This window comes from Pelomonas candidula, assembly GCF_043555985.1.
GTDB lineage: Bacteria > Pseudomonadota > Gammaproteobacteria > Burkholderiales > Burkholderiaceae_C > Pelomonas > Pelomonas candidula.
Genome location: NZ_JBIGIC010000009.1, coordinates 56691 through 111610, shown reverse-complemented (window position 1 = coordinate 111610; position 54920 = coordinate 56691). Strand labels below are relative to the sequence as shown.

General features: G+C 68.6%; 53 protein-coding genes (1 of these 53 only partly in view). 33 read left to right on the top strand and 20 right to left on the bottom strand.

Going from position 1 to position 54920, the window contains the following annotated elements; genetic code table 11:
• The 4 genes in view from ACG04R_RS18130 to ACG04R_RS18115 are tightly spaced (at most 21 nt apart) and all read left to right on the top strand, a layout consistent with a single transcriptional unit that may run on beyond the window.
• Nucleotides 1-70, top strand: partial view of a hypothetical protein gene (locus tag ACG04R_RS18130; protein ID WP_394413852.1) — the 3' end only. It extends 383 nt beyond the left edge of the window; only the last 70 of its 453 coding nucleotides appear in the window; the start codon falls outside the window, past its left edge; it ends in the stop codon at nt 68-70.
• A 16-nt stretch (nt 71-86) separates the two neighbouring features.
• The gene (locus ACG04R_RS18125) at nt 87-845 is read left to right on the top strand and encodes a COG4705 family protein (protein WP_374586619.1); all 759 of its coding nucleotides are present in this window, start codon (nt 87-89) and stop codon (nt 843-845) included.
• A 21-nt stretch (nt 846-866) separates the two neighbouring features.
• Nucleotides 867-1532 (top strand): response regulator transcription factor, encoded by a 666-nt coding sequence (locus tag ACG04R_RS18120; protein WP_374586621.1) that lies wholly within the window; start codon nt 867-869, stop codon nt 1530-1532.
• Nucleotides 1508-2878: a sensor histidine kinase gene (locus ACG04R_RS18115; protein WP_394413847.1), complete on the top strand. Its 1371-nt coding sequence runs from the start codon at nt 1508-1510 to the stop codon at nt 2876-2878. Before ACG04R_RS18120 ends, ACG04R_RS18115 begins: the two co-directional genes overlap by 25 nt.
• 388 nt (nt 2879-3266) lie before the next feature.
• Here ACG04R_RS18115 and ACG04R_RS18110 read toward each other — a convergent pair whose 3' ends face one another.
• Nucleotides 3267-4577, bottom strand: a complete 1311-nt coding sequence (locus ACG04R_RS18110; RefSeq protein WP_394413844.1) for a tyrosine-type recombinase/integrase — start codon at nt 4575-4577, stop codon at nt 3267-3269.
• Between the two features lie 382 nt (nt 4578-4959).
• On the opposite strand from ACG04R_RS18110, the gene ACG04R_RS18105 reads away from it, so the two are divergent.
• Nucleotides 4960-8067, top strand: coding sequence for an NACHT domain-containing protein (locus tag ACG04R_RS18105; RefSeq protein WP_394413841.1), 3108 nt, complete (start codon nt 4960-4962; stop codon nt 8065-8067).
• A gap of 161 nt (nt 8068-8228) precedes the next feature.
• Here the strand turns inward: ACG04R_RS18105 and ACG04R_RS18100 are convergent, their stop codons facing one another.
• Both ACG04R_RS18100 and ACG04R_RS18095 read right to left on the bottom strand, forming a co-directional pair.
• On the bottom strand, nt 8229-8450 hold the full coding sequence (locus ACG04R_RS18100) for a hypothetical protein (protein ID WP_394413838.1): 222 nt from the start codon (nt 8448-8450) through the stop codon (nt 8229-8231).
• A 215-nt stretch (nt 8451-8665) separates the two neighbouring features.
• A complete protein-coding gene (locus ACG04R_RS18095; RefSeq protein ID WP_394413835.1) occupies nt 8666-9316 on the bottom strand; it encodes a hypothetical protein in 651 nt (216 codons plus the stop codon).
• A 171-nt stretch (nt 9317-9487) separates the two neighbouring features.
• Between ACG04R_RS18095 and ACG04R_RS18090 the strand changes: the two genes are divergently transcribed.
• The 12 genes from ACG04R_RS18090 to ACG04R_RS18035 all read left to right on the top strand — a co-directional run bounded on the left by ACG04R_RS18090 (nt 9488) and on the right by ACG04R_RS18035 (nt 19915).
• Complete coding sequence (locus tag ACG04R_RS18090; protein ID WP_394413832.1) at nt 9488-10405, top strand: LysR family transcriptional regulator; 918 nt, start codon at nt 9488-9490, stop codon at nt 10403-10405.
• Nucleotides 10406-10524: 119 nt separating this feature from the next.
• The gene (gene dctP, locus ACG04R_RS18085; RefSeq protein WP_394413829.1) at nt 10525-11544 is read left to right on the top strand and encodes a TRAP transporter substrate-binding protein DctP; all 1020 of its coding nucleotides are present in this window, start codon (nt 10525-10527) and stop codon (nt 11542-11544) included.
• Between the two features lie 7 nt (nt 11545-11551).
• Entirely contained in the window at nt 11552-12127 is a 576-nt protein-coding gene (locus ACG04R_RS18080; protein WP_394413826.1) for a TRAP transporter small permease, read from the top strand.
• Nucleotides 12124-13485: a TRAP transporter large permease gene (locus tag ACG04R_RS18075; RefSeq protein ID WP_394413823.1), complete on the top strand. Its 1362-nt coding sequence runs from the start codon at nt 12124-12126 to the stop codon at nt 13483-13485. The genes ACG04R_RS18080 and ACG04R_RS18075 overlap by 4 nt, the downstream gene beginning before the upstream one ends.
• Nucleotides 13486-13496: 11 nt before the next feature.
• Complete coding sequence (mdcA, locus tag ACG04R_RS18070) at nt 13497-15167, top strand: malonate decarboxylase subunit alpha (RefSeq protein ID WP_394413820.1); 1671 nt, start codon at nt 13497-13499, stop codon at nt 15165-15167.
• 195 nt (nt 15168-15362) lie between these two features.
• The gene (gene mdcC, locus ACG04R_RS18065; protein WP_394413817.1) at nt 15363-15680 is read left to right on the top strand and encodes a malonate decarboxylase acyl carrier protein; all 318 of its coding nucleotides are present in this window, start codon (nt 15363-15365) and stop codon (nt 15678-15680) included.
• Entirely contained in the window at nt 15677-16537 is an 861-nt protein-coding gene (locus tag ACG04R_RS18060; protein ID WP_394413814.1) for a biotin-independent malonate decarboxylase subunit beta, read from the top strand. The genes mdcC and ACG04R_RS18060 overlap by 4 nt, the downstream gene beginning before the upstream one ends.
• The gene (locus tag ACG04R_RS18055; protein WP_394413811.1) at nt 16537-17238 is read left to right on the top strand and encodes a biotin-independent malonate decarboxylase subunit gamma; all 702 of its coding nucleotides are present in this window, start codon (nt 16537-16539) and stop codon (nt 17236-17238) included. Before ACG04R_RS18060 ends, ACG04R_RS18055 begins: the two co-directional genes overlap by 1 nt.
• An 8-nt stretch (nt 17239-17246) precedes the next feature.
• On the top strand, nt 17247-17906 hold the full coding sequence (gene mdcG, locus ACG04R_RS18050) for a malonate decarboxylase holo-[acyl-carrier-protein] synthase (protein ID WP_394413808.1): 660 nt from the start codon (nt 17247-17249) through the stop codon (nt 17904-17906).
• The gene (gene mdcB, locus ACG04R_RS18045) at nt 17903-18748 is read left to right on the top strand and encodes a triphosphoribosyl-dephospho-CoA synthase MdcB (RefSeq protein ID WP_394413805.1); all 846 of its coding nucleotides are present in this window, start codon (nt 17903-17905) and stop codon (nt 18746-18748) included. The genes mdcG and mdcB overlap by 4 nt, the downstream gene beginning before the upstream one ends.
• Nucleotides 18748-19662, top strand: coding sequence for an ACP S-malonyltransferase (locus ACG04R_RS18040; RefSeq protein WP_394413802.1), 915 nt, complete (start codon nt 18748-18750; stop codon nt 19660-19662). Before mdcB ends, ACG04R_RS18040 begins: the two co-directional genes overlap by 1 nt.
• Nucleotides 19663-19672: 10 nt before the next feature.
• Entirely contained in the window at nt 19673-19915 is a 243-nt protein-coding gene (locus ACG04R_RS18035; RefSeq protein ID WP_394413799.1) for a glutaredoxin family protein, read from the top strand.
• Between the two features lie 183 nt (nt 19916-20098).
• On the opposite strand, the gene ACG04R_RS18030 is transcribed toward ACG04R_RS18035, so the two are convergent.
• From ACG04R_RS18030 to ACG04R_RS18015, 4 genes are all read right to left on the bottom strand, one after another.
• A complete protein-coding gene (locus ACG04R_RS18030; protein WP_394413796.1) occupies nt 20099-21262 on the bottom strand; it encodes an HlyD family secretion protein in 1164 nt (387 codons plus the stop codon).
• Nucleotides 21263-21265: 3 nt separating this feature from the next.
• Nucleotides 21266-22732 (bottom strand): efflux transporter outer membrane subunit, encoded by a 1467-nt coding sequence (locus ACG04R_RS18025; protein ID WP_394413793.1) that lies wholly within the window; start codon nt 22730-22732, stop codon nt 21266-21268.
• A gap of 5 nt (nt 22733-22737) precedes the next feature.
• The gene (locus ACG04R_RS18020; protein ID WP_394414281.1) at nt 22738-24252 is read right to left on the bottom strand and encodes a DHA2 family efflux MFS transporter permease subunit; all 1515 of its coding nucleotides are present in this window, start codon (nt 24250-24252) and stop codon (nt 22738-22740) included.
• 62 nt (nt 24253-24314) lie between these two features.
• Nucleotides 24315-24749, bottom strand: coding sequence for a MarR family winged helix-turn-helix transcriptional regulator (locus ACG04R_RS18015; protein WP_394413790.1), 435 nt, complete (start codon nt 24747-24749; stop codon nt 24315-24317).
• Nucleotides 24750-24931: 182 nt separating this feature from the next.
• Here ACG04R_RS18015 and ACG04R_RS18010 point away from each other — a divergent pair, with 182 nt between their 5' ends.
• Together ACG04R_RS18010 and ACG04R_RS18005 are read left to right on the top strand one after the other, a co-directional pair.
• Nucleotides 24932-25357: a MarR family winged helix-turn-helix transcriptional regulator gene (locus tag ACG04R_RS18010; protein WP_394413787.1), complete on the top strand. Its 426-nt coding sequence runs from the start codon at nt 24932-24934 to the stop codon at nt 25355-25357.
• Complete coding sequence (locus ACG04R_RS18005) at nt 25354-27120, top strand: chloride channel protein (RefSeq protein WP_394413784.1); 1767 nt, start codon at nt 25354-25356, stop codon at nt 27118-27120. Before ACG04R_RS18010 ends, ACG04R_RS18005 begins: the two co-directional genes overlap by 4 nt.
• Here the strand turns inward: ACG04R_RS18005 and ACG04R_RS18000 are convergent, their stop codons facing one another.
• The gene (locus ACG04R_RS18000; protein WP_394413781.1) at nt 27121-27579 is read right to left on the bottom strand and encodes a Rossmann-fold NAD(P)-binding domain-containing protein; all 459 of its coding nucleotides are present in this window, start codon (nt 27577-27579) and stop codon (nt 27121-27123) included.
• Between the two features lie 186 nt (nt 27580-27765).
• On the opposite strand from ACG04R_RS18000, the gene ACG04R_RS17995 reads away from it, so the two are divergent.
• On the top strand, nt 27766-28521 hold the full coding sequence (locus ACG04R_RS17995) for a Crp/Fnr family transcriptional regulator (protein ID WP_394413778.1): 756 nt from the start codon (nt 27766-27768) through the stop codon (nt 28519-28521).
• Here ACG04R_RS17995 and ACG04R_RS17990 read toward each other — a convergent pair whose 3' ends face one another.
• Nucleotides 28522-30531: a PAS domain S-box protein gene (locus tag ACG04R_RS17990; protein ID WP_394413775.1), complete on the bottom strand. Its 2010-nt coding sequence runs from the start codon at nt 30529-30531 to the stop codon at nt 28522-28524.
• 1 nt (nt 30532) lies between these two features.
• Entirely contained in the window at nt 30533-31267 is a 735-nt protein-coding gene (locus tag ACG04R_RS17985; protein ID WP_394413772.1) for a winged helix-turn-helix domain-containing protein, read from the bottom strand.
• A gap of 302 nt (nt 31268-31569) precedes the next feature.
• Between ACG04R_RS17985 and ACG04R_RS17980 the strand changes: the two genes are divergently transcribed.
• The 7 genes from ACG04R_RS17980 (at nt 31570) to ACG04R_RS17950 (ending at nt 39595) form a co-directional block, all read left to right on the top strand.
• A complete protein-coding gene (locus tag ACG04R_RS17980) occupies nt 31570-34008 on the top strand; it encodes a putative bifunctional diguanylate cyclase/phosphodiesterase (protein ID WP_394413769.1) in 2439 nt (812 codons plus the stop codon).
• 46 nt (nt 34009-34054) lie between these two features.
• A complete protein-coding gene (locus ACG04R_RS17975) occupies nt 34055-34543 on the top strand; it encodes a hypothetical protein (RefSeq protein WP_394413766.1) in 489 nt (162 codons plus the stop codon).
• A 19-nt stretch (nt 34544-34562) separates the two neighbouring features.
• Nucleotides 34563-36584 (top strand): alkaline phosphatase, encoded by a 2022-nt coding sequence (locus ACG04R_RS17970; protein WP_394413763.1) that lies wholly within the window; start codon nt 34563-34565, stop codon nt 36582-36584.
• Complete coding sequence (locus ACG04R_RS17965) at nt 36581-37177, top strand: TVP38/TMEM64 family protein (RefSeq protein ID WP_394413760.1); 597 nt, start codon at nt 36581-36583, stop codon at nt 37175-37177. The genes ACG04R_RS17970 and ACG04R_RS17965 overlap by 4 nt, the downstream gene beginning before the upstream one ends.
• Before the next feature lie 160 nt (nt 37178-37337).
• Nucleotides 37338-38102 (top strand): class I SAM-dependent methyltransferase, encoded by a 765-nt coding sequence (locus tag ACG04R_RS17960; protein WP_394413757.1) that lies wholly within the window; start codon nt 37338-37340, stop codon nt 38100-38102.
• Nucleotides 38102-38914, top strand: coding sequence for a DUF2520 domain-containing protein (locus ACG04R_RS17955; RefSeq protein ID WP_394413754.1), 813 nt, complete (start codon nt 38102-38104; stop codon nt 38912-38914). Before ACG04R_RS17960 ends, ACG04R_RS17955 begins: the two co-directional genes overlap by 1 nt.
• A 126-nt stretch (nt 38915-39040) precedes the next feature.
• On the top strand, nt 39041-39595 hold the full coding sequence (locus ACG04R_RS17950) for a protein phosphatase CheZ (protein WP_394413751.1): 555 nt from the start codon (nt 39041-39043) through the stop codon (nt 39593-39595).
• Between the two features lie 52 nt (nt 39596-39647).
• Here the strand turns inward: ACG04R_RS17950 and ACG04R_RS17945 are convergent, their stop codons facing one another.
• Nucleotides 39648-40466: a M90 family metallopeptidase gene (locus ACG04R_RS17945; RefSeq protein WP_394413747.1), complete on the bottom strand. Its 819-nt coding sequence runs from the start codon at nt 40464-40466 to the stop codon at nt 39648-39650.
• 79 nt (nt 40467-40545) lie between these two features.
• Here ACG04R_RS17945 and ACG04R_RS17940 point away from each other — a divergent pair, with 79 nt between their 5' ends.
• Nucleotides 40546-41715 (top strand): YbfB/YjiJ family MFS transporter, encoded by a 1170-nt coding sequence (locus tag ACG04R_RS17940; RefSeq protein ID WP_394413744.1) that lies wholly within the window; start codon nt 40546-40548, stop codon nt 41713-41715.
• Nucleotides 41716-41724: 9 nt separating this feature from the next.
• Here the strand turns inward: ACG04R_RS17940 and ACG04R_RS17935 are convergent, their stop codons facing one another.
• The gene (locus tag ACG04R_RS17935; RefSeq protein ID WP_394413741.1) at nt 41725-41976 is read right to left on the bottom strand and encodes a hypothetical protein; all 252 of its coding nucleotides are present in this window, start codon (nt 41974-41976) and stop codon (nt 41725-41727) included.
• A 182-nt stretch (nt 41977-42158) separates the two neighbouring features.
• On the opposite strand from ACG04R_RS17935, the gene ACG04R_RS17930 reads away from it, so the two are divergent.
• Together ACG04R_RS17930 and ACG04R_RS17925 are read left to right on the top strand one after the other, a co-directional pair.
• Nucleotides 42159-42287: a hypothetical protein gene (locus ACG04R_RS17930; protein WP_394413739.1), complete on the top strand. Its 129-nt coding sequence runs from the start codon at nt 42159-42161 to the stop codon at nt 42285-42287.
• Between the two features lie 7 nt (nt 42288-42294).
• Entirely contained in the window at nt 42295-42621 is a 327-nt protein-coding gene (locus ACG04R_RS17925) for a hypothetical protein (RefSeq protein WP_394413737.1), read from the top strand.
• Here ACG04R_RS17925 and ACG04R_RS17920 read toward each other — a convergent pair.
• Nucleotides 42618-43820 (bottom strand): acetyl-CoA C-acetyltransferase, encoded by a 1203-nt coding sequence (locus ACG04R_RS17920; RefSeq protein WP_394413734.1) that lies wholly within the window; start codon nt 43818-43820, stop codon nt 42618-42620. The two genes, ACG04R_RS17925 and ACG04R_RS17920, sit on opposite strands and share 4 nt — an antisense overlap.
• A 39-nt stretch (nt 43821-43859) precedes the next feature.
• On the opposite strand from ACG04R_RS17920, the gene ACG04R_RS17915 reads away from it, so the two are divergent.
• Entirely contained in the window at nt 43860-44402 is a 543-nt protein-coding gene (locus ACG04R_RS17915; RefSeq protein WP_394413731.1) for a DUF4334 domain-containing protein, read from the top strand.
• Here the strand turns inward: ACG04R_RS17915 and ACG04R_RS17910 are convergent.
• Together ACG04R_RS17910 and ylqF are read right to left on the bottom strand one after the other, a co-directional pair.
• Entirely contained in the window at nt 44354-45742 is a 1389-nt protein-coding gene (locus tag ACG04R_RS17910; RefSeq protein WP_394413728.1) for a wax ester/triacylglycerol synthase domain-containing protein, read from the bottom strand. The two genes, ACG04R_RS17915 and ACG04R_RS17910, sit on opposite strands and share 49 nt — an antisense overlap.
• Nucleotides 45743-45785: 43 nt before the next feature.
• Nucleotides 45786-46739, bottom strand: a complete 954-nt coding sequence (gene ylqF, locus ACG04R_RS17905; protein WP_394413725.1) for a ribosome biogenesis GTPase YlqF — start codon at nt 46737-46739, stop codon at nt 45786-45788.
• Nucleotides 46740-46844: 105 nt separating this feature from the next.
• On the opposite strand from ylqF, the gene ACG04R_RS17900 reads away from it, so the two are divergent.
• Nucleotides 46845-47240 (top strand): cold-shock protein, encoded by a 396-nt coding sequence (locus ACG04R_RS17900; RefSeq protein ID WP_394413722.1) that lies wholly within the window; start codon nt 46845-46847, stop codon nt 47238-47240.
• Between the two features lie 90 nt (nt 47241-47330).
• Here the strand turns inward: ACG04R_RS17900 and ACG04R_RS17895 are convergent, their stop codons facing one another.
• The 4 genes from ACG04R_RS17895 to ACG04R_RS17880 all read right to left on the bottom strand — a co-directional run bounded on the left by ACG04R_RS17895 (nt 47331) and on the right by ACG04R_RS17880 (nt 51528).
• The gene (locus ACG04R_RS17895; RefSeq protein WP_394413719.1) at nt 47331-47648 is read right to left on the bottom strand and encodes an energy transducer TonB; all 318 of its coding nucleotides are present in this window, start codon (nt 47646-47648) and stop codon (nt 47331-47333) included.
• A gap of 29 nt (nt 47649-47677) precedes the next feature.
• The gene (locus ACG04R_RS17890) at nt 47678-49225 is read right to left on the bottom strand and encodes a methyl-accepting chemotaxis protein (RefSeq protein ID WP_394413717.1); all 1548 of its coding nucleotides are present in this window, start codon (nt 49223-49225) and stop codon (nt 47678-47680) included.
• Between the two features lie 348 nt (nt 49226-49573).
• The gene (locus ACG04R_RS17885; protein ID WP_394413714.1) at nt 49574-50833 is read right to left on the bottom strand and encodes a c-type cytochrome; all 1260 of its coding nucleotides are present in this window, start codon (nt 50831-50833) and stop codon (nt 49574-49576) included.
• Nucleotides 50830-51528, bottom strand: a complete 699-nt coding sequence (locus tag ACG04R_RS17880) for a c-type cytochrome (RefSeq protein ID WP_394413711.1) — start codon at nt 51526-51528, stop codon at nt 50830-50832. The genes ACG04R_RS17885 and ACG04R_RS17880 overlap by 4 nt, the downstream gene beginning before the upstream one ends.
• Nucleotides 51529-51633: 105 nt before the next feature.
• Here ACG04R_RS17880 and galB point away from each other — a divergent pair, with 105 nt between their 5' ends.
• Nucleotides 51634-54240 carry a beta-galactosidase GalB gene (gene galB, locus ACG04R_RS17875; RefSeq protein WP_394413708.1) on the top strand — a complete coding sequence of 869 codons (2607 nt, stop codon included), beginning with the start codon at nt 51634-51636 and terminating at the stop codon, nt 54238-54240.
• Here galB and ACG04R_RS17870 read toward each other — a convergent pair.
• On the bottom strand, nt 54237-54914 hold the full coding sequence (locus tag ACG04R_RS17870; protein ID WP_394414278.1) for a YggS family pyridoxal phosphate-dependent enzyme: 678 nt from the start codon (nt 54912-54914) through the stop codon (nt 54237-54239). The two genes, galB and ACG04R_RS17870, sit on opposite strands and share 4 nt — an antisense overlap.
• Nucleotides 54915-54920 lie beyond the last annotated feature (6 nt).

The following is a 54920-nucleotide window of genomic DNA, read 5'->3' as shown; positions in this document are numbered from 1 at the left end:
CCAAGCTGACAGCAAGGCTGCGATGGGTGCTTTGCTAAAAACCTTCGACACGCTCGAAGGTAAAGCCTGACCCGTGAGCGTGCCCTATGAGAACATCCACTGAATACGCGCTGGCCAAGGTGCCCGAAGTCACGTTGGGCTTTTGGCTCATCAAGATTGCCGCCACCACGCTTGGCGAAACCGGCGGCGATGCCGTCTCGATGTCCATGAATCTGGGCTACCTGGTTGGCACAGGCATCTTCGCCGTGATCTTCCTGGCTGCCGTCATCGCGCAAGTCAAGGCCAAGGGCTTCCATCCCTTCCTGTACTGGACCACCATCATCGCCACCACCACGGTCGGCACGACGCTGGCCGACTTTGCGGATCGTTCGCTCGGAATCGGGTACGCTGGCGGTTCGAGCTTGCTGCTGGCCTTACTGCTCGGCTCGCTCTTCGTCTGGCATCGCACACTCGGCTCCGTATCGGTGAGCACTGTCAGCTCACCCAAGGCGGAAGCCTTCTACTGGCTGACGATCATGTTTTCCCAGACGCTGGGTACGGCGCTGGGGGATTGGATGGCGGATACGGCGGGCCTTGGCTACACCGGCGCGGCCGTTGTGTTCAGCGGGTTGCTCGCCTTAGTGGTGGCGGCGTACTACAGGACGGGCGTGTCCCGCACGCTGCTGTTCTGGGCGGCGTTCATCCTGACTCGCCCGCTGGGTGCCGTGGTCGGCGACTTTCTGGACAAGCCGCTGAGCGCGGGAGGTCTGGCACTGAGCCGCTATTCAGCGTCGGCAGCCCTGCTGGCCTTCATGCTGGCTGCCATCCTGCTGTTTAGGCAGCGGGCAGCCCGGACGGCGCATTGAGTCAGGATTGGAGGAGGCGCCATGCGGGTGCTGCTGGTTGAGGACGATTCCATGATCGGCGAAGCGATCCAGGGCGCATTGAAGGATGCCTCCTATGCCGCCGACTGGGTAATGGACGGTCACGCCGCCCTCACGACACTGGCTTGCCAGCACTATGACCTGGTTCTGCTCGACCTGGGCCTGCCGGGCAAGGATGGGCTGGAGGTGCTGGCCCACATCCGCGCCAGGGACAACCCGATCCCATTGCTGATCATCACGGCGCGTGATGGCCTGGAAGATCGCTTGCGCGGCCTGGATGGTGGGGCCGACGACTATGTGTCTAAGCCCTTTCAGATGGCGGAACTGCTGGCACGGATGCGCGCCGTTCTGCGGCGCAAAGGCGGCTCCGCGGCACCCGTGCTCAGCAACGGCGTCGTGACGCTGGATCTGGCCACGAAAGAGGCCTCTGTCGACGGTGGCTCCCCGGTTCAACTGTCGAACCGCGAGTTCTCGCTGCTGCAAGCCCTGCTCTTTCGGCCGGGCGCCATCCTCTCGCGCAGCGAACTGGAAGATCGCATCTATGGCTGGGGGGAAGAGGTTGAAAGCAATGCGGTCGAATATCTGATTCACGCGTTGCGGCGTAAGCTCGGCAGCGAGGTCATCAAGAACGTCAGGGGGGTCGGATGGATGGTCTCAAAAGACGCCTGAACGAATCGGTTCAGCTCAAGCTGTCCTTCACCCTGTCGTTGGCCATTCTCGTGGTGGCCATCGTGGCAGGTGTCTTTTCGTTCCTATCTGCCTTCGATGAAGCCCACGAGCTGCAAGACGACGTGCTGCGCCAGGTGGCGCAGCTCATGGATCGTCAGCGCCTGTCACCGGCCCCGCCGACCTCCGATGCCCGCCCCAAAGATGCCGATGAAGAATCGCGCGTGATCGTCCAGCGCCTGGGCGAGGCCAGTCCCTCTGCGGCCAGCGTGGACGCAGGCGGCACGCTCTCCCTGCCGACGACACTGGCTGATGGTTTGCACACGCTGGAGGTTGGCGGCGAGTGGTTCCGGGTAATGGTCAAGACCACGTCGGCCGGTGACCGCATCGCCGTCGCCCAGGAGGCGGGTTTCCGCGATGAAATCGCCCGCGACGGGGCGCTGCGCACTGTGATGCCCTTCCTGATCCTCGTGCCCGTGCTGCTGTTGATCGTCGCCGACCTGGTGCGCAAGATGTTCCGGCCCATCGCAGCGCTTTCCCATGAAATCGACCAGCGCGCCGAGCAGGAACTGCACCCCGTCGAAGACCGCCACCTTCCAGTTGAGGTGCGGCCATTCGCCGTGGCGATCAATCGCCTGCTTGCCCGTGTCGGTCAGTCCATGGAATCGCAGCGCCGCTTTGTGACGGACGCAGCGCACGAACTTCGCTCGCCGTTGACCGCCCTTTCCTTGCAGGCCGAACGGCTGGCAGATGTGGAGATGTCTGGCCTGGCACGTGAACGACTGACGGCGCTGCGCCAAGGAATCGAGCGTAACCGGAGCCTGCTGGATCAATTGCTGACTCTGGCCAGGACGCAGTCGGCGACCGACACCCCGCCATCGCCGGTGTCCATCCAGAGCGTCTATCGCCATGTGCTCGAAGACCTCATGCCGCTGGCCATGGCCAAGCACATCGATTTGGGTGTCGAAGGCACGCAAGACGCGGAAGTGTGGGTGAGCGATCTGGACTTGCACACCCTGGTTAAAAACCTGGTCGATAACGCCATTCGCTACACGCCAGAGTGTGGCCGAGTCGATCTTTCGGTCAGTGTGGCAACGGGAGGCATTGCGCTGCGCGTCCGGGACACAGGGCCAGGCATTCCATTGGCGGAACGGGATCGTGTCTTTGATCCCTTCTACCGCACGTTGGGAAGCGGGCAGATCGGTTCAGGCCTGGGGCTGTCCATCGTTCAAACGATCGCTCGTCGAGTGGGCGCCACAATTGACCTCGCCTTCACCGACAACAAGACGGGGACCGGATTAAGCATCACCGTCGTCTTCCCTCACGTCGCCCTGCGCTCGGTGCCATAGTTTCACCCTATCCGACGCGGTGATCGCTCCGCCAGACGTGCATCGCTTTCGTCATGGCTGCACCCGTGCAACCGTGAGTGCATGCTCGACAAACACCCAGGAAGCAGCCTCTCGCGAACGACTGCTCCTGGCCGACAGCAGGCATCGACCGGCGACGATGCGAAGGACCGCTTCCGCTGCACAGCCGCCGGTCGTCCAGCGCTGACGGCACCAGGCTGACCTGAGTCGTTCGCAGCTCGCTTGCGATATCACTGGCGACGAAGTAGCGGAGACCGGCGACTTCGACCTTGCGTCGCGATCGTCTGACGACCGCGATGCAACGATGCCGTACTTGGAGACCACCCATCTTGCTGCGCGCGACTAGCCCGCGCCCACCACTCAGACGGGCTCAGTGCGGTTTGCGGCGCGGCGACTTGCGGTCGGCGTCCAGGATCTGAAATAGCCTATCCAGAGCCTCGCGCTTTGCATCCAGATAGTCATGCCCATCGTAGTGTCGCGCTTGAACCCCGGAAATGCCGTGAGATTGCAGGTGCCCGCGCGCTTCAAGGGATACCTTGGCTGCAGCCAGTGCGGTTTCTACCCCCGACCTGATCCGCTTCGCTGTGAAGCCGGCGATGTGCTGCGAGGCGATTTCGGCGGCAAGCTTGCTCAGCGTTGTACCTGCGATGGGTTTGGCGCCGTTCGTAGTTGACAGGGCGAACTCGCCGCTGGGCTTGCAGTCCCTCAAGGCGGCCAACAAGGGCTTGGTGAGTGGTACCCAATGCTTGCGCGCACCGGCGCCGGGACGCCCCTTGCCGTCGTACAGGACGAGATAGCGCTCGGCAAGATTCACATCCGCGTTGCGCAGTCTGACAAGTTGCTCAATCCGCTGGCCGCCTGACAGGAGATGAACGCGAAGCCATGCCGGACCGGGGCCAGGCAGGTCCTTGATGAGCTGCCAGTAGGTACGGAGCTCCTCAACGGACAAAGGATTCTTGTCCGCTCGGTTCGCCGATTGGTCCGGCTGGGTTGACGCAACTGGGTTGACCTGAATGCCGAAGTCCTGGAATCGCTCGGGGATGCTGGCTTTCGTTTTTGCAGCCAGCGCCACTTGGTACGCCGATCGCGCAAAGCTCCTAAGCTTGTTCCCGGTTCTGCCTTTCCCCGCAGCATCCAGTCTGCGAATGATTGCGACGAAATCTTCGGTGGTGACCTGGTTTGCAGGGCGTGCGGCGATCTCCGGGAAAGCATCGATGATGTGCAACTGGAAAATGCTGCGCGCGTTGCCGTGTGACTGTCGGCCGAGCCTCTTCAGTTGATCGCAGTATTCGAGTAGCAGGTGGCCTAGCGTCGCGGTTGCTGCAAGGGCTTCTTCCTTCGCTGCGCGTTCCACAGCCTCGCGCTGCCGCTGGAGCAGCGCTGGCCGCCCGCCTTCATCGCGAGCGTTGTAGTGCTCCAGCGCGAGCGACTCCGCCTGGCGCACCGCCGCGGCCAGCGAGAACCCACTTGCGCTCGGCTCCAGCTTTTTAGTGGGCGCGGTGGAGTCGTAGATGCCAATGGCTACGCGTTCGCTATGAGTGCCTTGGCTGTATCTCCAGTAGAAGACGATACTGCCATCTCGCTGACGGCGCGCCTGCAGGGAGCCGGTCGGCGCGACCTTGCAAAGCGTGTGGAATTTGCCGGCGGGGAGGTCGCGCAATGGCGTCGATATCTTGCTCATTCTGTGGGAATTTCCGTTGCCAGAATGTTGCCAGAATTGCTCCGGATGGAGGCGAACGATGGCGAACGGGCATGGTCATTAGTTATTGATTTCTATAAAAACTCACGTCCGCGGATGTTCGCTAGAATCCGTTTTTGGGGACTCATAATCCTTTGGTCATTGGTTCAAGTCCAATACGGCCTACCAATTAAATCAACAACTTACAGGATCTCTGTGATCCGGTCGCCGATATTATGTTGTGCTGTGTAGCCACCATGTAGCCGGCGGGCGAGTTTCCTCGCGTGGGAACAACTCGCGAATGGATCCCACCTAGTCGTTTGAGCGTTCTCTTTAGATTGTGCGCTGCCTTAGTGCGGCATACCATGGACAGAGGGAGAACGGCATGAGCGACAAAAAAGAGCCGAGCGGGATGCTCGATGCAGGCCTCAAGGTCTTTGATGCACTTTGGAGCTGGTCTGGAGCCACTGACATGTGGCGATGGACTCTCATGCTGGCGCTCGCGAGCGTCTGCATTCTTATTGCCCTCTATTTCCTTTTTAAGGCATTAACGGCGTTCCTGGAAGTGGCGCTGAAATGCATCGACGCCTATAAGGCAAGCGGTCTGCCGCTGTGGCTCAGCAGAGAGGAGAAGATACGTGTGCGACGCAGAGCACAGTTCTGCTCAGTTCTTAAGGCCGATTTGGCGTATATAGCGAAGGCGGAAAGCTGGAACGATCAATACTTCACTGATCTAGAAGCCGAAGTGGAGACGGACGGTGGCTATTATGCAAACGCCATTCACAAGTTAATTCGGAAAAAGTCATTCGGCCTTCGAAAAGAAAAGTCGCTTCTGAAAGCGATCGCAAGCACAAGCGAGAGAGCCGTTCAATTAACCGGTGAGCCGGGTGCTGGCAAAAGTGTTGCGTTGCGGCATTTGGCTACTCAACTGGCGGAGCGAGGAATAAGGGCCAAGGATAAGAACGCCCTTGTTCCACTTTACGTAAATTTGAGAGAAATCGTCCTGGCTCATGGGCAGGAGATTACTGCGGATTCTTTGCGTAGCTTTATTATTGACAATGTCCGGCGTGGCGATTCGGATACTTCTGATTTCGTAAAGTCAAATTGGGACGACTATAGAGATAGGGGAGTCTGGTTTTTTCTTTTCGACTCTTTTGATGAAATTCCTGAAATATTGCATGCGGAAAAAGGTAGTCCCGCTGCTTTTCAATATTCGGAAGCAATTCGCCAATTCTTAGACGGAATGGGCGCATGCAAGGGAATTCTTGCATCGCGCGAATTTAAAGGTCCCGAGGCGCTGCCTTGGAAAAAGTTCAGAATCCTCAGCCTAAGCGTAGCAAAGCAAGAGGAGTTGGTGGCAAACTCATTCCTTACCGCTGCTCAGGCGAAGATTGTCTTGCTTCATTTGTCGAGTCAATCCGAGGGCTTGGCGCATACGCCGCTGTTTTTAACGCTGCTTTGTCGATACGTTAGAGATGAGGGGCGTGCCCCTGAGAATGACTACCAGCTACTGTCTCTTCAAATAGAAAAGTTAGCGAAAAGAGATCCGGCGTTTCTGTTACGTCAATATTCGCTCACTCCCGATGAACTGATTGCTGGGTCGGAGCGCATAGCTAGGGCGTTTGCAGAAGAATCAAGCATCGGGCTCTCTCCATCGTTCGATCAAATGGCCGAACTAGTATCGGCGAATGAAGTTCCAGGGTCGGATATAAGGAAGTTTATCGCGGCAATGGTCGATTGTAAAATCGCCCGAGCTGACGTTCCTAATGCTGCCCCCGGCGACAGGAGATTCGCATTTGCGCATAGGCGCTACCAGGAAGCGCTCTTCGTGAGGCATCTGGTTAAGTTTCCAGAATACATATCGCCTGATCGGCTTCTTATTGATCCGAGATGGCGCGAGTATACAGTGACGCTGTTGGAAACGCAGCCTATTAATGCTACCGCCGCAATATTGAATGCAGCTATAAGTCACTTGAACCACGCTGCCGCCACCCAGCGGAGATTTGCTGTTGAGCCCCCGGCCTCAGGTTCAGTGGGCTATTTTGGATGGCGCTCTGAGACCATTGCCATTCTTGAATTGCTGCAGGAAGGCCTTTCCCGTCGAATCGACGAAGTTCCGGATGCGCTCAAATACAAAGTCGCCGATTTTCTTATGCCGAGGTGGAATGGTGGCGATTCAATAGATAGAACGTATGTCGTTAGGTTGGGTGCTCTTCTTCCGCAAAAAGCCTTAGCCAACTGTTTAATAGATACGTTCAATTTTGGCAGTCAGACCGCTCAATCAATCGCCTTCGGGCAAACTTTCGCATTGCGCGGCACTATTCCCGAAGTCGTACGAACTGCAGTGTTAGAACGATTGGCGGCTGGGGTGCTCAAAGCGCGCGACCGCGCAGCTGTTCTAAGGCTGGAAGCGCTAGTAGCTCGGTTGCCGCCCGAAGTCGGTGCGAGGCATGTGTTTAAACGATGCTTGCTGATCAAGACGTTTGTGGGTGCGGCAAATTCGTTGGTAAGGGTTTTTTTGACGCCGCTTCAAATATTGGCCCTTGCAAAGACGCCAAGGGCGCGGCTTCAGTCGTTTCTTAAACGACAGGAATCAAGCCCACTCGTCGCGATTTTTGCTATGGGCATAATGGTGTTCTATGTGTCATGCTTGCTTGCGATTCTGGTTATTGGTGTCGATATGGGTGCTGCTGGCGGGAGGTTCGGAACTGTCGATCTATTGACTTGGCTGTCGGTTGGAAGTTCTTGGAGCAAACTGGTTGTTGCGGCCGTCATGGCTCTAGCGGCAACTTATTTAACAATACCCATCTTGTACGCTGTTAAAGCTCATGGCGATGAACTGGGGGCCGGTTTTTTCCTGAGTCGGATAGCTAGCGTCGGATATATCAAAGGGGCGTTGCGAGGTATCTCAATAAATATTGCCGTGTTAGGTGGTCTTGGATTGCTGGTCTTCGGCCTAGGGCGACTAATAACGATCATTGCCGCGTATTCTGGATATGCGATTCAATCGTCGCCTTGGATTATCGGCATTCTGCCGCTGCTGGCGCTTGTGATTGGTCTTGTAGCGGTCTCTTCAATTCGCGAGGAGCGGCAGGCTCGCCGAGCGAGAAGCGAATTTTCGAAGCGGCTGGAAACACGCGGTGGGGATGTATATTTGACCTTGTTGGAAGCCGATGACATATATCAGGTGTCGGAGTGGCTTTATTTCGCTTTCAACGCCGACAGCGAAGCGTCGCTTGATGAAGAAACAATTAATCGGCGGGTGCTGCAAACACGTTCCCTCTCCGCAATTCTTTCCGGCATTTGGCGTGAAGGAGCGGACGTCGTAAATGGAGTCAATTTCGCAAAATTTCATGTTGATCGTGGAATGCTCCACGGAATGATGAGCATTTTGGAGATTGATTGCAGTTTTTATTCTCGAATGAAGATTGCCGCTGGTTCACCGGAAGAGCGGGCTCGCCGTTTTCTGACGAGCAGCGCGTACAGTTATTGACACGAGTCCGAGGCTGCGCCGGCTTCGCCGTCTCCGCGATCTGGCTCTGCCAGTCGAAGCGCCGGGCTTGGACCTGGGGCCGTTCGATGCTCCAGACATGGCGCACGGATTCAACGACCCAGGTGCGTAGGTCTGCGCCTGTCGCCGCAGCACCCACGGTCTCAACCCCAAAAGGCTGCGGCTGCATGGCATCGCCATAGCGGCCCAGATCGTTGGGCGCGCATGGCGAGCTTGATGGCGGCCTCGCGCCCGATGCCCATACCGCCCTGCGCGCGGCAGTACGCCTCCCAAGCCGCGGTCTCGTGCTCGTCGCCGTTGCGCTGAATTTGCTTGTTGTTGGCGCGATGGGCGCGCTGCAAATGCTCCAGTGCGTCTGTGGGCAAGATGGGAATGCGGCGCGGCTCGCGCCAAACGCCAGCGAGCGGGCATCCGCAAGGTCGGCCTGCCGCGAGCCTTGTCGATCAGCTTGAAGTCGCAGCGGTGCTGCTGCGCGCCCAAACGTGCGTCAGGTTTGCAATCCGTTTTTGCTGGAAGGCTGCCTCATGGCGGCTGAGTTCTTTGCGGCCCAAAAGCCCAGCTCGGCCTGAAGCTTGGCGGGTCAGCGCGCCGGCGCAGCCTTCTCTGCCTGCGCCTCCCGGCGTCCACCACGCCCGCCCGCCGCGTTGAAATCACGCGCCGCCCGGTAGGACGCATCCACCAGCGCCCGCTGCTCGGGGTTCAGCGTGGCATGCAGGGCCTCCCAGCGCTGGCTGAGGTCGGCGAGTGCGGCGATCCAGTCCTGGGCGTCGTCCGATTGCGCGCGCAGGTCGCGGCTGACGTCGACCAGGGCCGACACCGAGTTGGGGTGGTGGCGCACGGCACGGCTCACGCGTTGGGCGTTGAACTGCGCAGCCATGTCGAGTTCGCGCAGGAAATCGTCGAACAGCGGTTGCTGCTGGGGTGTCAGCGCGAGACGCGGGCCGTCGAGCTGCAGCTTGTCCAGCCAGATGCGCCAGGGGTCGGGTGCCATCAGGTCGTCGAGCGTGGGCTGCTCCTGCGGGCTGGATGCGGCGTTGCCGCCCTCCCGGCTCCCGCCGCCGTGCCGGCCACCGCCGCCCGGGCCCATGCCCCCCATCCCGCCGCCCATGCCGCCTCCCATCTGGGCGGTGGCGGGCATCGAGGCGATGGCGATCAGCAGCATCGTGGCGGCGGATGCCGCGCGCAGGGCACGGGCGCCCGGTGGGCGGCGAGAGGTAGAGGTCAGGTTCATCGGCGCAGCATCGCCGCGGGATATGCCAGGCGTTTGGCTTGTCCGTGAAGCGACGTAAAGCCGGCGGCCGCCGGGGCCTGGCCCCGTCCGGCGAGGCGGCGCCCGCAGCCCTTTCGGCCTGCGGTGGCGTCATGACGGTGTGGTCACGCGCAGTCGCTAGGATGCGATGCCATGCTCAACCGCATCGACGAAGAGATCACGTTCCGCAAGCTGGAGATCCTGCTCGCGTTCATGGAGAGCGGCAGCCTCGCCCGTGCCGCCGAGCGGCTGGGCATCAGCGCGGTCAGCGTGCACCGGGCGCTGCACTCGCTGGAGACGGGTACCCGCTGCAGCCTGTTCCGGCTGGAAGGCCGCAACCTGCAGCCCAACGACGCCGCGCACGCGCTGGCCGATGTGGCGCGCGAGGTGTTGCAGACCATGTCCAACGGCATCCGCTCCACGCGCGAGATCGCCGGCTATGCGGCCGATGTCATCCGCATCGGCTCGCTGTACTCGCTGACCAGCGTCACGGTGCCGGCCCTGATCATGGGGCTGCGCCTGCGCAAGCCGGACATCCAGGCCGAGCTGGTGCTGGGCTCCAACAGCGACCTGCTGCGCAAGCTGCGCGAGGGCACGCTCGACGCAACCATCATGGGCCTGCCCGAGGAGGCGGCGGACGTGGAGTCGCAGCTGCTGTTCGAGGATGAGATCTTCTTTGCCGCACCGGTGGGCTCGCCCTACACGCAGCAGCAGGAGATCGATCTCAGCGCCCTGGCCGACGAGCGCTTCGTGTCGCTGAACGAGGGCTATGTGACGCGCGACCGCTTCGTCGACGCGTTCCGTGTGGCGGGCTTCGAGCCCAACGTGGTCATGACGACCAACGACATCTTCTCGCTGATGAACCTGGTGGGTGGCGGCATCGGCTGCACGCTGCTGCCGGGCCGCATCCGCAGCGCGCTGCCGCGCAATGTCTGCCTGGTGCCGCTGCAGCCGCGCTACCAGATGCGGCAGAAGATCAGCGTCGTGTTCCTGCGCACGCGGGAGCGCGACCCCAACCTGTTGTCCCTGCTGGCGGCCTGCCGCAGCCACGCCGAGGACCTCAAGGGTTAACCCACGATCTTTTCGGCGGGCGTAATGGTCGGCCCTTCAGGCTGATTGACCGTCGTCAAGGTCACTTCGAAACTGCAACCGCATACCGCCCGGCAAAGGCGGAACTTTGGAGACAAGCCATGATCCTGACTCGACGCCAATGGGTGGCTGCCGCCGCCAGCGCCGCCGCCACTGCCGGCTGGACCGATGCCTTCGCCCAGGCGGGCGGCCTGAAGATTTCGCACCAGTTCCCCAGCGGCACGCTGGCCGAGGGGGACTTTCGCGACCGGCTGTGCCGCAAGTTCGCCGTCGAGGTCGAGAAGCGCACCGGCGGCGCGCTGAAGGCCTCGGTCTACCCCGGCTCGTCGCTGATGAAGACCAACGCCCAGTTCTCGGCCATGCGCAAGGGCGCGCTGGACATGAGCCTGGTGCCGCTGTCCTACGCCGGCGGCGAGGTGGCCGAGACCAACGCCGGCCTGATGCCCGCTCTGGTGCCCAGTTATGAGCAGGGCGCCGCCTGGAAGACGGCCGAGGCCGGCAAGCTGCTGTCCAAGGTGCTGGACGACAAGGGCGTGATCATCGTCAGCTGGGTCTGGCAGGCCGGCGGCGTGGCCAGCCGTTCCCGCCCGATGGTGACGCCGGACGACGCCAAGGGCCTGAAGGTGCGCGGCGGCAGCCGCGAGATGGACATGATGCTCAAGCAGGCCGGCGCGTCGGTCATCACGCTGCCGTCCAACGAGATCTACGCCGCCATGCAGACCGGCGCGATGGACGCCGCGATGACATCCTCCACCAGCTTCATCTCCTTCAAGCTGGAGGAGATCGCCAAGCACCTGACCTCGGGCCGCCAGCGCACCTACTGGTTCATGCTGGAGCCGCTGATGATCTCCAAGGAGGTTTTCAACCGGCTGCCCAAGGCGCAGCAGGACGTCATCATGGCCGTCGGCGCCGAGATGGAAGTCTTCGCCCGCGACGCCGCCAAGGCCGACGACCAGGCCGCCGCCGCGATCTACGCCAAGGCCGGCGCCAAGATCTACGACATGGACGAGCCGACGCTGAAGAAGTGGCAGGCCATCGCGCGCGACACCGCGTGGAAGGACTTCGGCGAGAAGAACGAGTCCTGCGCCGCCATCCTCAAGGCCGCGCAGAAGCTGCTCTGAGCGCGCCATGAGCCACGGCCTTGACATCGGCGCGCCCGCCGTCGCCGGCATCGACCCCGACACGCCCGCGCTGCTGCTGCCGGTGGCGCGCGTGCTGAACTTCGTCAACCGCACGATGGTCGTGCTGGGCATGCTGGCCCTGCTGGTCGCGTCCTGCGTGCTGACCTACAGCGTCATCTCGCGCTACGTGATGAAGGCGTCCACGGACTGGCAGGACGAGGCCGCCGTGTTCTGCCTCGTGGGGGCCACCTTCATGTGCGGCGCCTTCGTGCAGCAGCTGCGCGGCCACGTGGGCATCGAGGCCATGGCCGGCCTGCTGCCGCGCTCGCTGAACAAGCTGCGTCTGATGCTGGTGGACCTGATGTGCACGCTGTTCTGCGCCTTCTTCGCGTGGAAGTCCTGGACGCTGTTCCATGAGGCCTGGGCCGAGGGGCAGACGACGTCGTCCTCGTGGGCGCCGCCTTTGTGGATTCCCTACGCGTTGATGGCCGCCGGCATGACGCTGCTGAGCCTGCAACTGCTGGTGCAGCTCACCGCGCGCATCAACGGCCTGTTCAAACCCACGCAAGGAGCGGCGGCATGAGCATGCTTTTACTGGGCTCGCTGTTCGGCGTCGTCACGCTGCTGTTCATGTTCTCGGGCGCGCCGATCTCGTTCGCGCTCGGCAGCGTCGCGGTGTTGTTCATGGCCTTCTTCATGCCGGCCTCGGCACTGGACACCGTCACGCAGAACGTCTACGAGGAGATGGCCAGCATCACGCTGCTCTCCATCCCGCTGTTCATCCTGAAGGGCGCGGCCATCGGCAAGTCCCGCGCGGGGCAGGACCTGTACGCAGCCATGCACGTGTGGATGGGCCGCATCCCCGGCGGCCTGGGCATCGCCAACGTGTTCGCCTGCGCGCTGTTCGCGGCGATGGCCGGCTCCAGCCCGGCCACCTGCTCGGCCATCGGCAGCGCCGGCATCCCGGAGATGCGCAAGCGCGGCTACTCGCCGGGTTTCGCGGCCGGCATCATCGCGGCCGGCGGCACGCTGGGCATCCTGCTGCCGCCGTCCATCACGATGATCCTGTACGCGGTGGCGGCCGAGCAGTCGCTGGGCCGGTTGTTCCTGGCCGGTATCTTCCCGGGCGTGCTGCTGGTGGTGCTGTTCGCCGTCTACGCCGGCCTGCGCTACCGCAAGGAGCACGCGCTGGCCGAGGCCGAGTTCAAGCGCAGCGGTGCGGCCTCCGCGCTGCTGGCGCGCGAGACCTTCACGACGCGCCAGAAGTTCGAGATGCTGCCCCGCGTCGTGCCCTTCGTGCTGCTGCTGATCGGCGTGATGGTGGCGCTGTACGGCGGCTTCGCGACGCCGTCCGAAACCGCCGGTCTCGGTGCACTGCTGGCGCTGCTGCTGATCGCGACGATCTACGGCGTCTGGCGCCCGAAGGACGTGGCCCCCATCCTCACGTCGACGCTGAAGGAGTCGACCATGCTGATGTTCATCATCGGCATGTCGCTGCTGTTCTCCTACGTGATGAGCTACCTGCACATCAGCCAGGCCGCGGCGGAGTGGATCGTCGGCATGCAGCTGTCCAAGTGGGTGCTGCTCTTCGCGGTGCTGCTGATGGTGATCCTGCTCGGCTTCTTCCTGCCGCCGGTCAGCATCATCCTGATGACGGCGCCCATCATCCTGCCGCCGCTGAAGGCCGCCGGGTTCGACCTGATCTGGTTCGGCATCCTGATGACCATCGTCATGGAGACCGGCCTCATCCACCCGCCGGTGGGGCTGAACATCTTCGTCATCAAGAACATCGCGCCCGATATCGAGCTGCGCGACATCATCTGGGGCGTGCTGCCGTTCGTATTGCTGATGCTGCTGGCGGTGCTGCTGATCTGCATCTTCCCCGGCATTGCGACGTTGCTGCCCGACGCCGTCATGGGCGCCGTCAACGCCGCACGCTGAAGGAGGCGACGATGAACGCACCCGCCTGGAACCTGCGCGACCGCCAGCGCCGCGAGCGGCTGGCCCGCGCAGCCGAGGCCCTCGGGTCGCGCCTGCAGGGCCGCCACGTCGCGACGGACGCAGCCGTCGCGCTGCTGGAGGCTGTGCTCGAGCCCGGCGACCGCGTCTGCCTGGAGGGCAACAACCAGAAGCAGGCCGACTTCCTCGCCCAGGCGTTGACGCAGGTGGATGCGCAGCGCGTGCATGACCTGCACATGGTGCAGTCGGTGCTGGCGCTGCCCGAGCACCTCGACGTGTTCGAGACCGGCATCGCCAAGCGGCTGGACTTCTCCTTCTCCGGCCCGCAGGGCGGCCGGCTGGCCAAGCTGGTCAGCAGTGGTGGCATCGAGATCGGCGCCATCCACACCTACCTGGAGCTGTTCGCGCGCTACTTCGTCGACCTGACGCCCAAGGTCGCGCTGGTGGCCGCCCACGCGGCGGACCGCCAAGGCAACCTCTACACCGGCCCCAACACCGAGGACACGCCGGCCATCGTCGAGGCCACGGCCTTCTCGGGCGGCCTGGTCATCGCGCAGGTCAACGAGGTTGTGGACGTGCTGCCCCGCATCGACATCCCCGCCGACTGGGTGGACTTCGTCGTGAAGGCGCCCAGGCCCAACCTCATCGAACCGCTGTTCACGCGCGACCCGGCGCAGATCAGCGAGATCCAGGTGCTGATGGCCATGATGGCCATCAAGGGCATCTATGCCGAGTACGGCGTGCAGCGCCTCAACCACGGCATCGGCTTCGACACCGCGGCCATCGAGCTGCTGCTACCCACCTATGGCGAACAGCTCGGGCTCAAGGGCAAGATCTGCAAGCACTGGGCGTTGAACCCGCATCCGGCGCTGATCCCCGCCATCGAGGCCGGCTGGGTGGAGTCCATCCACAGCTTCGGTTCCGAGCTGGGCATGGAGGACTACATCCGCGCCAGGTCCGACGTCTTCTTCACCGGTGCCGACGGCAGCCTGCGCAGCAACCGCGCCTTCTGCCAGGCCGCGGGGCATTACGCCTGCGACCTCTTCATCGGCTCCACGCTGCAGATGGACCTGCAGGGCAATTCCTCCACGGCGACGCTGGGCCGCATCACCGGCTTCGGCGGCGCGCCCAACATGGGTGCCGACGCCCGCGGCCGCCGCCACGCCAGCCCGGCCTGGCTCAAGGCCGGCGGCGAGGCGAGGGCGGGCCGGCAAGGTGCCGCCGGCACGCCGCGCGGGCAGAAGCTGGTTGTGCAGATGGTGGAGACCTTCCGCGAGCACATGCAGCCCGCCTTCGTCGAGACGCTGGACGCTTGGACGCTGCAGCAGCAGGCCGGCATGGCGCTGCCGCCGATCATGATCTACGGGGAGGACGTGACCCACGTGCTGACCGAGGAAGGCATCGCCAACCTGCTGCTGTGCCGCAGCGACGAGGAGCGCGAGCAGGCCATCCGCGGCGTGGCTGGCTACACGGCCGTGGGCCTGGCGCGCGATGCGCGCATGGTGGAGAACCTGCGCGACCGGGGCGTCATCAAGCGGCCCGCTGACCTCGGCATTGACCCGCGCGAGGCCACGCGCAACCTGCTCGCGGCGCGCAGCATGCGCGACCTCGTGCGCGCCTCCGGCGGCCTCTATGCCCCACCCAAGCGCTTCCGCAACTGGTGAGGGCCGAGATGAACGCCCCTCGCCCGGTCTTGCGCCGGCTGAACGCCGGCAAGCCCAGTCGGTCCCCTGGGGGGACGGCGATGCATGCGGCATTGAGCCGCATGCACATCGCCTGCGGGCCGGCTTGGGGCGGCCCGGCGCTGGGCCCGCAGTTTCCTGCGCCGTGGGTGGCGTGCAGCACGATGGACAACTGAGATGAACACACCCGGACTCGAGACCCTGGACTACAGCTTCCCCGGCACGCGGGCGGCCGGCGCCTTCACGCCCGTGCTGGTCGGCGTCGTCGGCTCGGGCAACCTCGAAGTGCTGCTGGAGCCCGCGCCCGGCGCCGACTGCCGCATCCACATCGAGACCTCGGCGCGCGGCTTCGGCGCGATCTGGGCCGCCGTTGCGCAGGACTTCCATGCCCGCCACCAGCTGGCCGGCGTGCAGCTGTCCATCCACGACATGGGCGCCACGCCCGCCGTCGTCAGCCTGCGGCTGGACCAGGCCGCGCAGGAGCTGCAGCCATGATTTCCTATGCCGAATGCTCGGCCCGTGAGCGGCTGGCCCAGCTGGTGGACGCCGGCAGCTTTCACGAATGGCTGCCGCCGGCCGAACGCCTGACCAGCCCGCACCTCGCGCAGCTGGGCCTGCCTGCCGCGTTCGATGACGGCATCGCCATCGGCCGCGCGACGCTGGCCGGCCGCACGGTCTTCGTCGCGGCGCAGGAAGGCGAGTTCATGGGCGGCGGCGTGGGCGAGGTGCATGGCGCCAAGCTGGTCGGCCTGTTCAAGCGCGCGTTGCGCGACCGGCCCGATGCCGTGCTGCTGCTGGCGGAATCCGGCGGCGTGCGGCTGCACGAGGCCAACGCCGGGCTCATCGCCGTGTCCGAGGTGATGCGCGCGCTGCTGGACGTGCGCGCGGCGGGCATTCCCGTCATTGTGCTGATCGGCGGCGCCAACGGCTGCTTCGGCGGCATGGGCATCGTCGCGCGCTGCGCCGACCACGTCGTCATGAGCGACATTGGCCGGCTGGCCATGTCCGGCCCCGAGGTCATCGAGGCCTCGCACGGCGTCGAGGAGTTCGATTCGCGCGACCGTGCGCTGGTCTGGCGCACGACCGGTGGCAAGCACCGCTGGCTGAGCGGCGACTGCGATGCGCTGGTGGAGGACGACGTGGCCGGGTTCCGCGCGGCCGCCATCGCCGCGCTGGATGCGGCCCGGCCCGTCACGCTGGCCGCGCTCGAAGAGGAACACGCGCTGCTGGCCGCGCGGCTGGCTTACGACGGCGCCGAGGCCGTCCCGCTGTGGGCCTCGCTGGGCGTGCCCGAGCCAAGCTGCGTGCCGGACCTTGACGTGGCCGCGCTGCACGGCCTGGGAGTGCGCTGATGGACTGGACGCTGCTGGCCGAACGACTCTTCGGCACCGAACACGGCATCGCCCGCGATGGCGATTTCCTGCGCGGCGAGGTCGAGTTCGATGGTGAAACACTGGCCGTCATCGGCACGACCGCCCACGCACCCATCGGCGTGCAGCTCGCGCTGGCCCAGGCCCGCGCGGTGCTGGACGTCGTCACCCATCACCCCGGCCGCGCCATCCTGCTGCTGATCGACACGCAAGGCCAGCAGCTGCGCCGCCGAGACGAGCTGCTGGGCATCAACCGCGCGATGGCCCACCTCGGCATGTGCATCGATTTCGCGCGCCGCCGCGGTCACCGCGTCATCGGGCTGGTCTACGACCAGGCGCTGTCCGGTGGCTTCATCACGTCCGGCCTCATCGCCGATACCTGCGACGCGCTGCCCGAGGCCGAGATCCGCGTCATGCGCCTGCCGGCCATGGCCCGCGTCACCAAGCTGCCCGAGTCCTTGCTGGCGGAGCTGTCCGAATCCAACCCGGTGTTCGCGCCCGGCGTGCGCAACTACGTCGCGATGGGCGGCGTGCGCAAACTCTGGCAGGGAGACCTGGCCCAGGCGCTGCGCGACGCGCTGGCCGATGCGCCGACGCAGGACCGCCGTGCCGAAGACGGCGCCGCGCGCGGCGGCCGGCGCCTGGCCGCCAGCGTCGTGCAGCGCGTGCTCGACGCGGCCTGAGTGCAACCATGGCCACGCTGCACCGTCACCAGATCGCCTGGCTGTCGGCCGCGGGCTGGGAACGTCTGCAGCGGGGCGACTGGGACGCGCAGGCGCGCGACTGCCTGCATCACTGGGCGGAGCGGCGGCTGCCGGTGGTCGTCACGCGCCAGCGTGACGGTGGCGACGACGGTGATGACACCATCGCCGTGGGCCTGTGCGCTCCTCAGCGCTGGAACCAGCGCCGCCTGGCGCTGCGCGTGCAACGCACCGAGGTGCTGTATTTCGACGAGTTCCCGCGCCTGGAGCAGCTCGTCACGCAGCTGCCGCCGAACGCGCGCGGGCCGGCCCGCCAACTGGCTCTGGCGCTGCAGGCCTGCGGCGCGACGGCGCGCGTCTACGGCAGCCACGGCTGGCAGCACCTCACCGGGCTGCAGCATGTGCGCGAGGGTTCGGACCTCGACGTCTGGGTCGGCGTCAGCGGCGAGGCGCAGGCCGATGCCGTGGCCGCGGCGCTCAATGCGTTCACCGCGCCGTCGCGTCGGCTGGATGGCGAGCTGGTCTTCGACGGCGACGCCGCCGTCGCCTGGCGCGAGTGGCTGGCCTGGCGCAGCGGGCGCGTGCAGGCGCTGCTCGTGAAGCGGCTGCGCAGTGCGTCGATGCCGACATCGATGGAAGCCTTGGCATGAGGGCGCATCGCTCGCCCGCGTCGCTCGCGCCAACGGCCCAGGAGATCGGCCGCGCCGCCACGCTGGCGCTGCACGACGAGCTGGCGCTGTCGCCCAAACCCGGGCTCGTCACACTGACCGACCGCGGCAGCCACGCGGACATGGACGCCCACACCTTCATGCGCAGCCTGTTCGCGCTGCGCGGCTACTTCGTCCGCATCGCCGAGCTGGGCGCTGCCGGCGCGGCGTTCGAGGCGCTGGAGCGCTGCGGCATTGCTGCCGAGGCGCGCATGCTGGCGGCCACCGGCGGCATCAACACGCACCGCGGCGCCATCTTCATGCTGGGCCTGCTGTGTGCATCGGCCGGCGCGCTGGCGGCCGATGGCCTGCGCCCGACCCCGGTGGCGCTGCGCGAGACGCTGGCGCGCCGCTGGGGCGAAGCGCTGACGGCGCGCGCGCTGCGGCCTTCGGCGCTGCCCGGCGGCGTGGCCGCACGCCGGCTGGGCCTGCGCAGCGCGTCTGCCGAGGCGGCGCTGGGCTTCCCGACGCTGTTCGAGACGGCCGTGCCCGCGCTGCAAGCCGCCCGGCTCCGAGGCCTGTCGACGACGGCTGCGCGGCTGGACACGCTGTTTGCCGTGATGGCGGTGCTGGACGACAGCAACCTCGCGCATCGCGGCGGGCTGGCCGGGCTGCATTTCGCGCAGGCGGCGGCGCGCGGCTTCCTCGCCGCAGGCGGCGCCGGCGGGCCGGAGGGGCTGGCGGCCACGGAGGCCATCGCGGCGGAGTTCGTGCGCCGCAACCTGTCGCCCGGTGGTGCGGCAGACACGCTGGCCGCAGCCTGCTGGCTGGAACGCCTGAGCTGATGCGCCTGGCGCTGCTGTTCCCGGGGCAGGGCGCCCAGCACGTGGCGATGCTGCCCTGGCTGCAGGCGCAGCCCGAGGCGGGGCCGACGCTGGAAGCGCTGGCGCGGCAGCTGGGCGCGGACTGGCGCGCGAGGCTCGCCGACCCGACCTGGCTGCACACGAATGTGGTCGCGCAGCCGCTGCTGACCGGTGTCTGCCTCGCCGCCTGGCGTGTGCTGGCCGCGCGGCTGCCGCAGCCGGTCGCCGTGGCCGGCTACAGCGTCGGCGAGCTGGCGGCGTTTGCGGCGGCCGGCGTCTTCGACGACGCCACGGTGCTGCGGCTGGCCGCCGTGCGCGCGCAGTCCATGGACGACAGCGTCGTGGGTCGGCACACCGGCCTGCTGGCCGTGCAGGGCCCCGACGCGCTGCGGCTGGCCGAAGCGGACGCGGCGCTGTCCGTGGCCATCCGCATCAACGCGGAGCGCGTCATCGTTGGCGGCACGGCCGCTGAGTTGGAGGCCGGTGCGGCGCGCTGGAGCGCCGCCGGCCTGCGCTGCACGCGCCTGCCCATCGGCATCGCGTCGCACACGCCCGCCATGGCGCCGGCCGCGGCGGCGTTCGCGCAGCAGCTTGCGTCGGTCGGCCTGCGCGCGGCGCAGGTTCCCGTCGTCTGCAATTTCACGGGCGCCGCCGCTCGTAGTCCGGCCGCCCTCGCGGCGGCGCTGGCCGGTCAGATCGCCAGCACCGTGCGTTGGGACGACTGCATGGACAGCCTCGCCGAGCGCCAGCCGCAGTGCGTGCTGGAGATGGGCCCCGGCACGGCGCTGGCGGCGATGTGGCGCGAACGGCACCCCGGCATCCCGGTGCGCGCCGTCGACGAGTTCGGCAGCCCGGACGGTGTGCTGCGCTGGGTGGCGGCCCAGGCGGGCGCATAGACTCTCGCCCATGGAACTCAAGATCGTCGTCTACTCCAAGTCCGCCTGCCCGCAGTGCGACACCGTCAAGAGCCTGCTCAAGGCCCGCAACCTGGGCTTCGAGGAAATCAAGATCGACGACGAGGAACAGCGTCTGGCCTTCTACGCGAAGTGCGGGCCGGCCGTGCGGCAGATGCCCCAGGTCTTCATCAATGATCAGCGCGTGGGTGGCGTCGCCGGCGTGCAGGCCGCGCTCGCGCAGCTGAAGCTCTGAGAGGGTGAGAGCAAATCCGGCATGCCCGCCTTGACGCCCCAAACCGCCCCACTCGTCGTTGCAAATGCTCGCCGTAGCCCGAGCTACGGCTGTGCTTTGCGCCTAGATCGGGACGGCGTGGAGCGCCCTTTCGGGCACGCCGGATTCCCTCTCACCCTCTGAGGCGCCGCCGGCCCTGGGGGATCAGCCGCGGGCCTGTCGTGCGATGACGGCGTCGGCGGCCTGCTCGGCCTGCTGCAGCGGCTGGCTCAGCGCCTTCGTCGCATAGGCCGGCGTGGCCGGCGCCGGCGCGCCGAGGACGGGGCCGCCGGTGTCGTGCGTGTCTACCGTCACATCCATCGACAGCCCGATGCGCAGCGGGTGTTCGCGCAACTCGGCCGGGTCCAGCGCGATGCGCACGGGCACGCGCTGCACCACCTTGATCCAGTTGCCGGTCGCGTTCTGCGCCGGCAGCAGCGAGAACGCGCTGCCGGTACCGGGCGAAAGGCCCAGCACCTTGCCGTGGTACTCGACCTTGCCGCCGTAGGCGTCGGCTTCCAGCGTCGCCGGCTGGCCGACGCGGATGTTGCGCAGCTCGGACTCCTTGAAGTTCGCGTCCACCCACAGCTGGTCCAGCGGCACGATGGACATCAGCGCCGTGCCGGGGATGACGCGCCCCCCCACCTGCACGCTGCGCTTGCCGACGTAGCCGGACACCGGCGACACGACCGCGTTGCGGCGCAGTGACAGCCAGGCGGCGACGTAGTCGGCGCGCGCGGCCAGCACGCTGGGGTGCTGGGCCAGCGTCACGCCCTGCAGGCCGGCGCGGGCGGCCTCGACCTGGCGTTGGGCGACTTCCAGTGCGGCCTGCGCGGTCTTGACGGCCTGCTGCGCGTGGGCGATCTCCTCGGCCGGCAGCGTGTTGTCGGCGGCCAGCGACTGGCGGCGGGCCAGGTCGTCCTGGGCACGCTTGAGGTCCTGCCGGCGCAGCTCGACGGTGGCCTCGTACTGCGGCACGCCGGCGTAGCGCTCCCGCAGCTGGCGCACCGTGTTGCCCAGCCGGGCTTCGGCCTGGGCCAGCGTGACCTCGGCGTCGACCGGGTCCAGCTTCACGAGCTCGGCGCCGGCCTGCACGAGTTGCGTCTCGTCGGCGCGGATCTCGGCGACGTTGCCGGTGACCTGCGATGACAGCGTGACGAGGTTGCCGCCGACGTAGGCGTTGTCGGTGGTCTCGCGCTTGGACAGCACGAGCGCCGAGTAGATGGCGTACAGCACGCCGGCAGCGACGAACAGTGACGTGATGCCGACGAGCGCCCAGCGGCGCTTGCGCTCCAGTGGAGGTGGGGTGACGGGTTCGGTGGTGGACATGGTTCAGTTCCGGGAGATCGTGGCGGAGGCTTCGGCATGGAAGCCGCCGCCCAGGGCTTGCGTCAGCGCGACTTCGGTCTGCAGGCGCTGGCGGTCGAGCTGGAGTTCGGCCTGGCGCTCGCGCAGCACGGCGAGGTCGGCCTGCACGGTAGTGGCACGGTCGGCCAGGCCTTGGCGCTGGCGGGCCTGGGCGCTGCGTTGCTGCGCGTCCAGCAGCGTGGAGGCCTCGTGTTGCTGGGCGGCCTGGGCGGACAGGCCTTGCAGCGCGGCGGCGGCCTGGGCCACGTCGCGCACGGCGTCGAGCACGCGCTGGTCGTAGTCGGCGATAAGCTCGTCGCGCGCGCTGCGGGTCTGGCCCAGCTGACCCTTCAGCGTGCCGGTGCTGAACAGCGGCAGCGCCAGCGTGGGGCCGACGAAGAAGGTGCGGCTGGCCGTCTTCAGCAGGTTGGGCAGCGTCAGCGAATCCAGGCCGAGCGAGCCGGCGAGGTTGATGTCCGGATAGAACGCGGCCTGGGCGGCGTCGACACGGTTCATCGACGCCTCGACGCGCCAGCGCGCGGCCTGCAGGTCGGGGCGACGGGCCAGCAGTTCGTAGCCCAGATGTGCAGGCAGCGTGGCCTGGGCCGCGGGCAGCGGGCGCGCTTGCAGCGCGGCGAGCGCGTCCTCGCCGTGGCCCAGCAGCGCACGCAGCGCCTCGCGCTGACCCGTGGCGGCGGCCTCGGCCTCGGCGATGCGGGCGCGCAGGTCGGCGAGCTTGGCGGCTTCAGCACGCGGCTCGTCGGCCGACGACAGCCCGCGGGCGACGCGGCGGGCCTTGTCGTCGATCAGCGTCTGCTGCGCCGCGGCCTGCTCGCGCAGGTTGGCGGCCAGCGCCCACTGGCTCTGCAGCTCGAAGTAGCTGCGCGCCACCGAGCCTGCCAGCTTCTCACGCACCTGGGCGGCCTCGGCCTTGCGTGCGAACTCCTCTCCTGCGGCGGCGGCGACCTGGGCGCGGTTGCGGCCCCAGACGTCGAAGTCGTAGCGGGCCTGCAACTTGACGCTGAAGTCGTTGAACGTGCCGCCGCCGATGGGCTCGGGGAACAGGCCGTTGGCCGAGTAGCGCTGACGGTTCACATCGGCTGCCACGCCGGTCTCGGCGCCTGCCGCGGCGCGCGTGACGACCAGGGCCGACTGCGCCGCGTCGACGCGCGCCGCGGCGGCAGACAGCGACGGGCTGGCCTGCAGCGCGCGGTCGACGAGGGCGTCGAGCTGGGCGTCGCCGTAGCGCGTCCACCAGCGGTCGGCAGGCCACGCGTTATTGCCGGCTTGTCTGATGTCGGCTGGCAGTTCGGCCGTGCTTGCGTCGGGCACGGCCACGGCGTGGGGTTCAGCGGGAACGTTGACGCATGAGCACAGCATGACGGCCGACAGCGTGGCCATCAGCACGGTCAGCGCGAAGGTGTGATTCAAGGGGTTGAAGCGGGATGGCATGGGTGTCACTCCATCGCCGCGTGCTGGGCGGATGGGTCGGGTGGGGAGGGCTGGGCCTTGGGCGGGCGGATCAGCACCAGCAGCGGGATGATGGCCAGCGTGACGAGGAACATCATCCAGAAGTCGTCGATGTAGGCCAGCATCGAGGCCTGCCGCGTGATCTCGGCGTTCAGCAGCGTCGCGCCCGCCACGCCGCCAGAGCCGTAGACCGCCGTGACGGTCGGGTCCTGCAGCATCGGGTTGGCGATGTTGATGTGTTCGGTGATGGATGCGTGTGCGACCTGCACGTTGCGGGTCAGGAAGGCCTGCACCAGCGCGATGCCGACGCTGCTGCCGATGTTGCGCACGAGGCTGTAGATGGCGGTGCCGTCGGCGCGCATCTGCGGCGCGAGCGTCGCGAACGTGGCCGTGCTCAGCGGCACGAACACGAGCCCCAGGCCGACGCCCTGCACGATGCCGGGCCAGACGATGTTGCCCTTGGACAGCACCAGCGTGTACTGGCTCATCTGCCACAGCGAGAACGCCGTCAGCGCGAAGCCCACGGTCAGCAGCAGCCGCACGTCGACCTTGCCCACCAGCTTGCCGACGACCAGCATCGCCAGCATCGTGCCCAGGCCGCTGGGCGCCGTGACGAGGCCGGCTATGGCCGCGGGGTAGCCCATCAGGCCCTGCAGCATCGACGGCGTCAGCGCGCGCGTGGCGAACAGCACCATGCCGACGATGGCGATGAACAGCAGGCCGGTCACGTAGTTGCGGTTCTTCAGCAGCCGGTAGTCGAAGAACGACTGCCCTGCCGGCCGCAGCGCCGTGTGGGCGACGAACCAGGCGAAGCTGATGGCCAGCAGCACGGCCTCGATCCAGGTCTCTCGGGATGCGAACCAGTCGTTCTGCTCGCCGCGGTCCAGCAGCATCTGCAGCGCGCCGATGGCCAGCGACAGCGTCGCGAAGCCGAACAGGTCGAAGCGCATCTTGCGGGTGGGCTGCGCACCGGGGATGTACTTCCAGACGCCGTACAGCGCCATCGCGCCGACCGGTACGTTGATGAAGAAGACCCAGCGCCAGTTGTAGGCGTCGGTCAGCCAGCCGCCCAGCGTGGGCCCGAGGATGGGGCCGATCATGACGCCCATGCCCCACACGGCCATGGCCTGGCCGTGCTTCTCGCGCGGGTTGATGTCCAGCAGCACCGCCTGCGACAGCGGCACCAGCGCCGCGCCGAACACGCCCTGGATGAAGCGCGCCAGGACGATCTCCGTCAGGTTGCCGGCCATGCCGCACAGCACCGACGCGACCGTGAACCCGCCGATGGAGGCGAGAAAGATGGTCTTCTGGCCGAAGCGGTCGCAGAGCCAGCCTGTCAGCGGCATCGTGATGGCCGACGCGACGATGAAGGACGTCAGCACCCAGGTGATCTGATCCTGCGACGCCGACAGATTGCCCTGCATGTGGGGCAGCGCGACGTTGGCGATGGTGCCGTCCAGCGCCTGGATGACCGTCGCCAGCATGATCGACACGGTGATCATGGCGCGGTTGAGTTCCGGCGCCGCCTTGCCAGGCAGGGCGGCGCCCTGGACGGCGGCTGCGGTCACAGGCTGGCCTCGATCTTGGCCTGCAGTTCTTCCAGCACCTCGACGGCAGCCTCCAGCCGGGACTTGTCGATGCCGGCCAGCATCTCCTTGCGGTAGGCGTCGGCAGCGGTCCTGACCTTGGCGTACAGCGCCTGGCCGGCGTCGGTCAGCACGACGTGCTTGATGCGCCGGTCGGTCTCGGACGGCACGCGCACGACCAGTTCGGCCTTGACGAGGCGGTCCACGAGGCTGACGACGGTGGGGCCTTCGACGCCCAGCCGGTTGGCCAGCTCGATCTGCGACAGCGCGTCCTTGGACTTGGCGATGTTGGCGATGGCCATCCAGCCGGCCTGGCCCACGCCCAGGTCCTTGAGGCGGCGGTCCAGCGCCTGGCGCCAGATGCGCGTCGTGTGGTGCAACGCCATCGAGAAGCGTTCTTCAGTGGAGGCCATGGTCGTCGGGGTGGTTGTCTGATTATTGGATTTGTTGCTAATCATTAGCTGTCTAACGAATTCTAGCGATGCCGACGCCGGAATGCAAAAGACCCTGGTTGGCGCGCGGTGCTCGACCCGGCGCCGGCCGGGCCCAAAAATATATCGCGTCGCGATATATAATGGAGCTTTGCGCCGCTGGAATGCCACCTCTTCCACGCCAACTGACCAAGAAGGACTTCGAGTCCCTGTCCGACTTCCGTTACCAGATGCGCCGCTTCGAGCGCTTCTCGGAACGCGCCGCGCAGGCCGAAGGGCTCACGCCGCAGCAGTACCTCGTGCTGCTGCACATCAAGGGCCAGCCCGGCCGCGAATGGGCTTCGGTGGGGGACATCGCCGAGCGCCTGCAGTTGCAGCCGCATGCCGCCGTCACGCTGGTCACGCGCTGCGAGGCGCAGGCGCTGGTCGAGCGCCGCCAGAGCGAAAGCGACCGCCGTCAGGTCGAGGTGCACCTGCTGCCCGACGGCCAGCGGCTGCTGGAGCGTCTGGCCGAACTCCACCGCGCCGAACTGCGCTCGCTGAAGGGCGTGTTCAAGGTGCCGCAGATCGACATGCCCGAACAGCCATGAGCCTCCACACCCCTGCCCGCGCCCGCACGCCGCACCGCGGCGACTTCGCTCTCGATGCCCGGCTGCTGCGCATCACCGCCATGGCCATCGTCATCGGCATGCTGGGCACCGTCGCCGCGCGCGTGCTGCTCGACCTGATCCGCTTCTTCACCAACCTGTTCTTCTTCCAGAGCTTTTCGCTGGCAGATCGTTCACCGGCCACGCACACATTGGGCGCGTGGGTCATCGCGGTGCCTGTCATCGGCGGGCTCATCGTCGGGCTGGTGGCGCGGTTCGGCTCCGACAAGATCCGCGGCCACGGCATCCCGGAGGCCATCGAGGCCATCCTGTTCGGCAAGAGCCGCATGTCGCCCAAGGTGGCGCTGCTCAAGCCGCTGTCGTCGGGCATCGTCATCGGCAGCGGCGGCCCGTTCGGCGCCGAGGGGCCCATCATCATGACCGGCGGCGCCATCGGCTCGCTGATCGCGCAGTACTTCCACCTCACGGCGGCCGAGCGCAAGGCCTTGCTCGTGGCGGGGGCCACCGCCGGCATGACGGCCGTGTTCGGCACGCCCGTCGCGGCCGTGCTGCTGGCCGTCGAGTTGCTGCTGTTCGAACTGCGGCCGCGCAGTCTGCTGCCGGTGGCCGTGGCCTGTGCGACGGCGGGCTTCACGCGGCCTCTGCTGATGGCGGCTGGCCCGCTGTTCCCGTTGCAGACATCGGTGCCCGGACCGATGACGCTGGTGTGGTGCGTGGGGGCCGGCGTGTTCTGCGGCGCGCTGGCGGCCTCGCTGTCGCTGTCGCTCTACAAGGTCGAGGACTGGTTTGGCCGCCTGCCGCTGCACTGGATGTGGTGGCCCGCCCTGGGCGGCCTGGCCATCGGCATCGGCGGCTGGCTGCAGCCGCGCGCGCTGGGCGTGGGCTACGACGTCATCGGCGACCTGCTCAACAACCGGCTTGCGCTGGGTGTGGTGCTCGCACTGCTGGCCGTCAAGGCGGTGATCTGGGTCGTCTCGCTGGCCTCGGGCACATCGGGTGGCGTGCTGGCGCCGCTGCTGATGATGGGCGCCGGGCTTGGCGTGCTGCTGTCGCACTTCATCCCGGGCGGCGACCCGCTGCTGTGGCCGATGGTGTGCATGGCGGCGACGCTGGGCGGCACGATGCGTGCACCGCTCACGGCCACCATCTTCGCCTTCGGGCTCACGCACGACAGCAACGCGCTGCTGCCGCTGCTGACGACGTCGGCGGTGGCCTACGGCTTCACGGTGCTGACGATGCGTCGCTCCATCCTCACGGAGAAGATCGCCCGTCGCGGACACCACATCTACCGCGAGTACGGCGTCGACCCGCTGGAACGCCACAGCGTCGAGGAGGTGATGACGCGCGACGTGCAGTGCATGGACGCAGCGCTGACCGTGTCAGAGGCGCTGGCCCTGCACTTCGGCCCCGGACAGGCGCACCGCGGCTTCCCCGTGCTGCGCGACGGCGTCGTCGTGGGCATGGCGGACCGTGCGCTGCTGGCCGGGCATGCCGGCACGGCAACGGTGGGCGACGCCTGCGGGGACGTGCCACCCGCGTTCACGCTTGCCACCGACAACTGCCGCGCGGTCGCGACCCGGCTCGCCCGTCACAGGCTCGACAGGCTGCCGGTGGTGCGTGACGCGCACTCCATGCTGCTGATCGGGCTGGTGACGCGCAGCGACCTCATCAAGCCGTCGCTCGCGCACTTCGAGGAAGAGGAAAAGCGCGAGCGCCTGCGCGGGCTTCCGTGGATGTCGAGCTGATCAGGACAAGGCCCTGCACAGCAGGGCCTGCAGCAGGCGGTGGGGGTCGGCAGCGCCGGCCATCGCGTAGAGCGGATGTGCGGCGCTGCCGATGTTGTTGAACACCGGCACGCCGGCTTCACGGTCGAGTGCGCGCAGCGCGGCATCGTCGACACCCTGGCACTCGATGGCGTCGTAGAGCTGGCCCAGCAACGCGGCCAGGCTGCGCGGTCCCGATGCGGCATCCGCACGCACCAGGGCCACGTGGGCGCCCAACTCCGTCGCAGCCTTCTGGAAGGCGAGGGCTTCCGGGCTGGTGTGGTCGCTGCTCAGCAGGGCCAGCCGCTTGCCGCGCAGCAGCGGGGGCAGGCCGTCGGGGCTGGCCGCGGCGCGGCTGAACCGGTTGGCGTTGTCCAGCAGCGCGGAAAGGCCGTCGTGGCCCAGAGCGTCGGGTGACCAGGAAGGAAAAGGTGGCGGCATGGCTGTGCGTTCTCGCCGTCAGTCTGCTCGATGGCGCCCTCGCGGCGGCTGACGAAGATCAACCGGGGGGCGTTCGTTTACCGACTGTTTACCGAATGTTTCCGAGCGGCGCCGGCTGTTGTCCGGCGGTTATCGGCCGGTTCCGACACTGCATCCATCGAACCGCACAGCCCAGGAGCCCCCGCCATGATGACCACCACAGCCCCCGCCGCCGCCCGCGCCATGCCCCGTCCGCCGGTTGCCCAGCATGCCGTGGCGGAGCGCATCGCCGACACGCTGCGCCTGCTGCAGGACCATGTGGTCATCTCGCGCCGCATCGTGCATGCCGGTGACAGCATCTACCAGGCCGGAGAGGCTTTCGACACGCTGCACGTCATCAACTCCGGATTCTTCAAGACCATCAACCTCGCCGCCGATGGCCGCGAGCAGGTCGTGGGCCTGCACTTCAAGGGCGACTGGCTGGGCTTCGACGGCATCGCTGGCGGCCACTACGGCTGCGACGCCGTTGCGCTGGACACCGGCGAGGTCTGGACGGTGCGCTACGACGCGCTGCTGGCCGCTTGCGCCCGCCACGTGCCACTGTTGGGCCTGCTGCATTCCGCCATGAGCCGCGAGATCACCCGCGACCGCGATTCGCTGCTGAGCCTGTGCACGCTGTCCGCCGACGCCCGCGTGGCCGAGTTCCTGCGCTACTGGGCCGACGCGATGGCCCAGCGCGGCCTGCGCCACGACCAGATCACGCTGCGCATGACGCGCGCCGAGATCGGCAACTACCTGGGCATGACGCTGGAGACCGTCAGCCGCGCGCTGTCGCGCTTGTCGCGCGAGCAGCTCATCGCCTTCCCCGAGCGTGGCCGCCGCGACGTCAGCATTCCCGACGTGCAGGCGCTCGGCGCCTATGTGCAGCGCAGCGTGGCACCGGTCAGCACGACGCTGCAGTGATCAGCGCAGCACCCGCGCGATCGCCCGTGCGAGTTCCTCGCGCGTGAACGGTTTGCGCAGCAGCTCCCACGCCGACGCCTCGTCGGCGTTCAGCAGCTCCGACGAATAGCCCGACATCAGCAACACCGGCAGTCTCGGCAGGCGGACCTGCGCCTGCGCCGCCAGTTGCGTGCCGCGTTGGCCCGCGCCCAGTGCGATGTCGCTGAGCAGCAGACCGTAGCCGGCATCGGACGCCAGTTCGGCCAAGGCGAGCTCGGCGGTCGCGACGGCGCTGACCTCGCAGCCCAGCGCCTGCAGGAACGTGGCGACGACGGCGCGCACCTCCGGTTCGTCCTCGACGAGCAGCACGCGCAGGCCCGCCGGCACCGCGTCACCCGCCGGGGCCGCAGCCGTGTCGGCGCGCGCGGCGTCCGGGTGGCAGGGCAGCAGCAGCGCCACCGTCGTGCCTTCGCCGGGGGCGCTGTCCAGCAGCACGGCGCCGTGCGACTGCTTCGCGAAGCCGTAGACCGTGCTCAGCCCCAGGCCCGTGCCGCGGCCGGCGGCCTTGGTCGTGAAGAAGGGCTCGAAGGCACGCTCCTTGACCGCCTCGGGCATGCCACCGCCGGTGTCGGCGATGGCGATCTGCACATAGCCCTCCGGCCGGCCGCCCTGCAGCTCGGCGGGCAGTGCCTCGCAGTGCTGGGCGGCGAAGGCGAGGTCGCCACCCTGGGGCATGGCGTCGCGGGCGTTGATGGCGATGTTCAGCAGCGCGGATTCCAGCTGGCCCGGGTCGGCCAGGCAGGGCGGGCAGCCGGGCTGCACCTGCACGGTGATGCGGATGCGCTGGTCCAGCGTGCGGCGCAGCATGTCGGCCAGTGATTCAAGCAGCGCCGACACGTCCACGCGCGTGGGCTGCAGCACCTGGCGGCGCGAGAAGGCCAGCAGCTTGGCGGTCAGCTCGGCGCCGCGTTTGGAGGCACGCATCGCGGCGCCGACGAGCTGCGGCGCGACGGCATCGCCCGCGACGACGGGCAAGTCCTCCAGCACCTGCAGATTGCCCTGGATGATGGTCAGCAGGTTGTTGAAGTCGTGCGCGATGCCGCCGGTCAGCTGGCCCACGCTTTCCAGGCGCTGCGAATGGTTGAGCTGCTCCTCGGTCTGCGCGCGCTGCAGGCTGGCCGTCAGCAGGTGCGCCAGCGACTGCAGGAAGTGCACCTCGTCGTCGCCGAAGCGCTCCACCTGACGTGAGCGCACGGTCAGCGCGCCGACGGTCTGGCCGCGGTCGCTCAGCGGCACGGCCAACGCACTGACCAGGCCTGCCTCCAGGTAGCTGGCCGGCACGGCGAAGCGTGTCTCGGCGGCGTAGTCAGCCACCAGCACGGCCCGGTCCTGGGCAGCGACGAAGCCCGGCGGCGTGTCGGGCCGGTTGGGCAGGCGGCTGCCGAGCTGCTCGGGAGGCACCTGACCCGCGCAGCCGGCCACGCGGAAGGCCTGGCGGTCAGGTTCCAGCAGGAAGACGATCGCGGCGTCGGCCTGCAGCGCGTCGACGGCGGCCTGCGGGATGCGCTGCAGCAACTGCTGCGGGTCGCGCGTGTCGACGGCCATGCGGCCCACGTCCGCGACGAACTCGGCATAGCGCGCGCGCTTCAGGGCCTGCTTCACGCGCGGGTAGCCGCCGATGTCGCGGATGGCCGCCACGACGTAGGGCAGGCCCTGGTCCTGCAGCGGGCTCAGCGCGATCTCGACCAGCACCTCGGTGCCGTCCTTGCGCCGCGCCACCAGGTCCATCTGCGTGCCCATCGGCCGCGGGCGTGGCGCCTTGCCGTAGCCCTCGCGGTAGGCTGCGTGGCGCGGTCGGATGGCGTCGGGCACGAGGGCGTCGACCGAGAGGCCGTCGAACTCCTCGGGCGAGTAGCCCAGCAGCGCCGTCGCGGCCGGGTTGGCCAGCACGATGCGGCCAGCCGGGTCGACGAGCAGCAGCGCGTCGGCGTAGGCCGAGAACAGCGTGCGGTAGATGGTCTCGGCGTCCATGTCAGGCCACGCTGGGAACGAAGAGGTAACCCGCGCCGCGCACGGCCTTGATGAGCTGGGGCTCCGCCGCGTTGTCGCCCAGCTTCTTGCGCAGCCGGCCGATCAGCACGTCGATGGTCCGGTCGAATGGCGCCGCCTCGCGGCCGCGGGTCTGTTCCAGCAGGAAATCGCGCGACAGCACGCGCCCGCCGTGGCGGGCCAGCACCTGCAGCAGCTCGAACTCGCCGGTCGTCAGCACGACCTCGGTGCCGGCGGTGTCGACGAGTCGGCGCGCGGCGGTGTCCAGCTCCCAGCCCGCGAAGCGCAGCTTGGAGAGGTCCGCCTGCGGCGGCAGTGGTGGTGGCGCGGCGGCCGGCGGGGCCTCGGCCGGCAGGATGCGGCGCAGCACGGCCTTCACGCGGGCCAGCAGCTCGCGCAGGTCGAAGGGCTTGGTCACGTAGTCGTCGGCACCGATCTCCAGGCCGACCACCTTGTCGATGGCGTCGCCGCGCCCCGTCACGATGACGAGACCGCAACGCCAGTGCTCGCGCAGCTGCCGCGCGATGACGAAGCCGTCCTCACCGGGCAGGCCCAGGTCCAGCAGCACCAGCGCGGGCGGGTCGCTGGCCATCAGCTCCAGCAGCGCCCGGCCGCTGTGCACCTGGCTCACGCGAAAGCCCTGGACACCGAGGTAGGTGGCCAGCAGCTGGGTGATGTCGACTTCGTCGTCGAGGACGGCAACGTGGGGCAGGCTCATGCGAAAAAAAGGGAGGGCGGGGGCTGGCGCAACGGTGCCGTGAAACTTTAACGCCCAGAACGCTGTCGTTGATGTTGATCAAGGCAGAGAAACATGGATTCACCAAGCTGGTGGCGTTATCTCCCCGCCTGAGGTGCCCGATTGCGTTGCCGCCCCTTCCCAGCCTGGCCGCCGGCCGGCGCCGGGCGCCCTCGTGGAATCGCTCACGAGCAGGCGTCGGTGCTTGCCTGCTGGATTGATACCAGTCAAGTCTGCGCGCCCGGCCGCTGCCCAGAATTCTCCAAATCCCTGGGAGATAAAACATGGCGCGAGACCTGGCGAGCAAGACGTTCTGGCGGCCCTCCGGGTCCGACGATGTCCACGGCGGCAATGTCGACTGGATTTCGAGTGGGGCAGGCATGAGCCGCCTGCTGCGGCGCTGGGTCCGTTCTCTGGATGGCGCGGCGGTCATGGCAGCGCTGCTGTACGCGGCGCTGGGCGGTGCGTGGGTGCTGTGGTCGGACCAGGTCCTGTTCGGGCTCTCGTCGGACCCGGTCGTGCTGCGCACGCTGAGCGAATGGAAGGCGCTGTTCTTTGTCGCGCTGTCGGCGCTGCTGCTGCCGGCGGGCGTGGTCGTCCTGCACCAGCGCCGTGAACTGCTGGCCGCACGCCGCGAGCGCGTCGAACAGGAGGAGAAGCTGCGCGCATTGGACCTGCTGGACGCCATCAGCAACAGCACGCCCGACCTCATCTTCACGCTGGACCTGCAGGGGCGCTTCACCTTCGTGAACCAGGCGGCCTGCGACGCGCTGGGCCAGCCGGCCGAGGCCGTGCTGGGGCAGCGGTTCGGTGCCTTCTTCCCGGCGCGGGACCGCGAACGCATCGCGGCCCTCAATGCCGAGGTCCTGCAGGCCGGCCGCGCCGTGTCCAGCGAGGGTGAGATGAGCACGGCCCACGGCCGTCGCTGGTTCCTCAGCACGCTGGGACCGTTGCGCGAGCCGGATGGCGGCATCAGCGGCGTGTTCGGCGTCGTGCACGACATCACCGAGCGCCGCCGCCAGGAGGACCGCCAGCGGCTGTGGGCCAAGGCGTTCGAGAGCACGCGCGACGGCGTCATCATCTGCGACGCCCGCTCCCGCATCGAAAGTGTCAACCGCGCGTTCTCGGAGATCACCGGCTACGAACCCGAGGACGCCGTCGGCCAGACGCCGGCGCTGCTGCATTCCGGCCGGCACGAACCGGCCTTCTACCGCGAGTTGTGGGCCAACGTCGTGGCGCGCGGCCACTGGCGCGGGGAAATCTGGAACCGTCGCAAGAATGGCGAGATCTATCCCGAGTGGCTGACCATCAGCGCGGTGCGCGACGACGCCGGTGCGGTGACCAACTACGTCGGTGTCTTCACCGACATCACGCGCGTCAAGCGCGACGAGGCCGAACTGCAGCGCCTAGCCAACTACGACCCGCTGACCGAACTGCCCAACCGCCGCCTGCTGAACACGCGGCTGGAGCAGGCGCTGGCGCGCACGCGCCGCCACGGCGGGCACACGGCGCTGCTCTACATCGACCTGGATGGCTTCAAGACCGTCAACGACAGTCTGGGCCACCCGGCCGGCGACGAACTGCTGACCTGCGTGGCGCAGCGCTTCAAGGCGAGGCTGCGCGCGGGCGACACGCTGGGTCGGCTGGGCGGCGACGAGTTCCTCGTCATCGTCGAGGCGCTGAACGACCCGCAGGAGGCGGCCTTGCTGGCGCAGGACCTGCTGCTCGCCGTCGCGCGCCCGGTGGCGCTGGCCGGCGGCCACGAGGTCTATGTGACGGCCAGCATCGGCATCAGCCTCTTCCCGGACGACGGCTGCAGCGACGCCACCGCCATGATGCGCGACGCCGATGCGGCCCTCTACCGCGCCAAGGAACAGGGCCGCAACCGCTATTGCTTCTACACGAACGACCTGAACCGCCAGGCCGTGGACAAGCTGGAGATCGAGGTTGCGCTGAGTCACGCGCTCAAGCGCGGTGAGCTGTTGCTGCACTACCAGCCCAAGGTCTGCACCGTCAGCGGCCGCATCGCCGGTGCCGAGGCGCTGCTGCGCTGGAAGCGTGGCGGCGAGCTGGTGCTGCCCGGCCGCTTCATCTCCATCGCCGAGCAGAGCAGCCTCATCCTGGACATCGGTGCCTGGGTCATCGACGAGGTCTGCGCCCAGCAGGCGCGCTGGCGCGATCAGGGGCTGGACATGCCGCAGGTGGCCGTCAACGTCGCGGCGCGCCAGTTCGCTGCCGGCAATCTCGACGCCGTGCTGGGCGACGCGCTGAGCCGCCACGGTGTGCCGCCGTCCTGCCTGGAGCTGGAGCTGACCGAGAGCATGCTGATCGAGCGGCCGGCCGAGGGCGTGGCGATGCTGCGCCGGCTCAAGGACCTGGGCGTCACGCTGTCGCTGGACGATTTCGGCACCGGCTACTCCAGCCTCGCCTACCTGCGCCAGTTCCCCATCGACGCGCTGAAGATCGACAAGTCCTTCGTCGACCACATCGAGGCCGGCCCGGACGGCAGCGCCATCGTCGACGCCGTCATCTCGCTGGCGCACCGGCTGGGGCTGGGCGTCGTCGCCGAGGGCGTGGAGACGCCAGGCCAGCAGGCCCACCTGATCGCCCAGGGCTGCGACATGCTGCAGGGTTTCGGGCTGGCGCGGCCGCTGCCCGTGGCCGAGTTCGAGGCGCTGTGCGCCCGTGCCGCGCCCCTGCTGCACGCGTCGTCACAGAACTGACACGCCGCGGCGCGAGCATGCGGGGCTTTTGCCAAGCCCTTTCCGCATGAGATTGCTGCCCTTGCTGGCCCTGACCGCATCGATCGGCCTGACCGCGCTGCCCGCCGGGGCCGTGCCCCCGCTGGAGCTGGCCTTCAGTGACTTCTTCGCCCAGCCCATCGGCCCGCGCGGCCTGGAACCCACGCCTGCGCTGAGAGCGGCCAGCGGCCACGAGGTACGCCTGGTCGGCTTCATGGTGCAGCGCGAGCAGCCGCAGGCCGGCCGCTTCCTGCTCACCCCGCGCCCTGTCTCGATGGCGGAACACGCGGACGGCGACGCGGACGACCTGCCGGCGTCCACCGTCACCGTCGTGCTGCCCGAGTCGCAAAGCCAGCGCCTTGTCGCCTACCAGCCGGGACCGTTCGCGCTGACCGGCCGCCTCGAATACGGCCCCGCCGAGGACGAGACCGGCCGCGTCAGCTGGCTGCGCCTGCACCTCGCCGCCGACGCGCTGGCGGCCCAGCCGGGCGCCGCCGCCGCACCCCACTCGCATTGACTGCACTGAGCTTTCCCTGATGAAACACACCCTGCTCCTCGCCACGCTGGCCGCCGGCTCCGCCTTCGCCGCGCCCACCGTCACGCGGCTGACGCCGCCCAGCGAACTCTTCTCCAGCGGCCGTGCCGACCCGGTCGTCGCCCGCTTCCTGCCCGGCCAGCGCTTCGACCTGCAGGCCACCGTCCGGCCCGACGCGGGCCAGAAGATCAAGGCCGCGCGCTTCCTCGTCGACGGCAAGCCGGTGGCCGCCAACGTCGCGCTGCGCGACTGCGCCAGCGGCTGCGTGAAGGGCGTCGCTGCCGAGACGGCCATCGCCACCGTGCGGGCCGTGTCGGTCGAGGTGGCCGGCAGGCACGAGTTCAGCGTCGAGGCGACGCAGGCTGACGGCCAGAAGGTCGTGGCCACCGGCAACTTCGAGGTCGTGCCGTTCACCGCGGCGATGGGCCCCAAGGTCAAGAACATCATCATCCTGCTGGGCGACGGCATGGGCGCGTCGCAGCGCACGGCCGCGCGCATCGTGCACGGCTACGCGCAGGGCAAGGCGCTGCACCCGCTCGCGATGGACACGTTCACGGCGACGGGCATGGTCAAGACCTCGTCGCTGAATTCCATCGTGACGGACTCGTCGCCCGGCATGACGAGCTATGTCAGCGGCAACAAGAACAACAACAACGAGGAGGGCGTGTTCCCCGACGACACCGTCGACGCCTTCGACAACCCGCGCGTCGAGTACCTCAGCGAGTACCTGCACCGCACGCAGGGCAAGCAGCTGGGCATCGTCACGACGGCCGACGTCTTCGACGCGACGCCCGCCGGCAATGCCGTGCACACCAGCAACCGCGGCGCCGGTACCGGCATCGTCGACCAGTTCTTCGACGACCGCCGCAACACCGGCCTGACCGTGCTGATGGGCGGCGGCCGCAAGTGGTTCCTGCCCGCCGGCACGCCCGGCTCGGCGCGCACCGACACCAGCGACTACGCGTTCTCGGCGACCGATGCGCACACGGCCGACATCGTCAAGCGCTGGGGCGCTTCCGCAGGCAGCCTGGACAAAGGCCGCGACCTCGTCCAGGAGTTCCAGTCCGCCGGCTTCAGCTACGCGCCGACCAAGGCCGAGCTGGACAAGGCCGACGCGAGCAAGCCGCTGCTGGGCCTGTTCGCGTTTTCCAACATGAACGTCGCGCTGGACAAGATCAACGGCCGCCGCGGTACCGACAAGAACGGCCTGAACGGCGGCAGCGTCGTGGACGACTTCGGCCTGCCCGACCAGCCCATGCTGGACGAGATGGCGGCCAAGGCCATCGACGTGCTCAAGCGCTCGCCCAAGGGCTTCGTGCTGATGGTCGAAGGCGCGTCCATCGACAAGCAGGCCCATGCGATGGACACCGAGCGCTGGATGCTGGACACGCTGGAGTTCGACCGCGCCGTGCGCGTGGCGCAGGACTTCGCGGCCGAGCAGGGCGACACGATCGTCATCGTGACGGCCGACCATGAGTGCTCGGGCGCCGCGCTGATCGGTGGCGCTACCGTCACCGACAAGGCGCTGGCCGAGCTGGCCGCCAAGAAGGGCGTGGCCAACCTGCGCAACGGCGTCGTCGGTACGTACGAGAAGGCCGGCTTCCCGCACTACCGCATCGCCGCCGACGGCTACCCCGAGACGACCGACATCGACTACCGCCTGCTGGTGGGTTACGGCGCCAACGCCGACCGCTACGAAGACTGGCGTACCCGCAAGACGCCGCAGCGCGACGCGCTGCAGCCGTTCGCGACCGAGGCGCCGCTGAAGTGGTACCCCGCCAATGCGATGGAACGCGACGACGCGCAGGGCGACTACCTCGTCACCGGCCAGGTGCCCGGCGAGCAGGCCGTGCATACGGCGACCGACGTGCCGCTGTCCGCCTACGGTCCGGGCGCGCTGGCCTTCACGGGCGTCCAGGACAACACCGACGTGTTCTTCAAGCTCGCGCAGGCGGCCGTGAAGGGCGTTGTCGCGCCGGCGGATACTTCCGGCTCCAAGAAGCCGCCCAAGCCCAAGCGTTGAACCCGACCGACACCGCCTCTCCCGCACCCCGCCCCTGGCGCCGGCTCGCGGCGGTGTTGCTGCTGCTGGCCCTGTTGTGGGCGGTGTTCGAGTTCACCGGGCTGCGCGCCCGCATCAATCCCCAGGCCCTGCGCGACGGTTTCGCGCAGCACAGCGTCTGGGGCTTTGTCGCGTTCACGGCGCTGTTCGCGCTCGGCAACCTGATCCAGCTGCCCGGCTGGATCTTCCTCGCCTCGGCCGTGCTGGCGCTGGGCCCGGTGTGGGGCGCGCTGGCCACGTTCTGCGCGGCGCTGGTGTCCTGCGTCGTCACCTTCTTCGTCGTGCGGGCCTTCGGCGCCAACGCGCTGCGGGAGCTGCCGGGGCCGCTGGCGCGGCGGCTGTTCGCGCGGCTGGACGCCCACCCCATCCGCAGCGTCGCGCTGCTGCGCCTCGTGTTCCAGACGGTGCCGGCGATGAACTACGCGCTGGCGCTGTCGGGTCTGCGCTTTCGCGACTACCTGCTGGGCACGCTGATCGGCCTGCCGGGGCCGGTGTTCGTCTACGCGGCGTTCTTCGACACGCTCGCCGGCTGGATGGGCTGGACGCTGCGCTGACCCCGGCCCGGCCGATGTCGCGTTGTCTGCGCTGAACGCGTCGGCCTGTTTGGCGCCGCGCTGGCGCGGTTTGGTCTCGCGTCATGGCATTCCGTCGCTGACCTTCGACACGGGCCGCGGCCCCGCCGCATACTGGCCGCCCTCAAAGGAGACATCCCCCATGAAGACTTGGCTGATCGCCACCCTCGCCCTGGTCGCCGCCGGTGCGCAAGCCCAAGGCGTCGACCCGCTGAAGGCCGCCGTCGCGGCCGACAACCGCCTGGTGGGCAACGTCGCCCGCGATGCGGCCCGCCATCCCTACGAGACGCTGAGCTTCTTCGGCATCAAGCCCACCGACACCGTCGTCGAGCTGTCGCCGGGCGGCGGCTGGTACACCGAGATCCTTGCGCCCTACCTGCGCGATGCCGGCCAGCTCTACGCAGCCGGCGACACCGGCGGTCGCTTCAAGGCCAAGATGGATTCATCGGGCGTCTACGCCAAGGTCAAGCTCACGGCCTTCGATCCCGGCAAGGGCCTGCTCGACATCGCCCCCGCCGGCAGCGCCGACGCGGTGCTGACCTTCCGCAACGTGCACAACTGGATGGCCGGTGGCAAGGCGCAGGACGTCTTCAATGCGGCCTTCAAGGCATTGAAGCCCGGTGGCGTGCTGGGCGTGGAGGAACACCGCCTGCCGGCCGCGCGCACGCAGGATGCCAAGGCGCCTACCGGCTACGTGCAGGAGGCCACCGTCATCAGGTTCGCCGAGGCCGCCGGCTTCAAGCTGGCGGGCCGCAGCGAGGTCAACGCCAACCCCAAGGACACGGCGGATCACCCCGAAGGCGTGTGGACGCTGCCGCCCACCTACGCGCTGAAGGACAAGGACCGCGCGAAGTACCAGGCGATCGGCGAGAGCGACCGCATGACGCTGAAGTTCGTCAAACCCTGATGGACGCCCGCCGACACGCGGTCATCGGCTACGGGCGCCTCGCGAGGGCGCTGGTACCGGCGCTGCGGGGGGCCGGGGAGCACGTCGTCATCGGCCGGCGTTCGCCCGACGATGGCGAGCTGTCGGCCGTGGAGGCGGCGAGCCTGGCCGATTGGGTCTGGCTGACCGTCCCCGACGACGCCATCGCCGTGACGGCGGCCGGCCTGCCGTGGCGCGCCGGCCAACTGGCCCTGCACTGCAGCGGCGCGACGCCGTTGACAGCACTCGCTCCTGCGCCGGCCGTTGCGGGCTTCCATCCACTGAAACTGCTGGCTGGCGACGCGGGCCTGGCCGGCGTGCACGTGGGCATCGAGGCGGACGCCGCACACCTGCCGGTCGTGCGAGCGCTCGCTCACGCGCTGGGTCTCATGCCGCTGGCGCTGCCGTCGCCGATGGATGCTCGGGCCCGCGCGGCCTATCACGCGAGTGCCAACCTCGCCGCCAGCGGTGTGCTGGCCGTGCTGGCCGAAGCCGGCGCGCTGTGGGCCGCGGCCGGCCTGCCTGCCGACGCAGCCTTGCCTGCACTGCTGCCGCTGACCCGCGGTGCGCTGGACACGGCTGCCGCACGCGGCCTGGCCGGCGCGGTGTCCGGCCCCATCGCCCGCGGCGACGCAGGCGTTCTCGCGCGTCACCTCGATGCGCTCGCCGCCGCCGGGCGGGACGATGATCTGCTGCTTGCGTTGGGCCGCCGCCAGCTCGCGCTGGCCGAGGCCGCGGGGCGGCTGGACGAGCGTCAGGCCGCTGCCTTGCGGGGAGTTCTTGCACCCCGATGAACACGTTTGCAGCGGGCGTGACAAAGGCCGCGTTCAGCATGCGTGGACGGGCAGACGACGCCAGGGGGCGGTCCTAAACTTCCGCTCGCCCCGTTCATGTCGGCGGGGGCCTTCAGGGAGTCCCTCATGTCCGATGCGTCCATCCAGACCTTGATTCGCGCCGATGCGGCGCAGATCCTGCACAACGTCGTGGAGGAACTGCCCGATGCCCGCGAGCGTCTGCAGTATGTGCGCAGCATGACGGAGCAGGCTGCCACCAAGGTGCTCAACCTCGTGGAGGCCGCGCAGGAAGACGCCGAAGCCGTGCGCAAGAAGGGCCGCGAGCTCTCCGACGCGTTGAACCGCCTGGCGCTGTCCACCAACATCAGCCAGGAGCGCGCCCGCGCCCTGATGAAGCTGTGCGCCGCCTACGCGGCCGATGCGGCCAGCTTTGCCGCGCGCGAGAAGTCGCTGCACACCGAGATCATGATGTCGCAGGACTTCCAGGATCTCTCCGGCCAGGTCATCAACAAGGTCAGCAAGATGCTGGAGCGCGCCGAGCCGCCGCTCAAGGATCTGATCTCGTCCCTGCCCGCGCCCGCCGAGGCCGTGGCACCCGAGGAGCTGGGCGGCGTGCAGACGCCCGACAAGGCGCTCAAGCAGGACGACGTGGACGACCTGCTGGCCAGCCTGGGCTTCTGACCCCGCCCGAGGCCTGCGCGCCGTCAGTGCGCGTGCTGCGGGGTTTGTCTTTTCAACTCCAGCCTGCCGGGTCCAGCCGGTAGTAGCCACTCAGTTCGGCATACAGCGCCGGGTGGCCTGCGGCCAGCTCGATGGGGCGCTCGAAGAACAGCTCGCTGATGACGGCGAAGAACTCCGCCGGGTCCGTCGCCGCGTAGGCATCGATGAGCCCCGGCTCGCCGCGCGCGAGCCGCCAGCGCAGCCCGTCGAATTCGTTCTGCATCACCGTCGACCAGCGCCGGTAGGCCTCGGCGGTCGGCAGCGCCGGTGCGCCGTTGGCGGGGCCGCCCGCCTGGTCCAGCTGGTGGGCGAACTCGTGGATGACGACGTTGTGGCCATCGCCCGGCGTGGTCGCACCGCGCTTCACTTCATCCCAGGCCAGCAGCACCTGGCCCTGGCTCCAGCTCTCGCCGGCCAGCACGCGGCGCTGGTCGGACTGCACGCCACCCTCCGTGACGGGGCGGTCCACGACGAAGGCGCCGGGATAGAGCAGCACCTGACGCAGTTCCGGATAGACGCCGCGCGCCGCGCCCAGCAGCGGCAGGCAGGCCAGCGCGGCGATGGTGACGCGCATTTCGTCCGTGACGCGCAGGCCGCGGCAGCCGAGGATGGGCTTCTCTGCCAGGAAGACCTGCATCAGCCCCTTGAGCCGCAGTTGCTGGCGCGCCGGCAACCGGGCGACCAGCGGCACATGGCGGCGCAGCAGCCGCCGCCACGCAGCCGGGAAGGGCTGGCCGGCGATGCGCTCGCGGCAGCGGCGCACCCACAGCGGCCACAGCGCGATCGCTGCGGCGGCAAGCAGGACGACGGCGAAGCAGATCAGCAGCGGCATGTCCGGCAACTGGGCCCGGCGTGCCGCTTTGCAAGGCCCTGCAAACCCGGGAGTCGGCGGCGTCGCTTACCCTGCGGCCATGCCCGAAACCGCCCCGCACCCTCGTCTGCAAGCCTGGCAGGTGCTGCTGGGCGGCGTCTGCGCGCTGGTGCTGACCGTGGGGCTGGCGCGGTTCGCCTACACGCCGATGCTGCCGCAGATGCACGCCCAGGCCGGCCTGGGCCTCGCCGACGGCGGGCTGCTGGCGGCCATCAACTACGCCGGCTACATGAGCGGCGCCTTGCTGGCGGCGTGGATCGAAAGCCCCGCATGGCGCCAGCGCCTGTACGTCTGGGGCCTGCCGCTGGCACTGGTCATCACCGCGCTGATGGGCTGGAGCACGTCGTTCGCCGTGTGGGCGCTGTCGCGCTACGTCGGCGGGTTGTGCGGCGCGGCCGGCATGCTGCTGGGCTCGGGCCTGGTGCAGGGCTGGCTGATGCGCTCGGGGCGGCGGCCGGAGCTGGGCATCTATTTCATCGGCCTGGGCCTGGGCGTGGCCGTGTCGGCGCTGGGGGCGATGGCCATGACGGGCCTGGGTTTCGGCTGGGCCGAGCAGTGGCAGGGTTTCGCGCTGCTGGGGCTGGTGTTCCTGATCCCTGCCTGGCTGTGGCGTCCGCCGGTGCCGCCGCCGTCCGTGAAGGCCGTGGCCGGCAAGGCGCCCGGCCGACGCTGGATGGCGCTGATGCTGGCGGCCTACTTCTGTGCCGGCTGGGGCTTCGTCATCAACGCGACGTTCACTGTCGCCATCGTCGAGAAGCAGTCGCTGCTGGCCGGCCAGGGGCCGTGGGCCTGGCTGCTGGTTGGGCTGGCGGCCACGCCGGCCGTGTTCCTGTGGGATCGCGTCGCGCGGCGCACCGGCGATGTCGGTGCGCTGCTGATCGCCTACGGCGTGCAGATCGTCGGCGTGTTGTTGCCGGCGCTGGCCGGTGGCCTGGCCGCGGCGCTGCTGGGCGCGCTGCTGTACGGTGCCACCTTCATCGGCATCGTCAGCCTGACGCTGGCGCTGGTGGGCCGCCGCTCGCCGGCCAACCCCGGCAAGGCGATGGCGCGGTTGACGCTCGGCTATGGCGCTGCCCAGGTCAGCGCACCGGCGCTGACGGGCCGCATGGTCGAGGCCAGCGGCAGCTTCGACGCCGCGCTGTGGCTGACAGCCGGCGTGATGGCGCTGGGCATGGTGGCGCTCGCCGGTGCGCTGCGCGAGCCGCGCTGAGCGGCTTGCTTACTTGCCGGTCGGCATGGGCGACTGGCCGGGGTGGTTCTTGAGGGCCTGGCCCATCTCGTCCACGGCGGCTCGGTCGGCTGCGCGCTGGCTGGCCGTGCGGCATTGCTTCTTGGGGATGATCGAGCCGACCTGGGTCTCGACCTGGCAGGTGGTGTCGTCGGCCTGTGCCGTTGTTGTGGTGGTGTTCGGCTCGGGAGCGGCGCAGGCGGCCAGCGCGAGGGGGAGCAGAGTCAGCAGCAGTCGGGTCATGACAGTAACCACGGATGAAAGGCGCCGAGGATAAGCGCGCGTGGCTTCGGCGCACCATGGCATTGGTCACCCGTCGCTGTTGGGTGGATGTCAGGTAACTCAATGTGACGTTGTCATCCGCCGGCAGCGCCAGGCGGTTAGAGGCGGGCGGCCGCGCTGTCCGCGGCCCGGAGACAGCTCTCATGAAACGACTCGCCCTTGCCATCGCGCTGATCTCGGCGACGCTCCTGTCCGGTTGCATCATCGTGCCCGCCCACCGCTACTACCACGACCATGACGACGGCTACCGTGGCGGCTACTACCGCCGGTGAGGTTGCGATGAAACGCACAAGCCTTCTGCTCGCCCTGGCCGCCAGCGCGCTGCTGTCCGCCTGCATCGTCGTGCCGGCTCATCCGGCCTATGCCACCGGTCCGGTCGTCGTCGTTGACACGCCGCCGCCGGCGCCCTACGCCGAGGTCGTGCCGGCCATGCCCTATCCGGGCGCCGTCTGGATCAGCGGCTACTGGGGCTGGAGCGGTGGCCACCACCACTGGGTGCCCGGCTACTACGAACGCCCGCGGCCCGGCTACCGCTGGGAGCCGCATCACTGGGAGAACCAGGGCGGTCGCTGGCACCTGCGCGTGGGCGGCTGGATTCGCCTCTAGACACGCTCGATGACGGTGGCGATGCCCATGCCACCGCCCACGCACAGCGTGACGGCGCCAGTCTGCAGGTCGCGCCTTTCCATCTCGTCCAGCAGCGTGCCCAGCAGCATCGCGCCGGTGGCGCCCAGCGGATGTCCCAGCGCGATGGCGCCGCCGTTGACGTTGATGCGCTCCATGTCGAGGCCGAGGTCGCGCGCCGTCTTCAGCGGCACGGCAGCGAAGGCCTCGTTGATCTCCCACAGGTCCACGTCCGAGGCCTGCATGCCGGCCTGCTTCAGCGCCTTCAGGCAGGCGGGCGTCGTGCCGGTCAGCATGATGGTCGGCTCGCTGCCGGTGACGGCGGCGGCGCGGATGCGGGCGCGGGGCTTCAGGCCGGCCGCCTCGCCGCCGGCCTTGGAGCCGACCAGCACCAGCGCGGCGCCGTCGACGATGCCCGATGAATTGCCGGCGTGGTGGCGGTGCTCGATGACGGCCGCCTGCGGGTAGCGGCGCAGCGCCAGCACGTCGAACTTGGCGCCCAGTTTCACGAACGAGGGTTGCAGCGCGGCCAGCGTGTCGGCTGTTGTCTGCGGGCGGATGGTTTCATCCTCGCCCAGCAGCAGCGTGCCCGACTCGTCGCTGACCGGCACGAGCGAGCGGGTGAAGCGGCCTTCTGCTCGTGCTGCCGCGGCGCGCTGGTGCGAGCGCGCGGCCCACGCATCCAGTTCCGCGCGCGAGAAGCCCTCCAGCGTCGCAATCAGGTCGGCGCTGATGCCCTGCGGCACGAAACCGATGGCCTGTACGACGCGCTCGTCCAGTAGCCACGCGCCACCGTCGCTGCCCATGGGCACGCGGCTCATGCTCTCGACGCCGCCGGCCACGACGAGCTGCTCGAAGCCGCTTGCCACCTTGGCCGCGGCGAGGTTGACGCTCTCCAGCCCCGACGCGCAGAAGCGCGACTGCGTGACACCGGCCACCGACTGCGCCCAGCCCGCGTCCAGCACGGCGATGCGCGCGATGTCGCCGCCCTGCTCGCCAACGGGCGTCACGCAGCCGAGCACGACGTCGTCGACGAGGGCTGTGTCGAGATGGTTGCGCCGCTGCAGCGCCTGCAGCACGGTCCGCACCAGCCAGATCGGCGTCGCCGCGTGCAGGCCGCCCTCGGGCTTGCCCTTGCCGCGCGGCGTGCGGCAGTGGTCGAACAGGTAGGCGTCGAACATGATGGCGGGTCTCCGTTTTGACGGGATGATCGCGCAGACATGGACACCGCGGCCGCCTTTCAACTGTTCGACGCTCTCGAGCCCGTGACGATCGATTTCATGCTCGGCACTTGGCGTGGTGAGGGTTTCGCGACCGGCCACGCGATGGATGGTGCGCTGGAGGCCTACGGCTGGTGGGGCAAGCGCTTCGACAGCGCCGAGGACGTGCACCCGCTGCTGTTCGCCCGCCGCGGCGGCGCGTTGCTGGCGCTGAACCCGATCTGGATGGCGCCTGCGTTGCCTTGGCTGGATCGCTGGCCGCTGCCCAAGTCGACGGCCATCGGCCGCGTGCTGCAATGGCTGCTGCCCTTGCTGTCGACGAAGCACTCGGGTGCGCGGTTGCGGCAGATCGAGCATCGTGGCCGCGTGACGGCGGCGATGGTCTACGACCGCCTGCCGATCAATGACATCTTCCGCCGCATCGACGACGACACGGTGCTGGGGCTGATGGACCAGAAGGGCTCGGCCAAGACCTTCTTCTTCGTGCTGAGGCGTCAGATCCCGACAGCGGCTTCAAGCGCAGCAATCTCCTCATCCACGTAGGCCGCCAGGCGCCCGAGGTTGGGCAGCGCGTCGGTCGCGATGAGCCCGAAGTACAGCGTGCCGGCGTAGCTGAACAGCGTGATGTTGAGCAGGTGCGTGGCGGGCAGCGTGGACACCGGGTGCATCTCGGTCAGCTCGGCGCCCTTCAGGTAGAGCTTTTCCGCTGGGCCGGGCACGTTGGACACCAGCGTGTTGCCCAGCGGCGTGACGACGTCGGCCAGCTTCAGCATGCCGGCGATCTGGCCCAGCAGGCCGGTGAGGATGGTGTAGGTCTCGACGGCCTCGGGCGCGACGGAGTCGATCATGGCCCGCACATTGCGCAGCGAGTAGCCGACGTTGCGCAGCCGGACGTAGGCGTCGTCCGTGGGCGGCGACAGGTCGACGAGGATGATGCCGATCTTGTTGCCGCCGGCCTTCTCGCCTTCGCGGCGCAGGTTCACCGGCATCTGGATCGTGATCGGGCGGTCCAGCTCGATGCCTTCGTCGGCCAGGTAGCGGTGCATGGCACCGTCCAGGCAGGTCAGCGCGACGTGGTTGAGCGTCGCGCGCGCCACCTGGCGGATGGCGTCGATGCGCGCCATCGGCACGGCGGCCGTCGCGAACTGGCGGCCCGGCGTGGCGTTGCCGGTGAAGGGGGTGCCGCCGCTGGCCATGAAGGGCAGGGCGATGGCGTTCTTCGTCAGCTTGACGGCCTCCAGTGCCAGCATGGCCGTCAGCCGCCCGATGCCCACTGCGCGCTTGCTGTTGGCGGTGAGCTGCTTCCACACCGTGCCGGCGACGGCCTGGTCCAGCCGCTTCTTGCGGCTGTGGCCGGTGCGGCGCGTGTGGTCGAACGTCCAGACTGGCGTGACCGTCAGATCGTCGGGCGTCGTGCGCAGCGACTCCACGCCCCAGCGCGTCATCGTGATGCCGTCGGCCACGGCGTGGTGCATCTTGTAGTACACGGCGAACTGGCGGTCCCACAGGCCCGCGATGACGTGGACTTCCCACAGCGGCCGGCTGCGGTCCAGCATGGGCTCGTGCAGCTTGGAGGTCAGCGCGTAGAGCGCCTCGCGGTCGTTGGCGCCGCGCGGCAGCTTGTGGAAGAAAACGTGCTGCGTCAGGTCCACCGACCCGGCCGTGGTCCAGCTGGGCAGCAGGCCCGCCGACAGGAACTGGATGACCTGATCGAACGGGGGCTGGACGTCGGTGTGCTCAAGGAACTCCTCGTACAGCTGCTTGGCAAAGCCGGCGTTGCCGCCTTTGGGAATGCGGTGGATGTGCAGCCCGGCCACGTGCTTGGGGCTGGCCTCGCTCTCGGCGATGAAGAAGGCGAGGTCGAGCAGGGAGAGGCGTGTCATGGCCCCAGCATAGGCAGCGGGCCTGCCGGTCACACCCGGGGAATCACGCGTCTCCGCTGGAAGCGTTGCGCCTGCCGCTGCGCTTCTCCTTCTCGGCGGCCTTGTCGGCAGCGGCCTTCTCCGCCTTTCGCGCGTCCGCGTCGGCGGCGGCCTGGCGCCAGGCCGCCATCTCCTCGGGCGTCTCCAGCGTGATGCGGCCCAGCAGCCCGCCGCGGAAGTCCATCAGCACGGCCTCGGCCGCCTTGTGCATCTGCACGGCGCCGCCGCGGATCTTGGCGCCACGCTTGACGCCGATGGCCTCCAGCACCGCGTCGTCCTCGCCCAGTTCGGTCAGGCCATAGCGTTCCTGCAGGCGCTCGGGGTAGCGGCGCTTCAGCGTGGCGATCAGCTCCAGCGCCACTTCGGCCTCGTCGAAGGCGTTGCGGCCGATGGCGCCGCTGGCCGCGAGGTGGTAGCCGCTCTGCTCGATGGCGATCCTGGGCCACAGCATGCCGGGCGTGTCGAACAGGTAGAAGCCGTTCTCCAGCACGAACTTCTGCTCCAGTTTCGTGATGCCGGGCTCGTCGCCGGTCTTGGCGGCCTTCTTGCCGACCAGCGTGTTGATCAGCGTGCTCTTGCCGACGTTGGGGATGCCGCAGATCAGCACACGCAGCGGCTTGTGCATGTCGCCGCGCAGTGGCGCCAGCTCGCGGCAGGCCTTGATGAGGGCGCGCGCCGGCGCCTTGTCCCCCGCATCCAGAGGGATGGCGCGGGTGTGGGGCTGGGCGTTGTAATGGGCCAGCCAGGCTTCGGTCTGCGCCGGGTCGGCAAGATCCTGCTTGTTCAGCACCTTCAGCGACGGCCGGCCCGTGGTGAGTGCAGCCAGCAGCGGGTTGCTGCTGGAGCCCGGCAGGCGCGCGTCGAGCAGCTCGATGACCACGTCCAGCCCCGCCTTCACGCGATCCTTGATCGCCTGACGGGTGGAGTTCATGTGGCCGGGGAACCAGTTGATGGGCATGCGCTGACGAGACGAGGGAGGGGCAGGGATTGTCGGGGGCTTACATCCGGTTGCGGGGCCCGCGGCCGTCTCCCCCAAGATTTGAGGCTTGTGTTTGAGGGCAGTATGCGATTCGACGGAGTTTTGAGCGCCTGGAACCCTGATGCCGGCTGCGGCCGAATCCGCCCGGCGGGCGGCGGGGACGAGGTGTTCGTGGTGCTGGGCGCCTTCCCGACCGATGGCGAGGGGGCACGGCTGGACGAGCCGCTGAGCTTTGAAATTGTGACCGGGCGTGACGGTCGCAAGCAGGCCGTGAATCTGCAGCGTCGCCGCCTGGTCACGCACGGCAACGCGTTGCGCGAGGCGACCGGTGTGGGCCAGGCACGGGTGCTCCGGGCCCAAAGGAAACGGCGCCTGAGCCTGGCGGCCGGCGCCGTTGTCACGGTGATGCTCGTCGCGGGCGGCGTGCATTGGTGGCCGCACAGCCAGCCGGCGGAGGTGCCGGCGGCGATGAGGCGATAGCCCCGGCACTCCGGGCCGCCCCAAGCCGTCCCCTCAGGGGGCCGACCAGGCCTTCCCGAGTTCAGCGGTGCAGGCCTGGGCGAGGGGCTGTCAATCCTCGTTCTTGAAGACGAGCTTGACTTCGTGGGTGGCCTTCTCGCCCGGCTCGAACTTCCACTCCATCAGGGCGGCAATCACGGCACGGTCGAAGACGCGCTTGGGTTCGGCTTCGACGATTTCGACGGCGCTGACCTTGCCGTCGGCTTCGATGGTCAGCTTGGCCTTGACCGACCCGGCCGAGATGCCTTTCTTGACGGCCTCGTTCGGAAACTCCGGGGGCACCTTCTTGACGACCTTGGGCACGGCGTGCGCGGCCAGGGCCAGCATCAGCGTGGCAGCGAAGACGGTGGCGGAACGCAGGAAGGACATGGCGAACCTTTGCAAGTGGAGGATGAGGTTCAGGCCGCGCGGAAGAAGCCGACGGCTTCGATCAGGCGGGTGGAGCTGTCGCGCAGCGCGTCGGCCGAGCGGCTGAGCTCGCCGACCAGGCTGGTGTTCTGCTGCGTGGCCTTGTCGAGTTCGTTCATCGCACCGTTGACGACGCCGACGCCCGTGGCCTGCTCCTGGGCCGAGTGCGAGATTTCCTCGATCAGCTGACCCATGTTGTTGACTTCGTCGACGACGCTGCGGATGGTCACGCCGGCGTTGTTGACGAGGGTGGTGCCGTTCTCGACCTTGACGGTCGATTCCTGGATCAGCACCTTGATTTCCTTGGCGGCGCCGGCCGAGCGCTGGGCCAGCGCGCGGACTTCCGAGGCCACGACCGCGAAGCCGCGGCCATGTTCGCCGGCACGGGCGGCTTCCACGGCGGCGTTCAGCGCCAGGATGTTGGTCTGGAAGGCGATGCCGTCGATGACGCCGATGATGTCGCCGATCTTCTTGGAGCTGGCGCTGATCTCTTCCATCGTCTCGACGACCTTGGAGACCACGGCGCCGCCGTTGCTGGCGGCCTGGCGGGCCGTCACGGCGATGCCGGCGGCGCGGCGGGTCAGGTCGCTGGCGCCCTTGAGCGTGGAGGCGATCTCCTCCACCGAGGCGGCCGTGTTCTGCAGGCTGGCGGCGGAGCGCGTCGTGCGGTCGGCCAGGTTGGCATTGCTGTCGGCGATGGAGCCGGAGTTGCTTGCCACCTCGCTGGCGGCGGTCGACACGTCGCGCACGACGCCGGACAGTGCCTGCTGCATGTTCTGCATGGCTTGCAGCATCTGGCTCAGCTCGTCGCGGCCTTCGACGACGATGCTTTGCGTCAGGTCACCGGCGGCAATCGCTTCGGCAGCCTGCTGGGCCTTGCGGGCCGGCACGACGATGGAGCGCGAGATGACGACGAAGCCACCCACGCCCAGGGCCACGGCGGCGACGACCAGCACGATGGTCAGCATGATCGACGACTGGGCGCGCTGGTTGCCGGAGGTGGCGAGCTGCTTGCCGTTCTCGAACTGCATGTCGACCAGCTTCTTCAGGCCTTCCTGAAGGGCGCTCTGGGCGGGGCGCAGGTCGGTGATCAGGCTCTCGCGGGCTTCGTCGGGGCTGCCATCGGTCTGGACCTTCTGGAACTTCTCCAGCGCGGCGAGGAACTTGGTCTTGCGATCGCGCACTTCGGCGACGGTGGCCTTCTCGGTCTCGTCGGAGACGGCGCCTTCCAGGCTGACCAGTTGCTTCTCGCCTTCTTCCAGCGCGTCGGCGATGGCCTTCTTCTGCTTCTTGATGGCACCGGCGGTGTCCAGCAGCAGCAGGTCGCGCACGGCGCGGGAAATGATGTTGACCTGGCTGTCCAGGCCGTTGGCGGCGCCGATCTTCACGAGGCTGGAGTTCGCGGTGCGGTCCAGGTCCTCGGACAGGCGTTTGGCATTGGAGGCGCCGAAGACGCCGATGGCCACCAGCAGCAGGATCAGCAAGCCAAAGCTCACGGCCAGGCGCTGGCCAATGCGCAGTTGCGTCAGGAAGTTCATTCGGTTCTCGTCCTTGTCGTGGTCTTCAGGTATCGGCGGCCAGGTACCGCTTTGGCGTCCAAACGGACTGTAGGCCCGCACATCCTCTTTGGGACTGCCCCAGCGATGGGCCGGCGCGCAGTGTGTCGCGACCTGTGACGATTTGAATCGCGTGTCTTCCCGGGCCCCGTGAAGTCGTTCACGACGGCTACTCGCCCGGGGCGCTGGCGGTGGCGGAATAGGGCCGGTGCGGCGTCCAAACGCAACCCTCCGACGGCGTCTGCGGTGGCGCGTGTTCGTGGAGGCGCGCGGCGAGGCGCCTGCCCTGTGGGCTCAGGAAACTGCGGGTTGCTACCTATGCGCTGGCGGTCAACGGGCGCCGGCCGCCGCGCGCAGGCGCAGCACCTCGACCGTGTCGACCTCGCCCGCGTGATGGCCGAAGCCCTCGCGCAGGTGGCTGGCCACGGCGGCCAGGTCGTCGGCACCGAGCACGCCGGCGAACGGCGGCATGCCGTAAGGCCGTGGATGCCCGGGCGTCGCCGGCGCGAAGCCGCCGCGTTCGATGAGGCGGATGAGGTTGGCCGCGCTGGCCTGCGTGACGGTGCGGCTGCCGGCCAGCGCCGGGTAGGCCGGGGCGCCGCTGGCGTCGAGCCGGCCTTCGCCGTTGGCGCCGTGGCAGGCGGCGCAATGGTCGCGGTAGAGGCTGGCGCCGCGCTCGCGGCGGCGCGGTGAAGGCTCGGCGCCTTCGGGGCGCTCGACGGCCTGCTCGGGCAGCGCGCGCAGGTAGGCGGCCATCGCGGCGAGGTCGACGTCGTCCAGCGCCGCCGTGCTGCCCAGCACCACCTCGGCCATCGGGCCGTGGGCCCCATGGCCGTCGCGCAGCAGTCGCTTGACGGCGCCGGCCGTCCAATGCTGCACGCCGGCCTCCAGCGGGTCCAGCAGCGACGGTGCGACCCAGCCGATGCCGGCCAGCAGCCCGCCGCGGAAGTCCGTCGCGCCGCGGTCACCGCCCAGCGCGTCGCGGCCGGCGTGGCAGGCGCTGCAGTGGGCCAGGCCCTGGCTCAGGTAGGCGCCGCGGTTCCAGGCGACGCCGCGTGCCGGGTCGGGCTGGTAGACGCCGGGCTTGAAGTACAGCGCCCGCCAGGCGGCGATGGCCAGCTGGCTTCCGTACAGCCCGCGCAATTGGTGCTCGCGGCGCGGCGCGGCAACCGGCGGCTGGGCCTGCAGCCAGGCGTACAGCGCATCGGCGTCCTCGCGGGTGACGAGGGTGGTGTTCGTGACCGGGTGGGCCGGCACCAGCAGCCGGCCGTCGCGGCTCTGGCCCAGGTGCAGCGCGCGCCAGAAGTCGTCGGCGCTCCAGCCGGCCAGACCGGTGGCGTCGGGCGTGAGGTTGGGCGAGAAGACGGTGCCGAAAGGCGTCGGGATGGCCCGCCCGCCGGCCAGCCGTTCGCCGCCGCGTGCCGTGTGGCAGCCGGCGCAATTGCCGATGGCTGCGAGGTAGGCGCCGCGCTTCAGGTCGACGGGTACGGTGGACGGCGGCGTGGCGTCGGGCAGGTGGCGCTGCCAGGCCAGCAGCGCCCATGGTGCGGCCAGCACGGCGATGACAGCGGCGATCAGCCAGCGCTTCATGGCAGCACCCCGCAGCGCACGGGGGCCGGCGTCGCGAGCGCGGCGGCCGGATGCGGATCGGCCGGCAAGGGCTGACCGGCGAGGAACTGCGTCACGGCATTGATCTCGGCGTCGGTCAGCGTCCTCGCAATCTTCTCCATGCAGTCGGGCGCCTGCGCGTGCCGCTGGCCGCTGCGCCAGGCGCCGAGCTGGCCATTCAGGTAGTCCCGCGACAGGCCCAGCAGCCCGGGGACGGCCGGCTGTGTGCCGGTCAGGCGGTCGCCGTGGCAGGCGATGCAGGCGGGCAGCTTGCGGGCCGGGTCGCCGTTGCGGACGAGCGCCTCAGCGCGTGCCAGCTCCGGTGCCGCCAGCGTGGGGGGCTGCGGCGGCGGATAGGGCAGGTCCAGCGACGCGAAGTGGCCGGCCAGCTCTTTCAGATAGGCGTCGGACAGCGGCGCGATCAGTTCGCTCATCAGCCCGTAGTCGCGCCGGCCTTCGCGGAAGTTCAGCAGCTGGTTGTAGAGATAGCCGGCCGGCTTGCCCGCCAGCCGCGGGTAATAGCCGTCGGGCGCGGCGCGGCCCTCTTTGCCATGGCAGCCGGTGCAGGCCAGCGCGCGCTGGGCCAGCGTGTCCGGCACCGGCTCGGCCGCGATGGCGGCAGCGCCGGCGAACATCAGCAGGCCGGCGGCCAGCGCGGGGAGGGAGCGGGTCAGCATGAGCCCGGAGTGTGCCTCGGACGGCAAACGCTCACGGGCTTGAGCGTTTGCCGTCCCGCCGGGGCGCCTAGCATGCGGCGCTTTCCTCCGCTTCAAGGCCAGACCATGTCGACTTCCACAGCACCGCTGATCCTGATGGCCCTGGCACTCATCAGCAGTGCGCCCGCCCAGGCCCGCGAGCGGCAGGACTGGTCCGCGGGATGGCGCTTCGCGAAGGGCGACCCGGCCGGTGCGCCCGCGTTGAAGCCTGCCGACTTCAAGCCCTGGCTGTTGGCCGGGGCCGCGCCGTTGCTGGCCACGCCGCCGGCCGCGCCGCCCACCGGTCCGGCGCCCGGCGAGTCGCTGACCTACGCCCAGCCCGGCTTCGACGACGCCGGCTGGCGCCAACTGGACCTGCCGCACGACTGGGGCGTCGAGGGCGATTTCGACCAGGCCCTGCCCGGCGAGACCGGCAAGCTGCCCTGGCAGGGTGTGGCCTGGTATCGCAAGCACCTGGCGCAGCCGGCCGGTGCCGCCGGTCAGCGCACGGTGCTGGAGATCGACGGTGCGCTGGCCAACTCGGCCGTCTACTGCAACGGCCGGCTCGTCGGCGGCTGGGCCTACGGCTACACCTCCTACCAGGTCGACCTGACCGGCTGCCTGAAGCCGGGCGCCGACAACACGCTGGCCATCCGCCTCGACAACCCGCCCGACTCGTCGCGCTGGTACCCGGGCGGCGGCCTCTATCGCCACGTCTGGCTGACGCGCACGGACGCCGTCCACGTGCCGGCCGGCCAGGTGTTCGTGCGCACGCCGCAGGTGACGCCCGAGCGCGCCACCGTGGCCGTGCGGGTCGCGGTGGCCAACGAGAGCCGCGCGCCGGTCAGGGTCGGCGTGACGGTGGACATCTACCGTGCCGACGCCGACGGCCACCCGGTCGGCAAGCCGCTGCTGCCGTCGCGCGAGCAGCCGCGCACGCTGAAGGCCGGCGATCGCACGGCGCTGGATTTCGACGTGCGCCTCGACAAGCCCGCGCTGTGGGACGTGAGCTCGCCGCAGCGCCACGTCGCCGTGACCGTCGTGAAGCAGGGCGGCCGCGTGCTGGACCGCGTGGAGACGCCGTTCGGCATCCGCCAGATCGCGTTCACGGCGGACGACGGCTTCCACCTCAACGGCCGCCGCGTGCAGCTCAACGGCGTGTGCATGCACCACGACCTGGGCGCGCTGGGCGCCGCGTTCAACGTGCGTGCCGCCGAGCGCCAGCTGGGGCTGCTTCGCGAGATGGGCGTCAACGCGCTGCGCACCAGCCACAACCCGCCCGCGCCCGAACTGCTGGAGCTGACCGACCGCATGGGCTTCCTCGTCGTCGACGAGTTGTTCGATACCTGGACGCACGCGAAGAAGCCGAACGACTACCACCAGCATTTCGCCGACTGGTCCGAGCCCGACCTGCGCGCCTGGGTGCGCCGCGACCGCAACCATCCGTCGGTCATCCTGTGGAGCATCGGCAACGAGATCCACGAACTGGGCCGCCCGGACGGCCCGCCCGTGGCGGCGCGCCTGGCCGGCCTGGTGAAGCAGGAAGACCCGAGCCGCCTGGTCTCGGCGGCGGCCAATGTCGTGCAGGCCGGCTACAACGGCTTCCAGAAGACCGTGGACGTGTTCGGCTACAACTACAAGCCGAAGGAGTACGCCAAGTTCCACGCCGCCAACCCGGCCCAGCCGCTGTTCGGCAGCGAGACGGCGTCGACGCTCAGCACGCGCGGCGAGTACGTCTTCCCGGTCAGCGACGACCCGACGCAGGGCCGCGCCGGCTTCCAGGTCAGCAGCTACGACCTGGTCTACCCGTCCTGGGCGACGACGCCCGACGCCGAGTTCAAGGCGCAGGACCAGCAGCGTTACGTGGCCGGCGAGTTCGTCTGGACCGGCTTCGACTACCTCGGCGAGCCCACGCCCTACAACGACGACCTGACCAATGTGCTGAACTTCCCCGAGGGGCCGGAGCGCGAGCGCGCCCGGGAAGAGCTGGCGCGGCTGGGCAAGATCCAGATGCCGTCGCGCAGTTCCTACTTCGGCATCCTCGACCTGGCCGGCTTCAAGAAGGACCGCTTCTACCTGTACCAGGCACACTGGCGGCCCGAGCTGCCGATGGCCCACATCCTGCCGCACTGGAACTGGCCGGAGCGCGTGGGCCAGGTCACGCCGGTGCATGTCTACACATCGGGCGACGAGGCCGAGCTGTTCCTCAACGGCCGCTCGCTGGGCCGCAAGAAGAAGGCCGAGGGCGACTACCGCCTGCGTTGGGACGACGTCGTCTACGAGCCGGGCGAGCTGCGTGTCGTGGCCTACAAGGCCGGCAAGGAATGGGCACGCGACCGGGTGGTGACGACGGGCGCCGCCGCGGCGCTGCAACTGGCCGCCGACCGCTCGACCATCGCTGCCGATGGCAAAGACCTGGCCTTCGTGACCGCGACGGTCGCCGACGCGGCCGGCCAGGCGGTGCCGCGCAGCAAGCCGCTGCTGAGGTTCGCGGTGGACGGCCCGGGCGAGATCGTCGCCACGGACAACGGTGACCCGACCGACCACACGGCCTTCAAGGCTACCGAGCGCAGGGCCTTCAACTCGCTGGCGCTGGCCATCGTCAAGCTCAAGCCCGGCGCGACGGGGGCGGTGACGCTGAAGGTGTCTTCCGAAGGGCTGAAGCCAGCGGAAGTCGTGATCCGCGCCCGCTAACGGGCGCCGAAGATGGCCGAGCCGACGCGCACCATCGTCGAGCCGGCCTGGATGGCGTCCTCGAGGTCGGCGCTCATGCCCAGCGACAGCGTATCGAGAGGAAGCCCCTCAGCTTTCAGCGACTCGAACAGCGCCGCCATCGCCTGATGCTGGGCCAGCGCGCCGGGGCCGGGCTCCGGAATGGCCATCAGGCCGCGCAACTTCAGCCGTGGCAATGTGGCGACCTGGCGGGCCAGCGTGGCGACTTCGTCGGGCAGCAGGCCGCTCTTGCTCGCCTCCGCGCTGATGTTGACTTGCAAGCAAATGTTCAGCGGCGGCAGGTCTGCCGGGCGTTGCTCGGACAGGCGTTGAGCAATCTTGAGCCGGTCCACGCTGTCAACCCAGTCGAACGCTTCGGCGACGAGCTTGGTCTTGTTGGATTGCAGCGGCCCGATCAGGTGCCACTCGATCTGACGCCGCAGGTCGGCCAGTTCCTCGACCTTGGCCAGGCCTTCCTGCACGTAGTTCTCGCCGAAGGCGCGGGCGCCGGCGGCGAAGGCTTCCCGCACGGCCGAGCCGGGGAAGGTCTTGCTGACAACCAGCAGCTGTACCGCGTTGGGTGGACGGCCAGCTGCGACACATGCCGCAGCAATGCGTGTTTTGGTGATTTGGAGGGAATCTGAGATCGCCATAATCAGCCG

Bases quoted from the DNA above. Each gene is read 5' to 3' on its own strand.
- ACG04R_RS18125 (WP_374586619.1), top strand. From the start codon at position 87: ATGAGAACATCCACTGAATACGCGCTGGCCAAGGTGCCCGAAGTCACG.
- ACG04R_RS18120 (WP_374586621.1), top strand. From the start codon at position 867: ATGCGGGTGCTGCTGGTTGAGGACGATTCCATGATCGGCGAAGCGATC.
- ACG04R_RS18115 (WP_394413847.1), top strand. From the start codon at position 1,508: ATGGATGGTCTCAAAAGACGCCTGAACGAATCGGTTCAGCTCAAGCTG.
- ACG04R_RS18110 (WP_394413844.1), bottom strand. From the start codon at position 4,577: ATGAGCAAGATATCGACGCCATTGCGCGACCTCCCCGCCGGCAAATTC.
- ACG04R_RS18105 (WP_394413841.1), top strand. From the start codon at position 4,960: ATGAGCGACAAAAAAGAGCCGAGCGGGATGCTCGATGCAGGCCTCAAG.
- ACG04R_RS18095 (WP_394413835.1), bottom strand. From the start codon at position 9,316: ATGAACCTGACCTCTACCTCTCGCCGCCCACCGGGCGCCCGTGCCCTG.
- ACG04R_RS18090 (WP_394413832.1), top strand. From the start codon at position 9,488: ATGCTCAACCGCATCGACGAAGAGATCACGTTCCGCAAGCTGGAGATC.
- dctP (WP_394413829.1), top strand. From the start codon at position 10,525: ATGATCCTGACTCGACGCCAATGGGTGGCTGCCGCCGCCAGCGCCGCC.
- ACG04R_RS18080 (WP_394413826.1), top strand. From the start codon at position 11,552: ATGAGCCACGGCCTTGACATCGGCGCGCCCGCCGTCGCCGGCATCGAC.
- ACG04R_RS18075 (WP_394413823.1), top strand. From the start codon at position 12,124: ATGAGCATGCTTTTACTGGGCTCGCTGTTCGGCGTCGTCACGCTGCTG.
- mdcA (WP_394413820.1), top strand. From the start codon at position 13,497: ATGAACGCACCCGCCTGGAACCTGCGCGACCGCCAGCGCCGCGAGCGG.
- mdcC (WP_394413817.1), top strand. From the start codon at position 15,363: ATGAACACACCCGGACTCGAGACCCTGGACTACAGCTTCCCCGGCACG.
- ACG04R_RS18060 (WP_394413814.1), top strand. From the start codon at position 15,677: ATGATTTCCTATGCCGAATGCTCGGCCCGTGAGCGGCTGGCCCAGCTG.
- ACG04R_RS18055 (WP_394413811.1), top strand. From the start codon at position 16,537: ATGGACTGGACGCTGCTGGCCGAACGACTCTTCGGCACCGAACACGGC.
- mdcG (WP_394413808.1), top strand. From the start codon at position 17,247: ATGGCCACGCTGCACCGTCACCAGATCGCCTGGCTGTCGGCCGCGGGC.
- mdcB (WP_394413805.1), top strand. From the start codon at position 17,903: ATGAGGGCGCATCGCTCGCCCGCGTCGCTCGCGCCAACGGCCCAGGAG.
- ACG04R_RS18040 (WP_394413802.1), top strand. From the start codon at position 18,748: ATGCGCCTGGCGCTGCTGTTCCCGGGGCAGGGCGCCCAGCACGTGGCG.
- ACG04R_RS18035 (WP_394413799.1), top strand. From the start codon at position 19,673: ATGGAACTCAAGATCGTCGTCTACTCCAAGTCCGCCTGCCCGCAGTGC.
- ACG04R_RS18030 (WP_394413796.1), bottom strand. From the start codon at position 21,262: ATGTCCACCACCGAACCCGTCACCCCACCTCCACTGGAGCGCAAGCGC.
- ACG04R_RS18025 (WP_394413793.1), bottom strand. From the start codon at position 22,732: ATGCCATCCCGCTTCAACCCCTTGAATCACACCTTCGCGCTGACCGTG.
- ACG04R_RS18020 (WP_394414281.1), bottom strand. From the start codon at position 24,252: ATGATCACCGTGTCGATCATGCTGGCGACGGTCATCCAGGCGCTGGAC.
- ACG04R_RS18015 (WP_394413790.1), bottom strand. From the start codon at position 24,749: ATGGCCTCCACTGAAGAACGCTTCTCGATGGCGTTGCACCACACGACG.
- ACG04R_RS18010 (WP_394413787.1), top strand. From the start codon at position 24,932: ATGCCACCTCTTCCACGCCAACTGACCAAGAAGGACTTCGAGTCCCTG.
- ACG04R_RS18005 (WP_394413784.1), top strand. From the start codon at position 25,354: ATGAGCCTCCACACCCCTGCCCGCGCCCGCACGCCGCACCGCGGCGAC.
- ACG04R_RS18000 (WP_394413781.1), bottom strand. From the start codon at position 27,579: ATGCCGCCACCTTTTCCTTCCTGGTCACCCGACGCTCTGGGCCACGAC.
- ACG04R_RS17995 (WP_394413778.1), top strand. From the start codon at position 27,766: ATGATGACCACCACAGCCCCCGCCGCCGCCCGCGCCATGCCCCGTCCG.
- ACG04R_RS17990 (WP_394413775.1), bottom strand. From the start codon at position 30,531: ATGGACGCCGAGACCATCTACCGCACGCTGTTCTCGGCCTACGCCGAC.
- ACG04R_RS17985 (WP_394413772.1), bottom strand. From the start codon at position 31,267: ATGAGCCTGCCCCACGTTGCCGTCCTCGACGACGAAGTCGACATCACC.
- ACG04R_RS17980 (WP_394413769.1), top strand. From the start codon at position 31,570: ATGGCGCGAGACCTGGCGAGCAAGACGTTCTGGCGGCCCTCCGGGTCC.
- ACG04R_RS17975 (WP_394413766.1), top strand. From the start codon at position 34,055: ATGAGATTGCTGCCCTTGCTGGCCCTGACCGCATCGATCGGCCTGACC.
- ACG04R_RS17970 (WP_394413763.1), top strand. From the start codon at position 34,563: ATGAAACACACCCTGCTCCTCGCCACGCTGGCCGCCGGCTCCGCCTTC.
- ACG04R_RS17960 (WP_394413757.1), top strand. From the start codon at position 37,338: ATGAAGACTTGGCTGATCGCCACCCTCGCCCTGGTCGCCGCCGGTGCG.
- ACG04R_RS17955 (WP_394413754.1), top strand. From the start codon at position 38,102: ATGGACGCCCGCCGACACGCGGTCATCGGCTACGGGCGCCTCGCGAGG.
- ACG04R_RS17950 (WP_394413751.1), top strand. From the start codon at position 39,041: ATGTCCGATGCGTCCATCCAGACCTTGATTCGCGCCGATGCGGCGCAG.
- ACG04R_RS17945 (WP_394413747.1), bottom strand. From the start codon at position 40,466: ATGCCGCTGCTGATCTGCTTCGCCGTCGTCCTGCTTGCCGCCGCAGCG.
- ACG04R_RS17940 (WP_394413744.1), top strand. From the start codon at position 40,546: ATGCCCGAAACCGCCCCGCACCCTCGTCTGCAAGCCTGGCAGGTGCTG.
- ACG04R_RS17935 (WP_394413741.1), bottom strand. From the start codon at position 41,976: ATGACCCGACTGCTGCTGACTCTGCTCCCCCTCGCGCTGGCCGCCTGC.
- ACG04R_RS17930 (WP_394413739.1), top strand. From the start codon at position 42,159: ATGAAACGACTCGCCCTTGCCATCGCGCTGATCTCGGCGACGCTCCTG.
- ACG04R_RS17925 (WP_394413737.1), top strand. From the start codon at position 42,295: ATGAAACGCACAAGCCTTCTGCTCGCCCTGGCCGCCAGCGCGCTGCTG.
- ACG04R_RS17920 (WP_394413734.1), bottom strand. From the start codon at position 43,820: ATGTTCGACGCCTACCTGTTCGACCACTGCCGCACGCCGCGCGGCAAG.
- ACG04R_RS17915 (WP_394413731.1), top strand. From the start codon at position 43,860: ATGGACACCGCGGCCGCCTTTCAACTGTTCGACGCTCTCGAGCCCGTG.
- ACG04R_RS17910 (WP_394413728.1), bottom strand. From the start codon at position 45,742: ATGACACGCCTCTCCCTGCTCGACCTCGCCTTCTTCATCGCCGAGAGC.
- ylqF (WP_394413725.1), bottom strand. From the start codon at position 46,739: ATGCCCATCAACTGGTTCCCCGGCCACATGAACTCCACCCGTCAGGCG.
- ACG04R_RS17900 (WP_394413722.1), top strand. From the start codon at position 46,845: ATGCGATTCGACGGAGTTTTGAGCGCCTGGAACCCTGATGCCGGCTGC.
- ACG04R_RS17895 (WP_394413719.1), bottom strand. From the start codon at position 47,648: ATGTCCTTCCTGCGTTCCGCCACCGTCTTCGCTGCCACGCTGATGCTG.
- ACG04R_RS17890 (WP_394413717.1), bottom strand. From the start codon at position 49,225: ATGAACTTCCTGACGCAACTGCGCATTGGCCAGCGCCTGGCCGTGAGC.
- ACG04R_RS17885 (WP_394413714.1), bottom strand. From the start codon at position 50,833: ATGAAGCGCTGGCTGATCGCCGCTGTCATCGCCGTGCTGGCCGCACCA.
- ACG04R_RS17880 (WP_394413711.1), bottom strand. From the start codon at position 51,528: ATGCTGACCCGCTCCCTCCCCGCGCTGGCCGCCGGCCTGCTGATGTTC.
- galB (WP_394413708.1), top strand. From the start codon at position 51,634: ATGTCGACTTCCACAGCACCGCTGATCCTGATGGCCCTGGCACTCATC.